The organism is Ancylobacter sp. GW821-FHT10E12, assembly GCF_058809335.1.
In genome coordinates, this window is sequence record NZ_JBXASN010000003.1 from 57,381 (window position 1) to 114,191 (window position 56,811).

53 protein-coding genes and 4 pseudogenes (2 of these 57 running past the window's edge) are annotated in these 56,811 nt (G+C 66.6%); 25 read left to right on the forward strand and 32 right to left on the reverse strand.

The features are described from left to right. On the forward strand, positions 1-1,802 hold the 3' portion of the coding sequence (locus tag AC1RU4_RS04495; protein ID WP_492889832.1) for a putative bifunctional diguanylate cyclase/phosphodiesterase. The gene continues 253 nt to the left of window position 1, outside the view; only the last 1,802 of its 2,055 coding nucleotides appear in the window; its start codon lies off the left edge, out of view; it ends in the stop codon at positions 1,800-1,802. A 14-nt stretch (positions 1,803-1,816) separates the two neighbouring features. On the opposite strand, the gene AC1RU4_RS04500 is transcribed toward AC1RU4_RS04495, so the two are convergent. The 7 genes from AC1RU4_RS04500 to AC1RU4_RS04530 all read right to left on the reverse strand — a co-directional run bounded on the left by AC1RU4_RS04500 (position 1,817) and on the right by AC1RU4_RS04530 (position 9,143). Then, the gene (locus AC1RU4_RS04500; protein WP_492889833.1) at positions 1,817-2,935 is read right to left on the reverse strand and encodes an ABC transporter ATP-binding protein; all 1,119 of its coding nucleotides are present in this window, start codon (positions 2,933-2,935) and stop codon (positions 1,817-1,819) included. Positions 2,936-2,971: 36 nt separating this feature from the next. After that, positions 2,972-3,763, reverse strand: coding sequence for an ABC transporter permease (locus AC1RU4_RS04505; RefSeq protein WP_492889834.1), 792 nt, complete (start codon positions 3,761-3,763; stop codon positions 2,972-2,974). An 11-nt stretch (positions 3,764-3,774) separates the two neighbouring features. Next, complete coding sequence (locus AC1RU4_RS04510) at positions 3,775-4,632, reverse strand: ABC transporter permease (protein WP_492889835.1); 858 nt, start codon at positions 4,630-4,632, stop codon at positions 3,775-3,777. A 428-nt stretch (positions 4,633-5,060) separates the two neighbouring features. Continuing rightward, complete coding sequence (locus AC1RU4_RS04515) at positions 5,061-6,095, reverse strand: ABC transporter substrate-binding protein (RefSeq protein WP_492889836.1); 1,035 nt, start codon at positions 6,093-6,095, stop codon at positions 5,061-5,063. A 62-nt stretch (positions 6,096-6,157) separates the two neighbouring features. Continuing rightward, entirely contained in the window at positions 6,158-7,096 is a 939-nt protein-coding gene (locus AC1RU4_RS04520; protein ID WP_492889837.1) for a 2-hydroxyacid dehydrogenase, read from the reverse strand. Between the two features lie 160 nt (positions 7,097-7,256). Next, positions 7,257-7,850, reverse strand: coding sequence for a HutD/Ves family protein (locus AC1RU4_RS04525; protein ID WP_492889838.1), 594 nt, complete (start codon positions 7,848-7,850; stop codon positions 7,257-7,259). A 348-nt stretch (positions 7,851-8,198) separates the two neighbouring features. Further along, complete coding sequence (locus AC1RU4_RS04530) at positions 8,199-9,143, reverse strand: LysR substrate-binding domain-containing protein (RefSeq protein ID WP_492889839.1); 945 nt, start codon at positions 9,141-9,143, stop codon at positions 8,199-8,201. Positions 9,144-9,232: 89 nt separating this feature from the next. On the opposite strand from AC1RU4_RS04530, the gene AC1RU4_RS04535 reads away from it, so the two are divergent. From AC1RU4_RS04535 to AC1RU4_RS04570, 8 genes and pseudogenes are all read left to right on the forward strand, one after another. Then, the gene (locus tag AC1RU4_RS04535; RefSeq protein WP_492889840.1) at positions 9,233-10,687 is read left to right on the forward strand and encodes a 4-hydroxyphenylacetate 3-hydroxylase family protein; all 1,455 of its coding nucleotides are present in this window, start codon (positions 9,233-9,235) and stop codon (positions 10,685-10,687) included. Next, positions 10,684-11,190 carry a flavin reductase family protein gene (locus tag AC1RU4_RS04540; RefSeq protein ID WP_492889841.1) on the forward strand — a complete coding sequence of 169 codons (507 nt, stop codon included), beginning with the start codon at positions 10,684-10,686 and terminating at the stop codon, positions 11,188-11,190. Before AC1RU4_RS04535 ends, AC1RU4_RS04540 begins: the two co-directional genes overlap by 4 nt. A 3-nt stretch (positions 11,191-11,193) precedes the next feature. Next, a complete protein-coding gene (gene argE, locus AC1RU4_RS04545) occupies positions 11,194-12,417 on the forward strand; it encodes an acetylornithine deacetylase (protein ID WP_492889842.1) in 1,224 nt (407 codons plus the stop codon). A gap of 20 nt (positions 12,418-12,437) precedes the next feature. Then, positions 12,438-12,860, forward strand: a complete 423-nt coding sequence (locus AC1RU4_RS04550; protein WP_492889843.1) for a RidA family protein — start codon at positions 12,438-12,440, stop codon at positions 12,858-12,860. 13 nt (positions 12,861-12,873) lie between these two features. Next, entirely contained in the window at positions 12,874-13,551 is a 678-nt protein-coding gene (locus AC1RU4_RS04555; protein WP_492889844.1) for a DUF1028 domain-containing protein, read from the forward strand. A 22-nt stretch (positions 13,552-13,573) separates the two neighbouring features. Beyond that, on the forward strand, positions 13,574-13,999 hold the full coding sequence (locus tag AC1RU4_RS04560) for a GlcG/HbpS family heme-binding protein (protein WP_492889845.1): 426 nt from the start codon (positions 13,574-13,576) through the stop codon (positions 13,997-13,999). A gap of 41 nt (positions 14,000-14,040) precedes the next feature. Next, positions 14,041-14,502 (forward strand): annotated as a pseudogene (locus AC1RU4_RS04565) (glutathione S-transferase family protein); the annotation flags it as partial. A 4-nt stretch (positions 14,503-14,506) separates the two neighbouring features. Continuing rightward, complete coding sequence (locus tag AC1RU4_RS04570; protein ID WP_492889846.1) at positions 14,507-15,097, forward strand: type II 3-dehydroquinate dehydratase; 591 nt, start codon at positions 14,507-14,509, stop codon at positions 15,095-15,097. A gap of 13 nt (positions 15,098-15,110) precedes the next feature. Here the strand turns inward: AC1RU4_RS04570 and AC1RU4_RS04575 are convergent, their stop codons facing one another. Both AC1RU4_RS04575 and AC1RU4_RS04580 read right to left on the reverse strand, forming a co-directional pair. Next, entirely contained in the window at positions 15,111-15,368 is a 258-nt protein-coding gene (locus AC1RU4_RS04575) for a BRCT domain-containing protein (protein WP_492889847.1), read from the reverse strand. 575 nt (positions 15,369-15,943) lie between these two features. Then, positions 15,944-16,384: a helix-turn-helix domain-containing protein gene (locus tag AC1RU4_RS04580; protein WP_492889848.1), complete on the reverse strand. Its 441-nt coding sequence runs from the start codon at positions 16,382-16,384 to the stop codon at positions 15,944-15,946. Positions 16,385-16,453: 69 nt separating this feature from the next. Here AC1RU4_RS04580 and AC1RU4_RS04585 point away from each other — a divergent pair, with 69 nt between their 5' ends. Continuing rightward, positions 16,454-17,695 (forward strand): MFS transporter, encoded by a 1,242-nt coding sequence (locus AC1RU4_RS04585; protein ID WP_492889849.1) that lies wholly within the window; start codon positions 16,454-16,456, stop codon positions 17,693-17,695. Here the strand turns inward: AC1RU4_RS04585 and AC1RU4_RS04590 are convergent. The 4 genes from AC1RU4_RS04590 to AC1RU4_RS04605 form a co-directional block, all read right to left on the reverse strand. Beyond that, positions 17,682-18,452 carry an SDR family oxidoreductase gene (locus tag AC1RU4_RS04590; protein ID WP_492889850.1) on the reverse strand — a complete coding sequence of 257 codons (771 nt, stop codon included), beginning with the start codon at positions 18,450-18,452 and terminating at the stop codon, positions 17,682-17,684. The two genes, AC1RU4_RS04585 and AC1RU4_RS04590, sit on opposite strands and share 14 nt — an antisense overlap. Positions 18,453-18,462: 10 nt before the next feature. Then, positions 18,463-19,521 (reverse strand): alpha/beta hydrolase, encoded by a 1,059-nt coding sequence (locus tag AC1RU4_RS04595; protein ID WP_492889851.1) that lies wholly within the window; start codon positions 19,519-19,521, stop codon positions 18,463-18,465. Between the two features lie 109 nt (positions 19,522-19,630). Next, positions 19,631-20,623 carry an aldo/keto reductase gene (locus AC1RU4_RS04600; protein ID WP_492889852.1) on the reverse strand — a complete coding sequence of 331 codons (993 nt, stop codon included), beginning with the start codon at positions 20,621-20,623 and terminating at the stop codon, positions 19,631-19,633. Positions 20,624-20,678: 55 nt separating this feature from the next. Further along, complete coding sequence (locus tag AC1RU4_RS04605; protein WP_492889853.1) at positions 20,679-20,846, reverse strand: hypothetical protein; 168 nt, start codon at positions 20,844-20,846, stop codon at positions 20,679-20,681. A 408-nt stretch (positions 20,847-21,254) separates the two neighbouring features. Here AC1RU4_RS04605 and AC1RU4_RS04610 point away from each other — a divergent pair, with 408 nt between their 5' ends. Beyond that, positions 21,255-22,151 carry a LysR family transcriptional regulator gene (locus AC1RU4_RS04610; protein WP_492889854.1) on the forward strand — a complete coding sequence of 299 codons (897 nt, stop codon included), beginning with the start codon at positions 21,255-21,257 and terminating at the stop codon, positions 22,149-22,151. A gap of 122 nt (positions 22,152-22,273) precedes the next feature. On the opposite strand, the gene AC1RU4_RS04615 is transcribed toward AC1RU4_RS04610, so the two are convergent. From AC1RU4_RS04615 to AC1RU4_RS04680, 14 genes and pseudogenes are all read right to left on the reverse strand, one after another. Further along, positions 22,274-22,951: a DUF4405 domain-containing protein gene (locus AC1RU4_RS04615; RefSeq protein WP_492889855.1), complete on the reverse strand. Its 678-nt coding sequence runs from the start codon at positions 22,949-22,951 to the stop codon at positions 22,274-22,276. Between the two features lie 16 nt (positions 22,952-22,967). After that, complete coding sequence (locus AC1RU4_RS04620) at positions 22,968-23,453, reverse strand: cytochrome P460 family protein (protein WP_492889856.1); 486 nt, start codon at positions 23,451-23,453, stop codon at positions 22,968-22,970. A gap of 33 nt (positions 23,454-23,486) precedes the next feature. Beyond that, positions 23,487-23,957, reverse strand: a complete 471-nt coding sequence (locus AC1RU4_RS04625; protein WP_492889857.1) for a (R)-mandelonitrile lyase — start codon at positions 23,955-23,957, stop codon at positions 23,487-23,489. A 46-nt stretch (positions 23,958-24,003) separates the two neighbouring features. Beyond that, positions 24,004-24,435 carry a carboxymuconolactone decarboxylase family protein gene (locus AC1RU4_RS04630; RefSeq protein ID WP_492889858.1) on the reverse strand — a complete coding sequence of 144 codons (432 nt, stop codon included), beginning with the start codon at positions 24,433-24,435 and terminating at the stop codon, positions 24,004-24,006. A gap of 97 nt (positions 24,436-24,532) precedes the next feature. Continuing rightward, entirely contained in the window at positions 24,533-25,555 is a 1,023-nt protein-coding gene (locus tag AC1RU4_RS04635; RefSeq protein ID WP_492889859.1) for an alpha/beta hydrolase, read from the reverse strand. A gap of 143 nt (positions 25,556-25,698) precedes the next feature. Beyond that, positions 25,699-26,745 (reverse strand): alpha/beta hydrolase, encoded by a 1,047-nt coding sequence (locus tag AC1RU4_RS04640; protein WP_492890115.1) that lies wholly within the window; start codon positions 26,743-26,745, stop codon positions 25,699-25,701. A gap of 292 nt (positions 26,746-27,037) precedes the next feature. Further along, positions 27,038-28,360 carry a type II toxin-antitoxin system HipA family toxin gene (locus tag AC1RU4_RS04645; RefSeq protein ID WP_492889860.1) on the reverse strand — a complete coding sequence of 441 codons (1,323 nt, stop codon included), beginning with the start codon at positions 28,358-28,360 and terminating at the stop codon, positions 27,038-27,040. Continuing rightward, the gene (locus tag AC1RU4_RS04650) at positions 28,360-28,614 is read right to left on the reverse strand and encodes a helix-turn-helix domain-containing protein (protein ID WP_492889861.1); all 255 of its coding nucleotides are present in this window, start codon (positions 28,612-28,614) and stop codon (positions 28,360-28,362) included. Before AC1RU4_RS04650 ends, AC1RU4_RS04645 begins: the two co-directional genes overlap by 1 nt. 222 nt (positions 28,615-28,836) lie before the next feature. Then, positions 28,837-29,496, reverse strand: a complete 660-nt coding sequence (locus AC1RU4_RS04655; RefSeq protein ID WP_492889862.1) for an AAA domain-containing protein — start codon at positions 29,494-29,496, stop codon at positions 28,837-28,839. 315 nt (positions 29,497-29,811) lie between these two features. After that, positions 29,812-30,175 (reverse strand): annotated as a pseudogene (locus AC1RU4_RS04660) (transposase); the annotation flags it as partial. 237 nt (positions 30,176-30,412) lie between these two features. Further along, complete coding sequence (locus AC1RU4_RS04665) at positions 30,413-31,408, reverse strand: LLM class flavin-dependent oxidoreductase (protein ID WP_492889863.1); 996 nt, start codon at positions 31,406-31,408, stop codon at positions 30,413-30,415. 41 nt (positions 31,409-31,449) lie between these two features. Next, complete coding sequence (locus tag AC1RU4_RS04670; protein WP_492889864.1) at positions 31,450-33,762, reverse strand: xanthine dehydrogenase family protein molybdopterin-binding subunit; 2,313 nt, start codon at positions 33,760-33,762, stop codon at positions 31,450-31,452. Continuing rightward, positions 33,759-34,232, reverse strand: a complete 474-nt coding sequence (locus AC1RU4_RS04675; RefSeq protein WP_492889865.1) for a (2Fe-2S)-binding protein — start codon at positions 34,230-34,232, stop codon at positions 33,759-33,761. Before AC1RU4_RS04675 ends, AC1RU4_RS04670 begins: the two co-directional genes overlap by 4 nt. Before the next feature lie 28 nt (positions 34,233-34,260). Continuing rightward, the gene (locus tag AC1RU4_RS04680; RefSeq protein ID WP_492889866.1) at positions 34,261-35,127 is read right to left on the reverse strand and encodes an FAD binding domain-containing protein; all 867 of its coding nucleotides are present in this window, start codon (positions 35,125-35,127) and stop codon (positions 34,261-34,263) included. Positions 35,128-35,478: 351 nt separating this feature from the next. Between AC1RU4_RS04680 and AC1RU4_RS04685 the strand changes: the two genes are divergently transcribed. From AC1RU4_RS04685 to AC1RU4_RS04695, 3 genes are all read left to right on the forward strand, one after another. After that, on the forward strand, positions 35,479-36,672 hold the full coding sequence (locus AC1RU4_RS04685; RefSeq protein ID WP_492889867.1) for an ABC transporter substrate-binding protein: 1,194 nt from the start codon (positions 35,479-35,481) through the stop codon (positions 36,670-36,672). 227 nt (positions 36,673-36,899) lie between these two features. Beyond that, a complete protein-coding gene (locus AC1RU4_RS04690) occupies positions 36,900-38,795 on the forward strand; it encodes a hydantoinase B/oxoprolinase family protein (RefSeq protein WP_492889868.1) in 1,896 nt (631 codons plus the stop codon). Then, positions 38,783-40,846 carry a hydantoinase/oxoprolinase family protein gene (locus tag AC1RU4_RS04695; protein ID WP_492889869.1) on the forward strand — a complete coding sequence of 688 codons (2,064 nt, stop codon included), beginning with the start codon at positions 38,783-38,785 and terminating at the stop codon, positions 40,844-40,846. The genes AC1RU4_RS04690 and AC1RU4_RS04695 overlap by 13 nt, the downstream gene beginning before the upstream one ends. Here AC1RU4_RS04695 and AC1RU4_RS04700 read toward each other — a convergent pair. Then, a complete protein-coding gene (locus AC1RU4_RS04700; RefSeq protein WP_492889870.1) occupies positions 40,786-41,784 on the reverse strand; it encodes a LysR family transcriptional regulator in 999 nt (332 codons plus the stop codon). The genes AC1RU4_RS04695 and AC1RU4_RS04700 overlap by 61 nt on opposite strands. 108 nt (positions 41,785-41,892) lie before the next feature. On the opposite strand from AC1RU4_RS04700, the gene AC1RU4_RS04705 reads away from it, so the two are divergent. The 11 genes and pseudogenes from AC1RU4_RS04705 to AC1RU4_RS04755 form a co-directional block, all read left to right on the forward strand. Then, entirely contained in the window at positions 41,893-42,645 is a 753-nt protein-coding gene (locus AC1RU4_RS04705; protein WP_492889871.1) for an ABC transporter ATP-binding protein, read from the forward strand. Then, the gene (locus AC1RU4_RS04710) at positions 42,635-43,372 is read left to right on the forward strand and encodes an ABC transporter ATP-binding protein (RefSeq protein WP_492889872.1); all 738 of its coding nucleotides are present in this window, start codon (positions 42,635-42,637) and stop codon (positions 43,370-43,372) included. Before AC1RU4_RS04705 ends, AC1RU4_RS04710 begins: the two co-directional genes overlap by 11 nt. Then, complete coding sequence (locus tag AC1RU4_RS04715; protein WP_492889873.1) at positions 43,369-44,289, forward strand: branched-chain amino acid ABC transporter permease; 921 nt, start codon at positions 43,369-43,371, stop codon at positions 44,287-44,289. The genes AC1RU4_RS04710 and AC1RU4_RS04715 overlap by 4 nt, the downstream gene beginning before the upstream one ends. Continuing rightward, positions 44,289-45,371: a branched-chain amino acid ABC transporter permease gene (locus AC1RU4_RS04720; RefSeq protein ID WP_492889874.1), complete on the forward strand. Its 1,083-nt coding sequence runs from the start codon at positions 44,289-44,291 to the stop codon at positions 45,369-45,371. Before AC1RU4_RS04715 ends, AC1RU4_RS04720 begins: the two co-directional genes overlap by 1 nt. A 167-nt stretch (positions 45,372-45,538) precedes the next feature. After that, positions 45,539-45,946 (forward strand): nuclear transport factor 2 family protein, encoded by a 408-nt coding sequence (locus AC1RU4_RS04725; protein ID WP_492889875.1) that lies wholly within the window; start codon positions 45,539-45,541, stop codon positions 45,944-45,946. A gap of 104 nt (positions 45,947-46,050) precedes the next feature. After that, positions 46,051-47,784, forward strand: coding sequence for a hydantoinase B/oxoprolinase family protein (locus AC1RU4_RS04730; RefSeq protein WP_492889876.1), 1,734 nt, complete (start codon positions 46,051-46,053; stop codon positions 47,782-47,784). Further along, positions 47,781-49,835, forward strand: a complete 2,055-nt coding sequence (locus tag AC1RU4_RS04735) for a hydantoinase/oxoprolinase family protein (RefSeq protein ID WP_492889877.1) — start codon at positions 47,781-47,783, stop codon at positions 49,833-49,835. The genes AC1RU4_RS04730 and AC1RU4_RS04735 overlap by 4 nt, the downstream gene beginning before the upstream one ends. Next, on the forward strand, positions 49,829-50,833 hold the full coding sequence (gene fgd, locus AC1RU4_RS04740) for a glucose-6-phosphate dehydrogenase (coenzyme-F420) (protein ID WP_492889878.1): 1,005 nt from the start codon (positions 49,829-49,831) through the stop codon (positions 50,831-50,833). The genes AC1RU4_RS04735 and fgd overlap by 7 nt, the downstream gene beginning before the upstream one ends. 97 nt (positions 50,834-50,930) lie before the next feature. Next, positions 50,931-51,293 carry a leucine zipper domain-containing protein gene (locus AC1RU4_RS04745; RefSeq protein ID WP_492889879.1) on the forward strand — a complete coding sequence of 121 codons (363 nt, stop codon included), beginning with the start codon at positions 50,931-50,933 and terminating at the stop codon, positions 51,291-51,293. 120 nt (positions 51,294-51,413) lie between these two features. Then, a pseudogene (locus tag AC1RU4_RS04750) lies at positions 51,414-52,256 on the forward strand (IS3 family transposase); the annotation flags it as partial. Between the two features lie 497 nt (positions 52,257-52,753). Beyond that, positions 52,754-53,075 (forward strand): annotated as a pseudogene (locus AC1RU4_RS04755) (IS3 family transposase); the annotation flags it as partial. Positions 53,076-53,249: 174 nt separating this feature from the next. Here AC1RU4_RS04755 and AC1RU4_RS04760 read toward each other — a convergent pair. The 4 genes from AC1RU4_RS04760 to pyk all read right to left on the reverse strand — a co-directional run. Continuing rightward, entirely contained in the window at positions 53,250-54,755 is a 1,506-nt protein-coding gene (locus AC1RU4_RS04760; RefSeq protein ID WP_492889880.1) for a tripartite tricarboxylate transporter permease, read from the reverse strand. 9 nt (positions 54,756-54,764) lie between these two features. Then, positions 54,765-55,235, reverse strand: coding sequence for a tripartite tricarboxylate transporter TctB family protein (locus AC1RU4_RS04765; protein ID WP_492889881.1), 471 nt, complete (start codon positions 55,233-55,235; stop codon positions 54,765-54,767). Positions 55,236-55,381: 146 nt separating this feature from the next. After that, positions 55,382-56,350, reverse strand: a complete 969-nt coding sequence (locus AC1RU4_RS04770; protein ID WP_492889882.1) for a tripartite tricarboxylate transporter substrate-binding protein — start codon at positions 56,348-56,350, stop codon at positions 55,382-55,384. A gap of 89 nt (positions 56,351-56,439) precedes the next feature. Continuing rightward, positions 56,440-56,811, reverse strand: the 3' portion of a protein-coding gene (pyk, locus tag AC1RU4_RS04775) for a pyruvate kinase (protein ID WP_492889883.1). Its footprint extends 1,035 nt past the window's final position; the window shows 372 of its 1,407 coding nt (coding positions 1,036-1,407); the start codon falls outside the window, past its right edge; it ends in the stop codon at positions 56,440-56,442.

Below are 56,811 nucleotides of genomic sequence, written 5' to 3' on the forward strand. Positions count from 1 at the left end.
CGCTCGAATCCGGCGGATGGTCGCGGGTGCGCGAGCGGCGCACCCCGGCCGGCGGCATCGTCTCGACCTGGACCGACATCAGCGAGCTCAAGGCCACCGAGCGCAAGCTGCTGGACGCGATCGACGGCATCGGCGAAGGCTTCGTGCTGCTCGATCCCGACGGTTCGATCGTGCTGGCCAATACCTGCATGGCCCGCATCTTCGCCGAGGCGGGCCTCGCGCTGAAGCCCGGCGAGCGCTTCGAGGCGGCGCTGGAGGCGGCACGGGAGGCCGGCCTGTTCGGCAGCGCCCTCGCGCCGGATATCGTCGGCGTGCTGGCCGGCCGGACCGGCGAGGACAATGAGCGGCGGATCGAGATCGAGCTGAACAGCGGCGACTGGATGCTCGCCAGCCACCGGCGCATGCAGGATGGCCGCCTCATCGCCATCTGGACCGATGTCACCGCCCAGAAGCGCCGCGAGCGCGAACTGATCGAGATGCGCGCGCAGCTGGAGCAGCAGACGGCGGCGCTGGCGGAATTCGCGCGCCTGATTTCGCGGCAGGCGCGCAGCGACGCGCTGACCGGCCTGCCCAACCGCTTCGCGCTGGAGGAACGGATCGGGCAATTGCTGGCGCGGGAAGAGACGTCGGACATCTGGGTCGGCTTCATCGACATCGACCAGTTCAAGACGGTCAACGATGCGGTGGGCCACGCCGCCGCCGACGGCCTGCTCAACGACTTCGCGCTTTTCCTGCGCGCACAGCTGCGCACGGACGACATGGTGGCCCGGATCGGCGGCGACAGCTTCGCCGTGCTGCTGGCCGGGCTCGACGACCAGGAGGCGCTGCGCATCGCCACCCGGCTCACCGCGGCGACCCGCACCCATGTTTTCCATGTCGACGGCCACAACTTCACGCTGAGCCTGAGCATCGGCCTCGCCCGTGCCGGCGAACCCGGCACGTCGGCGAGCTCGGTACTGGTCTGCGCCGATACCGCCTGCTGCGTGGCGAAGGAATCCGGTCGCGACCGCGTGCAGGTCTACGATGCCGGCGACCCCAAAGTGTCCGACACCCATGAGCGGATGAGCTGGGCCGAGCGGATCCAGAGCGCGCTGGAGCTCGACCGCTTCGTCCTCGACCTCCAGGCCATCGTCGACGGGCAAGGCCGGGCGCTGGGCTATGAAGCGCTGATCCGCCTTCCCGACGACAGCGGCACCGTGCACAGCCCGGCGCATTTCCTGCCCGCCGCCCGCCGGCTCGGCCTGATGCGGCGGATCGATGCCTGGGTGTGCCGCCGGGTGATCTCCTATGCCGCCCGCCTGCATCGGCGCGGCGCGGCGCAATATGTCTCGGTCAATGTCGGCGCACGCTCCCTCGCCGATGTCGGCTTCCAGAAGGAACTGGTGCAGCTGATCGACGCGCATCCCGGCTGCGAGCCGGCGCTGCGCATCGAAATCACCGAAACCGAGGCGGTCCACAGCCTCGGGGAGATCACCGGCTTCCTCTCGCGGCTGCGCCGGCGCGGGGTGCGGGTCTATCTCGACGATTTCGGCAATGGCTACAATTCCTTCGACGCGCTGAAGCAGCTGTCGGTCGACGGCATCAAGATCGACTGGACGGTGACGCGCGACCTTCTCGACGACCCGATCGACGAGGCGCTGATGAAGGCGGCGATCTCCATCGCCCATTCGCTCAGCATCGAACTGGTGGCCGAAGGGGTCGAGACCGACGGCCAGCTCGCCAAGCTGCGCGAGCTCGGCGTCGACAAGTACCAGGGCTTCTATTTCCACCGCCCCCAGGGTGCCGACGCAGCCCTGAACTGAGCGGCGGGCAGCCCTCAGCCGGCGTCGAGCAGCACCGCCTCGGCGAGATCGAGCACCAGCGCCAGCGGCGCCCCGACCGGCGCGGCGGCGACGATCCCGGCACCGGTCACGCGCGTCTCCACGAGGCCGATGCCCTCGACCTGCACGCGGGTGATGGTGTGCGACCCCTGATAGATATGCGCTTCGACCCGCCCGTTCACGATGTTCGGCCCGGCCTCGCCGGCCACCGCCGGGCGCACATGTTCCGGCCGCAGGAAGGCGCGGACCTGCCGGCCCGGCACGAAGCCGGCGGGCGGCGCGGGAAAGGCCAGCGGCGCGATTCCGGGCAAGGCCAGCGTGGCGGCGCCGTCCCTCATCTCGCAGCGGCCGGGCGGCAGGGCGTTGATCTCGCCGATGAAGGAGGCGACGAAGCCGTTGGCCGGCGTGCGGTAAAGCTCGATCGGCGCGGCGACCTGCTGCACCTCGCCCTTGTTCATCACCACGATGCGGTCGGAAAGCGACAGCGCCTCGCCCTGGTCATGGGTGACGAAGATGGTGGTGAGGCCGGTCTTGCGGTGCAGCTCGGAGAGCTCGACCTGCATCTGCGCGCGCAGGTTCTTGTCCAGCGCGGAGAGCGGCTCGTCGAGCAGCAGCACCTTCGGGCGGATGACGATGGCGCGGGCGAGCGCCACCCGCTGCTGCTGGCCGCCGGAGAGCTGGCGCACGCGGCGGGCCTCGAAGCCCTCCAGCTTCATCATCGCGATGGCGCGGCGCACCTCCGCCTCGACCTGCGCCGCCGGCAGCTTGCGCATCTTCAGGCCGAAGGCGATGTTCTCATGCACGTTCATGTGCGGGAACAGCGCATAGGACTGGAACACCATGCCGATGTCGCGCCTGTAGGGCTCCATCGCGGTGATGTCGGCGCCGTCGACGACGATCTTGCCGGCGGTCGGCGTCACGAAGCCGGCGATCATGCCGAGCAGGGTCGACTTGCCGCAGCCCGAGGGGCCGAGCAGGGTGACGAACTCACCCCGGCGAATCGTGAGCGACACGTCGGCGACGCCGACGGAGGCGCCGAATTCCTTGCGCACGCGCACGATGTCGACGGCGCTGCCGGTCTCGACGGGCGGGGGCGCGATACGGGCTTCGCTCATGAGGCGGTCGTCTCCGGCAAGGTTCGGGTCTTTCGGTCAGTGGGTGTCGATGGCCAGCACCCGGCGCAGGCCGAGGATGCGGTCGGCCACGAACATGATGAGGGTGGTGGCCACGATCAGCAGCGCCGAGACCGCCGACACGGTGGGGTCGGCATATTCGCGGATGTAATTATACATGGCGACCGGCAGCGTCTGGGTGCGCGAGCCGGTGACATAGAGCGAGGCGGTGAACTCGGTGAGCGACAGCACCGCGGCGATGAGCCAGCCGCCCGCCATGCCGGGCACCACCAGCGGCAGCGTGATCCGCGTCAGCACCTGGAACGGCGAGGCGCCGAGATTGGCGGCGGCGCGGGCGAGCGCCGGATCGACATTGGCGAGGCTCACATGGACCGCCCGCGTCACGAACGGCATGACCAGCACCATGTGGGCCAGCACGATCATCACGTAGCCCTGCTGCAGACCGAACGCGCCGCCGAGCAGCAGGAAGCCGAAGCCAAGGGTGAAATGGGGGATGATCAGCGGCGACCACAGCACGCCCTCCAGCAGGCGGCGGCCGGAGAAATCATAATGATGGATCAGCCAGGCGAAGGCCGAGCCGACGATCAGCGCCAGCGTCGAGGCGCAGCCGGTGACGATAAGGCCGTTCCGGAAGGCGAGCTGGAAGTCGGGATAGGTGAGCGCCTTCACGTACCAGTCGAAGGAGATGCCCTCCGGCGGGAAGGCAAGGATCTCGGTGGGGTTCACCGAGGTCATCAGCACCACCAGCGTCGGCAGCGTCATATAGGCGAGCAGCGTGCAGACGAGGCTCCAGAAGGCGAAGCTGCGCATGGTTCCTTCCCTCAATCGACCGCGAGCCGGCGCTCGATGCGGCCGGTGACGCTCTTCATCAGCGCGAGGCTGCCCAGGGCGCAGACCAGCGCGATCAGGCTCAGCGTGGCGGCGAAGGGCAGGTTCAGCACCGAGAAGCCCTGGAGATAGGCGAGATTGGCGATCATCAGGATCTTGCCGCCGCCGATGAGCTGCGGGGTCGAGAAGGCGCTCATGGTCCAGGCGAAGACGACGACGACGCCCGAGAGGATGCCCGGCAGGGTGAGCGGCAGGGTGATGCGCCAGAACACGTCGAGCGGGCCGGCACCGAGATTGGCGGCGGCGCGCTCGCAGTCGCGGTCGACATGGGCGATGGCGGTGGCGAGCAGGATGATCATCACCGGCATGGAGAACTGCACCAGCGCGATCACCACGCCGAGGCGAGTATACATGAGCTGGAGCGGCGCATCGATGAGGCCGAGCTTGCGCAGCATCGAGTTGATGAAGCCGTCGGAGCCGAGCGTGAGCATCCAGGAGAAGGTGCGCACGATCTCGCCGGTGAACATCGGGGTGATGGAGAGCGAGACCAGCGCCGAGCGCACCCAGTCCTTCTTCGCCCGCACCAGCGCATAGGCGACCGGATAGGAGCAGAGCAGCGAGAAGACGGCGGTCAGCAGGCTGATCAGGAAGGTGTCGGCCAGCACCCACCAATAGATCGGCCGGTTGATGCGGGTGAAATTGTCCAGCGTCAGCCCGCCGACATTGAGCGAGCCGGGGACGAATTCGCGCACGCTATATTGCAGCACCTCGAAAATGGCGGCGGCAAGGATCACCGCGGTGAGAACCGCGGGCGCCAGGAAGGTGATGAAGAAAGGGCGCTTCTGGATCATCGGACCTTCGGGTCGGGTTTGGAACGGGCTGGCGGGCGGTGGGCGGTGGCGGTGAAGTGCGGCACGCTCCCTCTCCCCATTGGGGAGAGGGTTGGGGTGAGGGGTCTTCTTGGCTTCCCGACGTCGCCTCCCCTCACCGACCCGCTTCGCGGGCCACCTCTCCCCAACGGGGAGAGGGAAGAAAGGGAGGCAGGTTCCGACAGGTTAGCCGTCACCCCGGACTGCCAAAGGCCGATCCGGGATCGCGCAGGAATCTGGGAGCGACCCCGGCCCTCTGGTTTTCGCCTTCGGCCGGGATGGCGAGAGGCGGGAGGCATCCTCTCCCCATCAGAGGCTCGTCATGCCCGGGCTTGGCCCGGCCATGACGTTGCTCCCGCGCAACGGCTGCTCAGGGCTCCCTGACGCCGGCCGGCGCCAGTCCCCCCGCATCAGTGCATCATGTTCTCGGTGAACCACGCCTTCCACTGCGGCAGCAGGGTGGCGTAGGTCTTGTCGTCGAGCACGATGGCGCCCTTCTCGATGGCTTCCTGGCTGGTGAAGATGCCGGGCAGCTTGGCAACCTCGGGATCGAGCTTGGCTTCGCCGCTCATCGGCGAGCACTTGTGGAAATTGCAGAGCTTCGCCAGCATTTCCGGCTCGAGCGCGATGTTGAGGAACTGCTCGGCGAGCGCCTTCTTCTTGGAGTTGGCGTTGATGCCCCACACGTCGGTGCCGGCGACCGCGCCTTCCTTCGGCACGTCGATCTCGACCGGGATGCCGAGCTTCTGGATGTGGTAGCCGTTGATGTTGAGCAGCACCTGCACCGGGGTCTCGCCGGTGCGGATCAGGTTCTGGCTGGTGGCGTCCGACTGGTAGAAGGCCTTGATGCTCTTCTTGAGCTCGAGCAGCTTCGGCTTCACCTTGTCCCACTCCTCCGGCTTCACGCCGGCGAGCTTGGTGGCGGCGATGATGACGTGGCTCGGGTCGAAGTCCGGCAGGCCGAGCTTGCCGGCAACCTCGGCGCCCCACAGGGTTTCCCAGCTGTCGATCTTGAAGTCTTTCGGCATCAGGTCGGTGCGGAAGGCCGGCGTGTAGACGTAGACATAGTCCGCGACCGTGTAGTCCGAGCGCTTCGCCATCGGATAGAGCCTGGCGGCGTTCGGGATCTTCGACCAGTCCAGCTTCTCCATCAGCCCGTCGGAATGATAGAGATAGCCAACATGGGCGGTGGTGTTGATGAGGTCGGATTCCGGGTTGTCGCGGGCGACCTTGGCCTTGGCCAGGCGGTCCAGCGTGCCGCCGGTGATGTATTCCACCTCGACGCCGGTGCGCTTGGTGAATTCCTTGCCGACGATGGCGACGCCTTCCTTCCAGTTGCCGCCCCAGGTGCTGACGACCAGCTTTTCCTGGGCCGACGCGGCGCCGGCCATCAGGGCGAATGTCCCCAAAACCGTGGCGCCAAGCGCGAGTGCAAGCTTCTTCACGGGTTCCACCTCCTCATTGGGACGGCCTTGCGCCGCCCGGTCTATTGATCGTGCCGCCGGGTTCAATAGCCGCGGGCGGGATCGATTTCGTGCAGCGGCGGCATGCCGGCGCGCACCCGGCGGATGCTCTCGGCGACGTCGCGGGCGGCGAGCGCCGGCACGGTGATGCTCGCCATGTGCGGCGTGATGAACACGTTGTCGAGCGTCCAGAACGGATGGCCGGCCGGCAGCGGCTCGACATCGAACACGTCGAGCGTCGCCTCGCCGATGGCGCCGGAGGTGAGCGCCGCGACCAGCGCCGCCTCGTCCACCACCGGGCCGCGCGAGGCGTTGATGAACTTGGCGCCCTTCGGCATCAGCGCCAGCTCGGCGGCGCCGAGCAGGCCGCGCGATTCCTTGGTCAGCGGGATCAGGCTGACGACGATCTCGCTCCCGGCGAGGATCTGCTCCAGGCCGGCGCGGCCGGTGAGCGAGCGCACGCCGGGAAGGGTCTTTTCCGAGCGCGACCAGCCGGAAACGGCGTAGCCCATCGTCGCCAGCATGGCGGCGGCCGGGCCGCCGAGCTCGCCGAGGCCGAGCACGCCGACCTTGATGGCGCCGAGCGGGCGGGGATGCACGTAATCCCACTCGCCGCGGCGCTTGGCGCGCTCGAAGACGTGCATGTCGCGGGCGTAGCGGGTGACGGCGAAGACGACATAGCTGGTCATCATCGCCACCATGCCGGGATCGTTGAGGCGCGAGAAATGCACCGGCACGAGGTCGTCGCGATTGACCAGGCGGTCGACGCCGGCACCGAGATTGGTGACCAGCCTGAGATTGGGGAAGCGGGCGAAGAAGCCGTCCGGCGGCGTCCAGGCGAGCACGTAATGCACCTCGGCCGGGTCGCCGACATCGGGGTCGACGCGGAAGTCGAGATCCGGCAGCTCGCTCGCCAGCGCGTCGCGCCACTCCGCGGCGCTGTCCACCGGGCTGTAGAAGACGAGCGCGTCGCGGCCGGTCACGGGACCCACCGCAGGCGGCGGAAGTGGACGACTCGGCGTGTCATCGACGGCAACTCCGGGTCGGTGAGTTCGATCAGTGATTTTCCTGACAGGAAATGTTGCGTCCGCGAGGTGAATAGAAAAATACTTTTTATTGTTCCATAAGATTGGAAAATATAATTCACGTCTCGCCGCGGGAGGTTGGCGACAGGAAGGCGACGATCGCCTCGCCATCCCGCTGCGAGGAGGCGCGCAGCGTGCTCTCCTCGCGCGAGACCAGCGTCTCGCCGGGCCGCACGATTGCCGAGCCGAGACGGTGGCCGACCTGCCACGTCCCGGTGACGGCATGAAGCACCACATAGCCGCCGTCGGGCGCGGCGAGCAGCGGCTCGTTGCCGCCGATGGCCGGCATGACCTGCGCATTCCAGCGCCCGCGCCGCGTCATCACGTTGAGCACCTGCGCCGGGCCGGCCGGCAGCACCGAGCGCGGCTGCAGCACACTGTCGAAATACAGCGGTTCGAGCCGCTTCAGCTCGCGGGTCTCGTGGCCGAACACGAGGCTGAGCGGGGCGGCGCTGATGCGGGTGATGTGGCGGTCGATGCCGGGAAAGGAGGAAAACGCCCCCTCGACGACGATGGGGGCGAGGCTCAGGCGGATATCGAAATCCGCGTGCGCGGCGCCTTCCGGCAACAGGAACACGTCGCTGGTGATGCCGCCGCCATTCTTCCATGGCGTGACGGTATAGTCGGATATCGTCAGGACTTTCAGCGACATCGTGCCCCCTGCGGCGTCGGCGGAACCGGCCGCCGCACCCCTTCAGTCAAAGAGGCGGGAGACTAGAGGGCGCCCGCCACGCCCGGCAATCGCCGGCTGCAGGCAGGCTGGCAACAGTTTGCCGATGCAGACCATAGGGTCCGGTTATGGAGGGCGGAGGCATCGGCCGTGGCGGCTCCCGGCAGGGCCCCGTCATCCACGGCCTGTTTCCCTCTCCCCGGCGGGGAGAGGTGGCCTTGCCCGCGGGTCGGTGAGGGGGACGACGTTCGGCACCTCGAAGGCCCCTCACCCCACCCCTCTCCCCGGCGGGGAGAGGGAGCCGGACTGCGCGGGGGGCGACGACGCCCCTCACCTCATCGTCACGCGCGGCGACAGCGTGCCGGGGGCGAAGACGCCGCCGGCGGAGAACGATTCCTTCAGGTGCCGCGCGAACACCTCCACCGCCGGGCGCGGCGCCTGCCGCCGCAGGCGCAGCGCGACGAGGCGCACCGGCTGGAGATTGTCGAGCAGCGGCACGGCGGCGACGCGGCCGCCGTCATGGGTGGTCTGGGTGCGCGGCAGCACGTTCTGGATCGTGTAGCCGCGCCCGTGGCCGACGAGGCCGCGCGTCAGCTCATAGGCCCTGGAGCGGAAGGCGATATGCGGCTCGATGCCCACCGTGCGGAACAGGCTGAGGAAATAGTCGCGCGAATGCGGCAGGTCGAGCAGGATGAACGGCTCGTCCTTGAGCTCGATGAGCCGGACATGGTCGCGCCGGGCGAGCGGGTGGTCGGCGTGCAGCACCGCATAGGGCGGCAATTCGGCCAGCGGCTCGGCGACGATCTCCTCCGGCCGCGCGAATTCATAGGAGAAGGCGAGCTCGGTGCGCCCGGCGATGATGGCGTCGAGGATCTGCGCCTGGTCGCCCTCGTCGAGGCTGACCGAGATGCCCGGATGGCTCTCGGCGAAGTTCGACAGCAGGCTGGGCATGAAATGGGTGGCAAGCGTCCAGAAGCAGCCGACGGTGATCTCGCCGCGCACCTCGTCCGCCATCGCCCGCGCGTTCTGGCCGAAGTCGCGGGCATGGTTCAGCAGCAGCCGCGCCTCGTTGATGATGCGGGTGCCGGCAATGGTGGTGGTGACGCCCTTGGCGTGGTGGCGCACGAAGATCTGCACGCCGCACTCCGCCTCGAACTGGGCCACCGCCGCCGAGATCGAGGGCTGCGAGACGTTCAGGAACTTCGCCGCTTCGGTCAGATTGCCGAAATCGGCGGTCGCCACGACATAGCGCAGGGCCCGGAGTGAGACGTTCATCGGATTTTTCTATCTCAAAAAATGAATGATAATATTTTACCGATCTATCTGCGCGACGCAATATTTCCTCACAGGAAAAGGATGGAATCATGATCCGCACTGGCGAGCAGTATCGTGAGGGACTTCAGGACGGGCGTGAGATCTGGATGGACGGCGAGCGGGTGAAGGACGTCACCCAGCACCCGGCCTTCAAGCCGATCGTCGATGTCCGGGCGCGCATGTACGACATGGCCCACGAGGCCAAGTATCAGGACCGCCTGACCTATGTCGAAGACAACAAGCGCAACACGATCTTCTACAAGCCGCCGCGCGAGACCAAGGACTGGACCGACAAGGTCGAGGCCGTCGACGCAGTGATGCAGGACATTGGCGGCGTCGTCACCCGCGTTGGCGACGAGACCATCGGCGAGGTCTGGTCGCTGATCGACGGGCGCGACGTGCTGGCGGAATTCGACCCCCGCTTCGCCGACAATGTCGACCGCCACGTGCAGAACATCTTCGACAACGACATCTTCCACATCTCGGCCAATACCGATCCCAAGGGCGACCGCTCGCTGCCGCCGCAGGACCAGGACCCCGACATGATGGTGCATGTGGTCAAGGAGACCGATGCCGGCATCGTCATCCGCGGCGCCAAATACGAGACCGCCGCCGCCTATGCCGACCAGGCCTTCCTGAAGCCCACCGTCGGCGCCTGGACCAACGAGACGCTCTCCGACTATGCCGTCGGCGGCATCATCGACATGGGCGCGCCGGGCGTGCGGCAGGTCTGCCGCTCCTCCTTCGCCGGCCGCACCAACCCGAAGGACTACCCGCTCGCCAACCGCTTCGACGAGGTCGAGTCGCTGGTGATCTTCGACAATGTGCTGATCCCCTGGGAGAACGTGTTCTTCTACCGCCACACCAAGGCGGCGCAGTACATCCGCGCCACGCTGCACCGCTATTCGGCCTTCCCCTATGTGCAGCGCCTGCTCTATGTCGCCGACATGATGATCGGCGCGGCGATGTGGAACGCCCGGCAGACCGGGCTGGAGAAGCTGCAGTCGGTGCGCGAGAAGCTCGCCGACCTCGTGGTCTACCGCGAGGGCATCAACGCCCATCTCACCGCCTCGATCACGCTGGCGGAGAAGAGCCCCGGCGGGCTGCTGATGCCCAACCAGTCGATGCTCTATGCCGGCCGCGTGCATGCCTGCGCCAACCTGCCGGCAATGATGCATATCGCCCGCGAGCTGTGCGGCGGTCAGATCTGCGTGACCCCCAACTCGGCCGCCTTCGAGTCCGAGGGCTCCGGCCCGTGGCTGAAGAAGTTCTACTCGCTGAACAAGCAGTGGGAATCCGAGGACCGGCGCAAGCTGCTCGCCTTCGCCCGCGACCTGCTCAATTCCGACTATGCCGGCCACCGGCTGACCTTCGTGCAGTTTGCACAGGCGCCGCACTTCAACCATCTCAATGCCGTGTACAACAGCTTCGACTTCTCCGGCCCGCTGGACTTCGTGCGCAAGGCGGCCGGCCTGTCGGACCAGGTGATGGGAACAGGAAAATGAGCGAACGCGACGCCGCCCTCCTCCGGCAGGCCGATTTCCGCACGGCAATGGGGCGCACCGCCTCCGGCGTGACGGTCGTGACTACCGACGGCGAATCCGGCCGGGGCGGCGTCACCGTCTCCTCGCTCTGCTCGCTGTCGATGGAGCCGGCCTCGGTGCTGTTCTGCCTCAACAAGGGCAGCCGGGTGCTGGAGACCCTGCTCGGCAACGGGGTGTTCGCGGCGAACATCCTCGCCCACGACCAGCACCGCGTCGCCGACAGCTTTGCCGGGCTGATCCCGGAATTTCGCGAGGACCGCTTCAAGGTCGCCGAGTGGGACAGGCTCGTCACCGGCTCGCCGGTGCTGCACGGGGCGCTGTGCCGCTTCGACTGCAAGATCGCCGGGGTGTTCGAGTTCGGCACCCACCACATCATCGCCGGCGAGGTGCTGGCGGTGGACAGCCGCGACGCCGAGCCGCTGATCTATTCCAACCGCGCCTATCACAAGCTGCACGCGGCCTGACGGATGACGGCGCGGGCGGGGGACGTCGATCAGGTCGCGGACGGCTCGGGAGACCGGCCCTCCGCCGCGTTGCTGCGCCTTCTCGCCGATCTCATCGCCTTCGAATCGGTGAGCGCGCGCTCCAACCTGCCGATCATCGATCATATCGCCGCCACTCTCGCCGGGCATGGCGTCGCGAGCCGCCGCATCCCCAATGCGGCCGGCGACAAGGCCTCGCTCATCGCCACCATCGGCCCGGCCGACCGGCCCGGCCTCGCGCTCTCCGCCCATACCGACGTGGTGCCGGTGGAGGGGCAGGACTGGTCGAGCCCGCCCTTCGCCGCCACCATCCGCGACGGCAGGCTCTATGGGCGCGGCTCCTCCGACATGAAGGGCTTCCTCGCCACGGTGCTGGCCGCCGTGCCGGCCTTCATGCGCGGGGCGACCCATCGACCGGTGCATCTGTGCTTCTCCTATGACGAGGAAGTCGGGTGCGCCGGCGCGCCCGACCTCGTCGCCGCCACCGCCGCGCTGCCGGTGCCGCCGGCCTTGTGCCTCGTCGGCGAGCCGAGCTCGCTGCAGGTGGCGCGCGCCCATAAGGGCAAGTTCGCCCATCGGCTGATCGTCACCGGGCGCGGCGGCCATTCCGCCCTGACCCATCGCGCGGCGAACGCCGTGCAGGCGGCCGCCCGCCTCGCCCTCGGGCTGGAGGCGATCGGCGCCGATCTGTGCGCCGTCACCGACGACGCCTTCGAGCCGCCCTTCACCACCGTGCATGTCGGCTCGCTGCATGGCGGCGGAGCGCTGAACCTGGTGCCCGACCGCGCGGTGCTGGAATATGAGGTCCGCACCCTGCCCGGCACCGAGGCCGCCGCCATCAAGGCGAAGATCGAGGCGCTCATCGACGAGGTGCGCGCGGTGCTGAAGGCGCAGGCGCCGGAGGCCGACATCGTTGCCGAGCCGATCAGCGCCTATCCCGGCCTCGACACCCCGGCCGATTTCCCGCCGGCGGCGCGCCTCGCCCGCCTCGCGGGAACCAACGCGGCGCCGATCACCCTCGCCTACGGCACCGAGGCCGGGCTTTACGACGAGGCCGGCATCCCGACGCTGGTCTGCGGCCCCGGCGACATCGCCCGCGCCCACAAGGCCGACGAATGGATCGGCCTCGCCGAACTCGCGGCCGCCGAAAGGCTGATGCATCGCCTCGCCGCCACGCTGGGCGAGAACCCTTCCGACCCGCTTTTCTGACCCCCAACGAGGCTCTTCCCATGGTCGTCCACACGCGCATCCGCCCCTTCAACACCAAGGAAACCTATCCCGAGCAGAAGCTGAACAACGACCTCAGCCAGGGCGTTGTGGCGCGCGGGACCATGGTGTTCCTGCGCGGGCAGGTGGCGCAGGACCTCGACACCCGCGAGAGCCTGCATGTCGGCGATGCCGGCGCGCAGGCCGCCAAGGCGATGGCGAACATCAAGATGCTGCTGGAAGAAGCCGGCAGCGAGATGAGCCATATCTGCCGCATCGTGGTGTACCTCACCGATATCCGCTACCGCGAGGCGGTCTACCAGGAGATGGGCAAGTGGCTGGCCGGCGTGTTCCCCTGCTCCACCGGCCTCGTGGTCCCGGCGCTCGCCCGGCCGGAATGGGTGGTCGAGATCGAAGTGACCGCCGTCATCCCCGACGCCGCCTGACCGGGGACGCCACGTGACCTTCTCCATTTCCGCCCGCTGCGCCCGCACCGGCCGGTTCGGCATCGCCGTTTCCTCCTCCTCGCCGGCGGTGGCGGCGCGCTGCGCCCATGCCCGCGCCGGCGTCGGCGTGGTGGCGACGCAGAACATCACCGACCCGACGCTGGGGCCGAAGGGCCTCGACCTGATGGCGCAGGGCCTTTCCGCCGACGAGGTGATGGCGCGCTTCAAGGCCGAGGCGCCGTTCTTCGACTACCGCCAGGTGGTGGTGCTCGACGGCGCCGGCCGCTCGGCCGGCCATTCCGGCGTGAAGACGCTCGGCACCCACACGATCGCGCAGGCGCAGGACGTGGCGGCGGCGGGCAACCTCCTCGCCTCTTCCGGCGTGCCGCAGGCGATGGTGGACCGCTTCCTCGCCATGCCCGACGCCGATCTCGGCGACCGGCTGGTGGCGGCGATGCAGGCGGCGGTGGCGGCCGGCGGCGAGGAAGGCCCGGTGCATTCGGTCGGCATGCTCATCGTCGACAAGGTGGCCTGGCCGGTCGCCGACCTGCGGATCGACTGGTCGGAGGGCGACGTCATGGCCGAGTTCCAGGCGCTGTGGGAGCTGTGGCGGCCGCAGCTCGATGCCTATGTGACCCGCGCGCTCGACCCCTCCACCGCGCCGTCCTACGGCGTTCCCGGCGACCAGTAGAGTTTGGACGAAGGAGGCCCCGATGTCCGTGACCCGCCCGGCCCTGAAGCTGACCCATGAAGGCGCCCTGACCATGCTCGCCGGCGCGCTCGCCAAGGCGAACGAGATCGGCGTGCCGCAGAACATCAACATCGTCGACGAGGGCGGCAACCTCGTCGCCTTCGTGCGCATGGACGGCGCCAAGCTCATCTCCCGCGAGACCTCGCTCTCCAAGGCGGTGACCGCCGCCTCGCACCGCCAGCCGACCTCGCGGCTGAAACCGGCCGACGAGATCAAGCTCTCGCTTGCCGGCGGCCAGCGGCTGACCAATCTCGAAGGCGGCCTGCCGATCATCATCGACGGCCATTGCGTCGGCGGCATCGGGGTAGGCTCCGGCACCGGGGCGCAGGACGTGGAAGTGGCGCGGGCCGGCCTTGCCGCCATCGGCGCGGAGGACCAGATCCCGTGAAGCTCATTTTCGCTCCCACCTCGCCCTTCGTGCGCAAGGTGATGGTGGTCGCCCGCGAATGCGGGCTCATCGATGCCATTGAGACGCAGTTCAACCCGGCGAGCCCGCTCACGCGCGACCCGGCGCTCACCGGTGCCAACCCGCTCGGCAAGATCCCGGCGCTGATCCTCGACGACGGCACCGCGCTCTATGACAGCCCGGTCATCTCGGAATATCTCGCCGCCACCGCCGGCGACACCACGCTGTTCCCCGCCGCCGGGCCGGCGCGCTGGGCGGCGCTGACCCAGCAGGCGCTCGCCGACGGGCTGCTCGATGCGGCGATCGGCAACCGCTACGAGACGGTCGTGCGCCCGGCCGAACTGCGCTGGGAGGGCTGGTCGACGGCGCAGCTCGCCAAGATCACCGGGGCGCTGGACCGCATCGAGGAGATCGCGCCCGGCCTGCCGCAGGCGCCGACCATTGGCACCATCGCGATAGGCTGCGCGCTCGGCTATCTCGACTTCCGCTATGCCGCGCTCGGCTGGCGCGAGGGACGGCCCGACGCCGCCTCATGGTTCGCCGCCTTCGACGAGCGCCCGCCATGGCGGCGACCCGCCCGCGCGAACACGTCGCCTGAGCCTTCCCCTGCCTTGCCGGAGCCGCCCGCCCGTGACCGCCTTGCGCATCGACATCCTCAACGGCCCGAACGCCAATCTCTACGGGCTCGACCCCTCCGGCCCCTATGGCAGCCTGACGCTGGCCGATATCGGCGAGCGCTGCGCGGCCAAGGCGGCGGGGCTGGGCGCCGGCGTGCGGTTTCGCCAATCCAACCATGAGGGCGTGCTGATCGACTGGATCCAGGCGGCGCGGCTTGAGGCGGACGGGCTGATCATCAACGCCGCCAGCCTCTCCTACACCTCGATCGGCATCCTCGACGCCATCGCCGCGCTCGGCAAGCCGAGCTTCCAGGTGCATGTGAGCAACGTGTTCCGGCGCGAGAAGATGCGCCATTTCTCGCCGCTCTCGGCCGCGGTGACCGGCTGCATCATCGGCGCCGGCCCGCTCGGCTACGAACTCGCCATCGAGGCGCTGGTGGGGCAGATCCGCCAGTTGGTCTAGGAGACGGGCGCCGTCACAGGTGGCGACGCCAGTGCGGCTCCGACACGATGGAGAGGGGGAAGCCGGTTTCCCGCCACTCGACCGCCTGCAGGATCTTGTTGCCGAAGGACGAGTGCTTCCACGATTCCGTGGCATAGGCGCCGACGACCAGCACGTCCGTCTTTTGCGTGATGCCGCCGGCCTGGGCGCCGCGCTCCAGAACGGCCGCCTCGCAATGCTTGCGCTGTCCGAAGGTGAAGGTGCCGGTGAAGGTCGCCCGGCCGATATTCACGCGGGGCGCTCGGGGAAAGCCGCCAGGTCACTCGGCTCGGTGAAGCCCGGCGGGCCAACGGGAACGAGTCGTAGACAGATACAGGGAACGCGCTGAGGAACGTGGGAAACGTCCAGTTCGGCGGCAGACCGGCAAGATTTGAGATATTCATGGAAAGTTTTAGTGGGATAATATCTCTTATATTTCAATGAATTACGAATCTTCAGAAGATTATTCAAGACATTTTTGCGCATACGCCGAGTTACGTTGGCCAATGGCGTTGGACGATCGTCTTTTGCTGCATGCCATCTCGGGATGAAATACTTGGAAATGATTGCAAATTCCTCCGGAATGCGTTGACGGGCACCGCAACCAATGAGGCGCGACGCATTCGGATCAAGGACAGCACATCACGCTATTTTCGCCCGCTTTGGATCGAGGCTTTTGCGTCAATGATCGATTGACATATCTTCGCCATCTCAAGGAGCCTCAGCGTTTCGGCATCGACCTTCATCTCCGCGAGACAGGAGCGAAGGGATTCGCAAGCCGAATCTGTTGCCGACCGATCGTGTCACGCCACAACTGGATAAACCTCTTCATCTAGGCTGAGTCTTATCTGGCCTTGCCGCGGCCCTGCGCTTTCCGCCGCGCTTGCCGGCCATGTCGGCGAGCCGGCGGAATGTCGGACACTCCATGTGCGAGGGCGCTCGGCAATCGGCGACGTGGCGAAGCGTGTCGCGCAGCGCGGTCAATTCCTTGATCTGGCGGTCGATCTCGGCAGCCTTCTCACGAAGCACGTCGCGCGGCAGGTCCGGCATCCCGTTGCGGCCGAACATCCCGGCAATCTCATCAAGCGAGAATCCCGCCGACTTTCCCATCGCAATCAGCTTGAGCTGCACCAGCACTTCGGGCGGAAACTGTCGGCGCAGCCCGTGCCGGCCAACCGAGGATATCAGCCCGGCCTCCTCATAATAGCGCAGCGCCGAGGGCTTGATTCCGCTTTGTGCGGCGACCTCTCCGATATCCAGAAATTTCATGCTTGACCTCAAGTTGACTTGAGGTGGCAGCCTGCTCTCGAACGGAAATTCAGGCAAGAGGACAGGGCGATGGAACAGGCGGAACCGGGCGCATCGGCGAAGGCACGAGCGGGGATCACGATCACGCTGGCGCTGTCGATGCTGTTGGCCTCGCTCGGCACCAGCATCGCCAATATCGCGTTGCCGGCGCTGGCCGAAGCGTTTTCCGCACCGTTTGTGCAAGTGCAGGCGGTCGTCGTCGCTTATCTCGCGGCCCTGACAGTCTCCGTTATCATCGCGGGGCGGCTCGGCGACAGTCTCGGGCTGAAGCCAATGCTCGTCGTGGGTCTGACCGTCTTCGCCGCCGCATCGCTACTGTGCGCGGTTGCACCGAACCTGTGGCTGCTGATCGGCGCGCGGACGCTACAGGGCATCGGCGCCGCCTTCCTCATGACGCTCGCCATGGCGCTGATGCGCCAGACGGCGGGCGAGGCGCGCATCGGGCGAGCCATGGGGCTGCTCGGCACGGTATCGGCGCTGGGGACGGCGCTCGGCCCCTCGCTCGGCGGTCTGCTGATTGCGGTGACGGGATGGCGCGGCATCTTCTGGGTACAGGTGCCGCTGGCGGTCCTGGCACTCATCCTCGCTGTCGTGACGCTGCCGGGCAGCCCCGGCAAGCGGAAGGCGCCCTCGCCAAGCCTGCGGTCGGTAATGAACCGGAGCCTCGCGCCTAATCTTCTCGTCAACCTCCTGGTCGCCGCCGTCATGATGACGACGCTCGTGGTCGGCCCTTTCTATCTCGGTTCAGGGCTCGGTCTGGAGGCAAGAAACGTCGGGTTCGTCATGGCGGTCGGCCCGGTTATTTCCATCTTCACCGGCGTTCCTTCCGGCCGACTCGTCGATGCCTGGGGCAGCGCTCGCGTGCTCGCCATCGGACTTGTCCTGCTGGCCGCGGGAACGTTCCTGCTGGCATTCGTTCCAAGTATCATCGGCGCCACCGGCTATGTGCTTTCCATCGCGGTGCTGACGCCGGGCTATCAGCTCTTCCAAGCCGCCAATAATACAGCTGCGCTGGCGGACGTGCCCAGGGACCGGCGTGGTACGGTCTCGGGGCTGCTCAACCTGTCGCGCAACATCGGCCTGATCGCGGGCGTATCGCTGATGGGCGCCGTCTTCGCCTTCGGCGTCGGGACCGAAGAGTTCATTGACGCGACAGTTTCCGCCATCACCGCCGGGATGCGACTGACCTTCCTTCTGGCCGGCGGTATGATGCTCGTCGCAATTGCCGTTGCGTTCGGACGCCGTAACCCAACTCAATTCAAATTGATCTGAACGCACTACGCTGTTCGACGTCGTCGATGACGGATTGCGGCTCTTGGTCGAGCGGCATGTTCGCGGCCTCATGGATGGCGTCGAGTGCGCCGGCCACATCGGCGTCGAGCCCGGAGAACAGGGGCGCGAGGTCATCCTGCTCACGCCCGCGCTCGGCTACCAGTTCAAATGTCATGCGAACCGCCACCTGTGTTGTCAGGCTATCGACAAGCACCCTGGCGATCTGGCGTCGGGCGACGACGCCGTCGCGAGGCGTCCCGGACTGCCGCCGGTCACCCTGCAAGAATCTCAGGTGCAATTGATCGGGCGCGTTGTAGTCGAACCAGCCCGGCCGGACGATGGTGTAGGGGCAACCGCTCATCCGCACGAGCCGCTCCGCACGTCGTTTCCAGTCATGTGCGCCCTTGCGATCGGTGACGCCGATGGCTGTCATCAGGGCGAGCCGCGCCGGGCGATCGCCGAGAGCGGCAAGGATGTTGCGCACGCCCCCGTAGTCGACGGCTTGCGCATCACCCACGCCAGCATAGGTTCCATGGGTGAACACGACCGCGTTCACTCCCTCGACTGCCGCAGCCAGGGTTTCCGGTCGTGTGAGATCGGCGACCACGGTCGTCAGGCCAGGCCGCTCCTTCAGTTTCCCGGCTTCGCGCACAAGGGCGCGCACCTCGTGCTTTTGACGCAGCGCTTCATCGACAACATGCAAGCCGATGCTGCCCGTGGACCCGACGGCGAGAATTTTCAAACGACCATCGCTCACAGGGCGCCACCTATTTCACTGCTCTTTTCATGTGCCGTTCCCAGAAACGCACCGCATCGACGATCCATCCATCGGCGCTGGTACCGGCGCCCGTCCCGAAGCCGTGGCCGACATTCCGGTAGCGGTGGAACTCGACCGGCGTGCCGCTGCGGCGAAGAATGGCGACGCGGCTTTCCATCGCCCCCGGCGGCGCGATGCCATCGTGCTCGCCGACGACCGCGAAGGTCGGCGGTTCTTCCGAAGACGTGTCGGAATGCGCCGTATAGGCCATCACGACGGTCGATGGCTTGGGCAGGTCGTCGCCGCCGAAAGCAGCGACGCCGTGCGAGCCGATGAAGGCAGCCATGCGCGCGCCAGCCGAGCTACCCCACACGGAGTAATCGTCGGTGCTGACCCCAAGCATCTCGGCATTTCGAAAAATGAAGGAGATGGCGGCGGCGAGGTCCTCGGTGGCGATCCGGCCACCTTGTCCGGCGCGATATTTGAGGACGAAGGCATTGTAGCCTTGGCTGCTGATCTGCTCGGCATAAGGAAAGCCTTCGTGAACCGAGCCGACATAGGCAAAACCGCCGCCGGGAGCGATCACCGCAAAGGGAGCGCCTGGCCGCCCGCGGAAGAAGAACAATCCCGTGCGTGCCCTGGCCGGCTCGGCCGCCTTCTGCGCCTCGGTATAGATGTCGTAGAAGACAGTCCTGCCGGCGGTCACGTCGGCGATCATGCGGTTGAGCCCGCCAGCAACAACGGCAGGTTCCACATGGCTGTGATAAGGCAGGAGCGACGCGACATCGCCCAGCGGCAGGCCCGCATCGTAGGAACGGCCGTCCCAGGGGAGAATCCGCGGGGCAAATCCGGCGAATGCCGGGTGCTCCAGGATGTCACCGATCGTGCTGGCCGGGTCAAGCAGCCTTCCCCGCGTGTCTACGGGCTTGCCGATCGCAGATGCCTCACCTAGCCGTTCGGCTGTCAGGTCATCCTTCTGCACATGCCCCTCATTCTGAGCACCCGCCGGCAAGCTTGCGAGGAGCAGGAACAGCACCGTACAGGCCGATTTGAGTTTCTGGATCCTCATCTGTCCTGCCCTCGGCTCGTGCGCAACGGCGACCGTCCATGCCTAAGACGTAACGGGTCGTTCTTCATGTCTCGCGAAAGACAAGCCGCGGCGGTGTTCTCTTCGCTTCTCAATGACCGGTCATTTTCAGAACAGCCTCGGGGAGACGCTCACCCTGCACCTCGATCCTGGAGGCCTCGGCATCGATCTCGGCGAGATCGTCGGCTGTAAGCTCCAGATCAACCGCGCCAAGATTTTCCTCGAGGCGATGCAGTTTGGTGGTGCCGGGAATCGGCACGATCCAGGGCTTCTGGGCCAGCAGCCATGCGAGCGCCACCTGCGCGGGTGTCGCGTTCTTGCGGTCGGCAACTCCCTTGACAATGTCGACCAGAGCCAGGTTGGCCTTACGCGCTTCCGGGGAGAAGCGGGGCACCAGATTGCGGAAATCTCCGGCCTCGAACGTGGTGTCTTGGGTGATCTGGCCGGTAAGGAAGCCCGCCCCCAGCGGACTGAACGGAACAAAGCCGATGCCAAGCTCTTCCAGCGCGGGCAGCAACTCGGCCTCCGGTCCACGCCAGAAGAGAGAATATTCACTCTGGACCGCGGTGATCGGCTGAACCGCATGAGCGCGGCGGATCGTCTGGACGCCAGCCTCGGACAATCCGAAATGCTTGACCTTGCCCTCGGCGATCAACTCCTTGACGGCGCCGGCGACGTCTTCGATCGGCACATTGAGGTCGACGCGATGCTGGTAGAAGAGATCAATGCGATCGGTCTTCAGGCGCTTGAGTGCGGCTTCCGCTACCGCCTTGACATGTTCGGGACGGCTGTTCGTGCCGCCCGAACGAGCGCCCGTCTTTTGTTCGATGTCGAAGCCGAACTTGGTGGCAATGACCACCTGATCGCGGATCGGCTGAAGCGCCTCGCCGACCAGTTCCTCATTGGCAAACGGCCCGTAGGCTTCGGCCGTGTCGAAGAAGGTCACGCCTCGCTCATGCGCATCGCGGATGAGCTTGATCATTCGGGTCCTGTCCGTCGCCGGACCGTACACGCCCGTCATTCCCATGCAGCCGAGGCCGAGGGCAGAAACCTCAAGGCCGGTTCCGAGTTTTCTTGTTTTCATTGTGGTTCTCCGTTCAGTTTGGGATGCGTGCCTCGACGATCATCTTGGTCCGATGTCATGGCTTGAATGGAAAGTCCGTGCTTGCGCTCAGCTCTTTCCAGTTCACGATTTCCTTGCGTTGAGTATCGATCTCGGCGGCAACGATCTGGACGGCATCGCTGCCGAGCAGAATCAACGTGAACCGCCGGTGATGAGCCATGTCGTCACGATGTTCCTCCCTCATTTGGATGTGCCTGCATATCCATGCAGCCGAGGCCAAAAGCCGAGACTTCAAGGCGGCCGTTCGCGTAAGCCTCAAGCAACGGCAAGTCGCTGAAGGTCAAAGTGTAGGCGATCGATACCCATGCGAGATCCGAGCCGGAGAAAACAAATTGATACCGGACCTTGAGCAGATCGGTGAGACCGACAGAAATATCAGTAATTATTATCGTGTTTCTGATAATAACATCACAATAATGGCGTTCTTTTCTAGGAACTAACTCGCATTGTTCTCGAAATGCATGGATAGAACACCTCGGCGCCCCGGATTTCCTCTTGGACAGCACTTCTACGTTGCCAAGGTAATTTATCGCGTGCGGATCATGCTTATTAGAGGCTATAATGTGCATGAAGCAATAAGGTGGACTAATGAATGGCGCATGAGAACTTCAACGACCTTGCCGCCTTCGCGACCGTTGCGAAGGAGCGGAGCTTCACCAGAGCCGCGGCAAAGCTAGGCGTTTCGCAGTCAGCGCTAAGCCAGACCATACGCGCGCTTGAAGAAAGGATCGGCTTGCGCTTGCTGACCCGCACAACGCGCAGCGTTGCGCCGACCGAAGCCGGTGAGCGTCTGCTGCAGACGGTTGCTCCCAGGTTCGAGGAGATCGAGGCCCAGCTCGCGGCCTTGAGCGAACTCCGTGAAAAGCCCGCCGGCACGGTCCGGATCACAGCAGGGGAGCATCCGGCTATCTCCATCCTGCAGCCCGCACTGAAGCGGTTTCTGCCAGATCATCCCGACGTCAACGTCGAGATCATCGTCGACTACGGTCTCACCGACATTGTGTCGGAAGGATATGACGCCGGTGTGCGAATGGGTGAGCAGGTCGCCAAGGATATGATCGCCGTGCCTGTCGGGCCGGAGATGCGTATGGCGGTGGTCGGGTCGCCAGGCTATTTCGAACGGTACCGGATACCCGCAACGCCACAGGAACTGACGGCGCATAAGTGCATCAATATGCGGCTTCCCACTTATGGCGGACTGTTCGCCTGGGGCCTCGAGAAGGATGGGCGAGAAGTCAAAGTACGCGGTGAAGGACAGCTGGTGTTCAATAATCTAGGTCTCCGGCTGAGCTCGGCCCTGGATGGTCTCGGTGTGGCCTACATGCCGGAAGACCAGGTGCTGCCCTATGTTGCCGAAGGACGCCTGATCCGCGTTCTGGAGGATTGGTGCCCATACTTTCCGGGATACCACCTCTATTACCCCAGCCGCCGTCACTCTTCGCCGGCGCTGACACTATTGGTGGATATGCTGCGCTATCGTGCACCATGATCATAGTGCGGAACAACGCTGATCATCTGATGTGGCGACGGTGACTGATGGGCAGTCCGCGGCGGATGCCTGTGGCCATCACACATGCTTCGGGGGCGAAAAGGATGATCGGGCACCCACAATCACGTCGCGCGCGCCCAGTATCGTAGCCATTTCATGGTGTAGTAGGTGAGGAAGATGTAAAGGCCGGCTATCGCGACGCAGTGTGCGAAAAAACCGACGACCGCTTCCTCGAAACTCCACCAGTCGAGCGTGACCTGCATCGCGAGCTTGGTGCCGAGGCCGAGTTCGAACGAGCTCCAAATGCCATGAACCGCAATCGCGAAGGCGATCAACCGTAGCGTCCACCTGCGGATCGCGCTCGGCTGGGAGATGCCGAACAGGTTGCGCGCCACCCCCATCAGCATCGGCCAGCGCAAGCCAAGATGGACGGCCACGATGACGAGCGCCCAATAGGCAGCCAGTGTATGGACCTGTCGTACCGTGAAGCCGCCATAGGCCGACATAACACCGGACAAGGCGTTGGAAATGAGCACGCTGGTGACAAGCAGCGCCGCCATGGCGACGAGCAGCGCAAGGGTGACGGCGGCATTGAAGAGGCTGCGTACTTCCCGTCCGGTTCTTGCGACCGTGCTGTAGAAGCGCCGGTTGAAGATGTTATGCGCAATGAGCAGCAGGAACATGGCCGTTCCGGCCAGTTCGTGGGCAGTGTTGCCAAGCCACCAATAGGAAAAGCTGAAGACGAGCAGCAGCGCGGCGAGAAGGTCGAACAGCAGACGCAGACGGAAAACAGTGCTCAAGGCGCGCCCCTCAGGCCTATTCGACCGGCGTGCCGGTGAAGCGGGGAATGCGATAACCCGTATAGAGGTAATCGCCGTCCGCCTGGCTGCGATGGCACGACTGGCAACGGGCGGTATTCTCGCTCATGTTGACGGACTTGTCGGGCCAGAACCACTGGAACTGCCAGTCAGCCGTGCGACGGCGCTCGTCATAGTCCGCACCAAAGCCTTCGCCCTTCTCCATGACGAAGTAGCGATAGAGTTCACCGTCGCGGTAATCGACAAGCACGAAATGGGTGCCGGCAGGGATTGGCCGACCGCTCCTGACGGCCTCAATCGCTTCCCGTGTCGTCATGATATGCTCGGTCACGTTACCCCGCCGAACAGTCGTATAGTGAACGAGCTGATCGATATTTTCCGGGAACGTAACCCGATTGGTCTCGGCATGAACCTGCCATCCGACAGCAAGGATCGCCCCGGCGATCATACTCGCGAGGGCAAATGGTCGTGCAATTTTCAACATGAGAAATCCCGCTCGGCGTTCATGGATGGACGGCTATTGTCGATAGTGTTCGTCCGTGACCTTCTCCATCCACTCGACAGACTTGCCATCGAGCGATTCCGAAAAGGCGATATGCGACATGCCGTTGGTTGAGGAGGCGCCGTGCCAGTGCTTCACGCCCGGAGGAATCCACACGATGTCGCCCGGCCTGATTTCCTGAACGGGGCCGTCCCATGCGCGCACGAGACCGACGCCAGCCGTGACGATCAGCGTCTGGCCGAGCGGATGGCTATGCCATGCCGTGCGGGCACCGGGTTCGAAGGTTACGATGCCGCCGCCGATGCGGGCGGGTGCGCTTCCCTGAAAGCGGGAATCGACCCGCACCGAACCTGTGAAGTTGGCAGCAGGACCCGTGGCGGACGGCTGCGAACCGGGGCGTGTGACGGTGATGACGGGGTCAGCCTGGGCCGATGCGGCGGAGGCGCAGAGCGCAATAACAAGAATTGCTGCGAAAAGGGGCTTCATCTCACTCCTTTGGTTTTCATGGCTTCTGGCAAGGCACGTGCTCTCGTCAGTTCTTGAAAACCTCACGGGCTACGCCGACGGCGGCAATCGCGTTGGGCCAGCCCGAATAGAAGGCGAGCTGTGTGATCGTTTCGACGATCTCCTGCTCGGTCACACCATTGCGGCGCGCGAGCGCGATATGGGAGCGGAGTTGCTCGGGTCGGTTAAGCGCGACAAGTGCCGCGACCGTGATCAGGCTGCGGTCGCGCTTGGCGAGGCCGGGCCGCTCCCAGATATCCCCGAACAGCACGTCATCGGTCAGCTCGGCGAGCTTGGGCGCGACGTCGCCCATCAGTTGCTGCGCGCGCGACGGTAGCTTGGCAGGTGCAGCGCCGGACGCTCCGGGAGGAGTCTCGGTTTGTGCATCTGCCATGTTGGACGATCCTGCGATCAAAAGCAGGCTGGTTGCGACAAGCAGATGTCTGGTGAGCGTCTTCAATGTGTGCTCTCTCTCTGAATAGGGGGCATCCGATTAAGAACCGGATGCCACGGTGTTGAACCTTTTTCCTGACGTCTCTTCGGAAACAGGGATCAGGTTACGAACGGTCAGAGACGAGGGTTCGGGCAAAGAACGGCGTCAACTTGCCCATCGCGGCGTCCACGTATTTGGGAACCCAATAGGTCTCGATGTGCGTTGCGCCCTCGATGAGGAACAGCTCTTTGTCCTTGGTCTCGGTGGCTTTGGGAAACGCCTCTTCCGTCATGTAGAGGCTGTCGGCCTTGCTGCCCGCCATCATCAGCAGTGGAACGTTGATCAGCTCGATCTGGTCGGCAGCATCCCAACGCATCAGGTCCATGAGGCTGCTGGTCGTGTACTTGAAGGTCGATCCGGGATGCGCATGTGTCTTCCAGTAATATTCATAACCCTGCCGATAGAGGTCGAACGGCAGGGCCGCGATCTGCGCATCAGTCAGGTTAGCGTCTCCCGAATAGAGGATTTCACCGCCAGCCATTTCCTGGGCGCGGGCTTTCGAGGCTTGCTGTAGCCGCTCCTGGATGGTTGCCAGTTGCGAGTCCGCATAGCCGTTGCGACGAACGCGGCCGGAGTTGAACATGCTCAAGGTGGCGATCGACTTGAAACGCTTGTCAGTCTTCGCCGCCGCCAGGGAATAGCCGCCGCCGCCGCAGATTCCGAACAGTCCGAGGCGGTTGGCATCGACGCCCGGATAGGCCGTGATGAAATCCGCCGCGCCATGAATGTCCTCGATGCGGAACATGGGCTTGTCCACGCTACGGGGCTTGCCGCCACTCCCGCCCTGATACGCGGCATCCATTGCGATCGTAATGTAGCCCTGTTCCGCCAGATGCTGGGCATAGAGGCCCGCAACCTGTTCCTTCACCCCGCCATTCGGGTGCGCCACGATGATTGCAGGATATTTCTGGCTCGGATCGTAGTTCGCCGGTGTGTAAACGTTGGCGACGATATCCAGGCCACCCAGCTTGTAGGTGACCGGGTGGATATTGACCTTGCCCGGCTCATTCTTGGTGATCGCACCGTCATAGACCAGTGTAAAAGGGTTCTGCTTATAGTCGGCGGCGACAGCAGCATTTGTGGTCATGGCAGGGCTCCCAAGAATTGCGGCAGACATAACAAGCGCAGAGACCCCAATGAACTCGCGCCTTTTTTGATTGATGATTTTTTTATTCATTCCAGCCTCCAATCTTTTACATTCATGCGGCGCGGTACGTTTCTGCAGGTGGTTCAATCCAGCTTCTTGTCGGCGAGGAACATCGACACCTGATCCGCGATCTGAACGTTGTTCAGGTCGGACATCAGGAAGTGCGTGTTGCCGCGAATGCCGATCTCGGGCAGATGCACCAGGCGGGCGTCGCCGCCACGCTTGTTGATGGCGTCGACCCAAAGCCGGGCCATGGCGAGCCGTACCCGCCAATTGTCCTGGCCGCGCTCCGCGGTGGGTTCCGTCGGAAAATTGTCGCCGTAATAGATGACGATCGGGATGCGCGTCAGCTTCTCGAAATCCGCGAGGGGCACGGCCTCGGGCGACAAGGTGCCGGCCGCGCTCGGCATCGCCGGCGGCAGTTCGCCTTCGGGGAAGATGAAGCCGCTCCCCGGCTCGAAAGCGACGATGGCCTTGACGTTGGGACTCTTGATCGCCGTCAGCCAGCCAGGCCCACCGCCTTGCGAATGGGTGAAGAGGATAGCAGGGCCGGTTTTTGCGAACAGCGCCGCCATGGCATCCGAGATCACACCGGCGTCGTAGGGGCCGGTGTTCGGTGTGACCGATCGCAAGAACTGGTTCAGCGTTTCGGGCGCGCGGTCGAACTGGACGTTCTCGAAATAGTCAGGCCACTTGCCGAGCCGGAATTGGTCAAAGAAAAGCTGATCGTAGGGGGTCGGCTCAATCGTCGTGGCGACGGTGCTGTTGCCCGCCCGTCCACGGCGCGGCTGGTCCACCAGATAGACCGGAAAATGCCGTCGCAGGAAAATGTTCTGGAAGCCCGCGCGACCATCCGGCGTGGTCTCCCAACTCCGCCCCGACTGAAAGGCGCCGTGCAGCATGACGATGGGCAGCGCCTTCGGGTTCTGCGGCACCTGATAGAAGGCATAGAGATGATCGCCGTGAAGGCTCTGCCCTTCGGAGGTCGGGGCGTTGTTGTTGTAGGTTCCGGGGGTACGCGAAATCGTCCCACCGACAGCGAAACTGCCCTGCTCCTCGATGATAAGAGGCTCAAGCTTGCTCGGCTGCTGCGCGACCGCAGCCGAGCCTCCCCCGAGGCTGGAAACAATCAATAACGACGTGAATATGTATTTCCACGATTCCAAGGTCGACGTTCCCCGCATGTTACGTTGGGTCGCCTTGAATCTAGCAACGATGTCAGTTTTCGATTAGACCACTAGATACGCATGGGGTTATAAGGACAACTAATTAATTGCGACGCAATGTCCTGTCCCAGATTGGCATGGATGCCTGAATGGCCGTTGGGCTCCGGTTGGCGTGGGCTGCAGCGTAAAGCCAAGAATCCAAGGAGAGATCGACGTCTACCGATGGATGAGGCCAATACGGCAGCTCATCACGCCCTCAGCCTCGCTCCCGCAGCCCCGCTTCGAGCACGCGCATCCGCGCGGCGATCCCGGCTTTTACTGCGGCATGAAGCGCCTCGGGGAATCCCGCTGGCAGCCCGGCCTCGACTGCCGTGATGGCCTCATCCATGCGGGCCGCAATGTCTCCCAGCGCGGTGCGGACAAGTGCCTTTGGCAGGCCCGCCCTGGCGGCGGTCTGGAAGAAATGCCGAGGCACGACCTCGTCGAAACGATAGTGCCGGTTATCACCGACCGACATGGCGAGCGTCATTTGCCGCCGGTCGATCTGGTGGGCGGCCAGGCTCGGCTGGGCCGTGAGCACGTCATAGAGCGGAGTCAGCTGATAGCCGCCACGGGGATGCAAGAAGATACTGAAATTCTTGGCGTGCCCATCCGTTGCGCCAATCAGCCAGAACACGAGCTGCGCCTGGAACAGGGTACGATAATCCGCCGCGGGCGTATCGCTGCCCTTGAGGAGGTCGGCAATCTCCACGAGGCCGGGGCCGCCATCCTGCTGATATTTGCGCGTGGGCGGCACACCGAGCGCCTGACAGCAATCCTCCTGCGGCAGGCGGATGAGGCGTTTGCCACTCCAGACACGGTCGAACCGTTCGATCACCAGCGCCTTGGTCTCACCGAAGGTCATGATCTCTGCGGTATTGACCTTGAGCCCTAGAGCGCCAAGCAGGCGCAGGCAGTAGAATTCATTCTCGACGCTATGGGTGAGGTCGATGCCATTCGGCAGACGGCCGATCGGCGTCTTGAAGATATGCGTGGTCGGTGTGGTGCCGTGCGGCTTGTACCAGCGACCATCCAGCTTCAGGAGCGCGGTTTTCTCCTGCGCGCCGGCGACCGAGATGCGGAAATCATCATCGCGTGAAAGCCCCAGCGGGGCCTGCGCCAGATTGCCGAGCAGACGTGCGATTATCTCGTCGTCGAGCAACTCGTCCGCAAGGGCATCGTCCTCGCCTGGATGTTCGCTGTCGCCGGCGATGAATTGCAGAGCGCCCACGCAATCACGGCCGATCGCCGCAAGCAGGCTGTAGGCGTCGGAGCCGGCAGCGCCAACCTTCTCGGCAACACGCCGTCGCAGGATGTCGGAATCCGGCAGCAGGTTCTCGAATACCGCGGCGACCGGCGCACCACGCCAGGCATCCTCCCGCAGGGGCAGCGAGAGCGAGACGGGGAAGGCGGTCTCCAGGTCCAACCACGCCGCGTCATAACGAAACGCGATGGCGCCGCTGGGATCCTTGATGAGATGCCCGACCAGCCGGTTGTTCTGATAGACGCGAAGGGGAGGATGGACGCGGCGGCGCGGCATCAGTCGACGAGATCTTCAATGCCGCGCGACCGGCTGCGCGTGGCGATCTGGAATTCGAGATCGAGCGCTGCCAGCACCGACAGCAGGGTATCGAGCCTGACGGCGGGATTGCCGGTCTCGATGAGGGAAATGGTCTCCTGCCGCAGACCCGCCTGCTCGCCGAGCGCGGTCTGGCTGAGGCCGAGGCGCTTGCGCTGACGGCGGATGAGGTTGCCGATCTGCTTCGGCGTGCGTGCGAGGTCTGACTGGATCATGCGCGGTTGATATGCGCCTTATCCGATAAAATATCAATATAGGAATTGACCGATAAATCAATAATATTCGTCAATTCACATAAAGTGGCTTTATCGCAAATGACGCATAGAGATCAGACCGGTTCCGACAGGCCAAAACGTCTACCTCGGGCTATGACGTTACAAATCGCAGACAATTGTGCGAGAATCGCGTGCGATTCATAACAATGCGTCTTTATCGGTTCACGCCCTCCGCATCTCCGCCCGCGCCAGCATGGCGTCGAGATCGGTGAAGGCGCCAGCCGAGCGCCAGAGGTGGCGGTTCCCGAGCACATAGACGGCTTCCTTGGCCCGCGTCACGGCGACGTTGAGCAGGTTCGGCTCTTTCCCCGCCCAGCCACGAACTCCGGTCTGGTCGGCATTGGGGGCGCCGAGCACGAAGATCACCGCCTCGGCCTCGCGGCCCTGCACGGTGTGGATGGTGCCGACCCGTTCATAGGCCCACGCGTCCAGAGCGGGAGTGGCGGCGGCGAGCGCCGCGCTCTCGCGGATCAAGCGGCGCAGCCCATCGGCAACCTGAACGAAGGGCGTCACCACATAAAGGTCAGGCATGAGGCCGGTAGCCACAATGTGTTCGATCATCTCGACCGCCGCGCGGCCCTCCTCAGGGCACCATTTGTCGGTGCCGGAACCCGAGATGTCGATCCAACGCGAGGGGCCGAGGAGATCGCGGATGGGCGAGGCCGCGTGCACCTTCGCCGCCACTATCAGATTCTCATAGGCATGCGGTTGGCGATGCCGAACATCGGCTCGGCGCTGATGGCCGAGTTGGAGCGCGACCGCACCACCTTCCGGGGCATCATCGTCGACCACGCCTTGTTCGAAGCGGCGCTCGACCTGCATCGCCCCTTTATCGACGCCGCGGCGAAGCCCCTGCGCAACAATCTTGGCGCCATGTTACAGGCACTCGACGGAAAGAGCCTCGGCGATCCGGCGAAGGATGCGCTGATCCCCGACCTCTGGGCGAGCCTGTTCCTGGTGGTGCCGGCGCTTTCCACCACCTTTGCCTCGGTCGGCACCATGCTCGGCCGCCTGCCGCCCGCCGCGCTCGGTTGGCTGCTGGTCGACGAGGCCGGTCAGGCGTCGCCGCAGCAGGCGGTCGGCGTGCTGATGCGGACAGGACGTACTATCGTGGTGGGCGATCCGATCCGGGCGCCACCGGCGGCACTCTTCCGGCGTCGATCGCAGCGTGCGGCTATCGATGATGGCTGCGCCCGGCTGCTCGCTGCGCCCCGCAGCAAGGCACAGGATGGTCCGCAAATCCTCCGCCCGCGCCTCGAAGCAGCCTGCCCCCGAGCCAGCGTTGCGCCTGCTGGTAGACGATCTGCCACGGCGGCAGGTCGTTGGGCATCCAGCGCCAGGGAGCGCCCGTCTTCACCACATGGCGCAGGCCGTTGAACACCTCGCGCAGCGAATGGCTCCGCTGAGGAATAGCCTCAGGCAAAAGCGTCAGATAGGACGCCACCAGCGCCCACTCTTCATCGGAAACATCAGAGGGATACGGCTTGCGAGACCGCTTCATCTCGCAAACCTCAGAAATCAGAGTTAATCAGTCCCTAACAGCCTCTAGCTCGTTGAGCGGAGCCTTCGATCGCTGTATCGCCGCCCGGATGGCGGGCGTAGTTGTGGCGCTGCCATGGAGTATCTGGCCCATAATTCCTCCCGGGAGGCGGGACCATCTGCGCTGATTCCCCAACACTCGGGGACTGAACAGATCGCGAGTGGCGTCCTCTCGTACCCATCTCCTCCAAAGGAACCATCAGAGAATTTTTGGCAGTACCTCGCGGCCGATAAGATCGAGTTGCTCGGGCAGTTCCTCCGACGGTACCACGCACAGGACCACCGAGGTGGAGCCCGCCTCATACAGCGCGATCATCGCCGCGGCGGCTTCCTTGGGCGAGCCAGCAACGCCCAGCCAGTCCAGCCATTCATCCGGCATCTCCTCGGCGACCGCGGCGGCGCCGCCGCGCGCCAGCAGTTCCTTCAGCGGCTCGTTGACGCCGTAGACCTCGGTGAGCAGCGTCGGGCCCATGGCTTCCATGTAGAAGGCGGCGAACTTGCGCATCTTGGCCCGCGCCGCCGCCGAATCCGAGCCGACACATGCCAGCGCATAGGTGATGATCTTGAACGGCTCGGTCAGCCCCGCCTCGGCCCGGACAGCGGCGATGCGCGCGCGCACGGCCTCCACATAGCGCGGGCCGGCAAGCACCGAAATTTGCAGGCCGTCGGCGATGCGGGCGGACAGGTCGACCGATTTCGGCCCGACCACCGCGGTGAGCACCTTCAGTTCCGGGGCGGAATGGGTAAGCGACACATTGTCGAAGCTGTAATACTCGCCCTTGGTGGTGACGGTCTCGCCCTTGGCGAGGCGCTTGATGCCGTCCACCGCCTCGCTCATCGAGATAAGCACGGATTTGGGGAACAGCCCCATCTGCTTCATCCAGGCCGGCACGCCATGGCCGAGGCCGAGATCGGTGAAGCGGCCGGGAAAGGCGCCGGCCAGCGTCGATGCCTCCATGGCGGCCACCGCCGGGTGGCGCACCCGGTTGGCGATGGCGCCGATGCCGACGCGGATCGAGCCGGTCGCCTGCAAGGCGATGCCGGCCGTGGCGAAGGCCGAGAGCATGAAGTAGTCCTCGGCCAGCCAAAGCTCGGTGAAGCCGACCTTCTCGACCAGCTGCGACATTTCGGCGATGCGGTTGGGCGGCACGTCGCCGAGCAGGAAGACACCGGCCTCGCGGGCATTGGATTGCATCAGGTTCGTCCTTGCGGTCGGGTGGAAGGGAAGGCCGGCATTCAGGCGCGAGCGACGTCGCGCTCGTTTTCCATCAAGGCGGCGAGCACGTCCTCGGGGGTGATGGGAATGGCGCGGATCGGCCGGCCGATGGCATCGCTGACCGCACAGGCCACCAGCGCCGCCGGCAGCAGGATCGGCGGCTCGGCCGCGCCCTTGGCGCCATTGGGGCCGTCGGCAGCGGGATTCTCGGTGATAATCGCCTCGACGCGCGGCGTGTTCAGCGCGATGGGCAGGCGATAGGCCTCGAAGCTCTTTTCCAGCGTCTCGCCCGTCTCATCGATGCGCAGGCTCTCATACAGCGCGAAGCCGAGACCCTGGGTGACGGCGCCCTGGATCTGGCCGCGCAGCGCCGTGTGGTTCACCACCTTGCCGACCTCCTGCGCCACCACATAGCGCAGCACGGTGACGCCGCCGGTGACGGGATCGACCTCCACCTCGATGGCGTGGACGTGATAGGTCGGGCAGGCGAAATAGCCGAACAGCAGGCCGCTGGCGCAGCTCGGATCGTAGGGCGTCGGCGGGCCGAGCGCATGGCGGCCGCTGCCGGTCAGCGTGCCGAGCCCGAAAGTGGACGTGGCGCCCACCGTCGCCAGCGGGATCAGCCGGCCGGGCGCGGCCGCGACGCGCACCATGCCATCCGCCAGCTCCAGCTCGCGGGGCGAGGCTTGCAGCAGCGGCGCGGCGGTCTCGAAGATCTTCTGCTTCAGCTCGCCGGCGGCCTTCATCGCCGCCATGCCGGCCACCTGGGTGGTGCGGCTGCCCTGCGAGCCGCCGTCGAAACCACCGATATCGGTGTCGGGATCGGGGATGATGACGTCGTCCGGATCGATGCCGAGTTCCTGCGCCACGATCTGGCGGATGCCGGTCGTCACCGCGCCGGAGCCGTTCTCGCTGGCGCCGCTGAGGATGACGACCGAGCCGTCCTCCTGCAATTTGGCGGTGGCCGAGCCGGGCAGCGGATTGACCAGCCAGATGGCGGGGGCGATGGCCCGGCCGCGATAAGGCTTCCTCTCGCCCTCCCACGGGATGATCTTCTCCACCGCCGCGAACTGGTCGTGCAGGATCGAGGCGTCCGGCAGCGCCTGGCCGTTGGCGAGCGTGTCGCCGTCGACGAACAGGTGGCGCATGCGATATGCGCGGCGGTCGACGCCGAGCCGGGCGGCGATGCTGTCCATGTGGCTTTCGAGCGCCGCATACATCGGCACGCCGGTGACGCCGCGCATGGCGGCGGTGGGCGGGGCATTGGTGTAGACGAGGCGGCTGGCGGCGCGCAGCCGGCCGACGCGGTAGCTCATCGCCGAGAAGTAGAACGGGAAGCAGGCGAGGAACGCCGTCTCGCCGGTATAGGCGCCATTGTCCATGTAGCAGTCGGCGTCGCGGGCGAGGATGTTGCCGTCGGCGTCCAGCGCCGAGCGCAGCTTGACGATCAGCCCCTCGCGCGAGGTGGCGGTGATGATGTCCTCGCTGCGGGTGTTCAGGATCTTCACCGCCCGCCCGCCGGCGGCGCGCGACAGCGCCACCGCGTGCGGCTCGACGCTGGCGTCGAGCTTGCCGCCGAAGCCGCCGCCGAAAATGTGGCCGATCACCCGAACCTTCGAGATCGGCATGCCGAAATACTGGCCGAGCCGGATGCGGATATTATACGGCCATTGCGAGCCGCAATGGACGGTGATCCGCCCCTCGCGGAAGATGCCGACGGCGTTCTTCGGCTCGAGATAGCCCTGATATTGCCGCTGGGTGCGGAACTCGTCCTCCACCACATGCGCGGCACCGGCGAAGATGCCGTCAATGTCGCTGAGGTCGCCGAGGCTGCAGGATTCGGCGGCGATATTGCCATAGCGCGGGAAGTTGATGCCCTCGTGATCGGCGAGCGCGTAGTGGGCGATGTCGGGATGGATCTTCGGCGCATCGGCCGCGAGCGCGGACTCGATGGTGCCGCAGGCGCGGGTCGCCTCGATCTCCAGCACGATGGCGTCGCGGGCGCGCCGTGCCTGGTCGAGCGTGTCGGCCGCCACCGCGGCGATCGGCTCGCCGATATAGCGCACCACCTCGGCGGCGAACATCGGCGTGTCGCGGACGATCCAGCCGGCCAGCACCGGCGGTACGTCGGCAGCGCTGACCACCGCGCGCACGCCTGGCATGGCGCGGGCCTTCGACAGGTCCAGCCCGACGATCCGCCCCGCCGCCACCGGCGCGCGCAGGATCACGCCGTGCAGCATGCCGGGCTCGGCATAATCGGCGCAGAAGATGGTCTCGCCTTTGGTCTTGCCGAGCGCGTCCGGGCGCGCGTAATCGCCGTCGACGGTTTTCACGGGGTAGGCTCCCTGAGCTGGCGGGCGGCGTCGAGCGTGGCGTCGAGGATCTGCGTGTAGCCGGTGCAGCGGCACAGGTTGCCGCTGATCGCGTGGCGCACCGTGCCCTCGTCGAGCGGCTCCGCGCTGCGCAGCAGGCCGGTGAGCGCGACGACGAGGCCGGGGGTGCAGAAGCCGCACTGCACCGCGCCATGGGCGACCATCGAGTCCCGCAGCGCGTCGGCCGCGCGGTCGCTCAGCCCCTCGACGGTTTCCACCTGTCGGCCGGCCACGGCTTCCGCGGCATAGATGCAGGCATCGACCGGCATGCCGTCGAGCAGCACGGTGCAGGCGCCGCATTCGCCCTCGCGGCAGCCGTCCTTGGTACCGGTGAGGAAGAGGCGGCCGCGCAGGGCGTCGAGCAGCGTCTCCAGCGGCGCGACCTCGAAGGTCTCCTCGCGTCCGTTGATCCAGGCATTCACACGCGGCATTTCGGATCCTCGACTAGACAGCGACGGCTCATGCGGGGCAGCTGGCGGCAGCGGCGATGCAGGCGCGCAGCACGCGCTCGAACACGCGGGGCACCACGGCCGTGCGGTAGGCGGCGCTGCCGCGGGTGTCGGTGATGGGGCTGGCGGCAGCAAGCAGAGCGGCCGACGCCTCGCGCAGGCCGTCCGCGTCGAGCGGCCGGCCGATCAGCACCGCTTCCGCCGCGTGGGCGCGGAAGGGCACCGGACCCATGGCGCCGATGGCGATGCGCGCGTCGTCGAGCGTGCGCCCGTCGGCGCCGAGCCGCACCCGCACCGCCACCGAGGCGATGGCGATCTCCATCGCGCCGCGCCGGCCGACCTTCTCGAACATGTCGGCTTCCAGCGGGCCGGCAGGGTCGAGTTCGAAGCCGATCACCAGTTCGTCCGGGGCGCGCGCCGTGCGACGACGGCCAAGGATGAACTCGGCGAGCGGCAGGCTGCGCGTGCCCTCCGCACTCTCCAGCCACACGCGGGCGCCATGGGCGAGCAGCGGCGGCACGAGGTCGGCGGCGGGCGAGGCGTTGCAGACATTGCCGCCGACCGTGCCGACATTCTGGGTCTGCCAGCCGCCGCTGAGCGAGGCGGCGAGGGCAAGGCCGGCATAGGGCCCGCCGGCGAAGCGGTCGGCCAGCGTCTTCTGGGTGACGAGGGCGCCGATATGCGCCCGGCCGGTGCTCATATCGAGCCCGCGCAGTTCGGCGAGGCGTTCGATATGGATAACCGCCGCCGGCTGGCGTTCCTGCCGGGCGATCTGCACCATCAGGTCGGTTCCGCCGGCCAGCGGCGCGGCATCGCTTCCGAAACGGCCGAGCACCGAGAGCACCTCGGCCTTGCTGGCTGCGCTGATGAACTCCACGCCGTCACTCCGCTCGCAATCGCGCCGTGCGAAATCCTGCAATCTGGATCGAGTCTAGCCGGCGGCCCGGCGGCTGCCCAATGCCGTCGATGCACCGGCTGATGCGCGCGGGGCATCAGCCGGGCGGCCGGGGCCGAACCCAGGCCACCCGGCGGTCGGGCCCGCCCTCGACCGCCGCCGGGCGGCGCGATTTATGATTTACCGGCCGTCACCCGTGCTGACCAAGCATTGGTCCGGCTTTCGCCCCCATGCCTACACTCGATGCAATCGGGTTTCGCCGTTTCGCACGCCTCATCGGGATGCGGATTGCGCGGACCCCCTGTCGACAGGATTCAAACGGGGAACACAAGCATGACCGTACGGCGCATTTTATCGCTCTTCCTGCTGACGGCGGCCGGGTTCGCCGCCACGGCCGGCGCGTCGCAGGCCGCGGACGACATCGTCGTCGGCTTCGCTGTCTCCAAAAGCGGCTGGATGCAGGCCTATAGCGTGCCGCCCATGGTGGCCGCCAAGATCAAGATCGACGAGATCAATGCCGCCGGGGGATTGCTCGGCCGCAAGATCCGCACCATCGAGGCCGACGTGAAGACCGACCAGGTGCAGGGCACCAAGGCGGCGCAGGACGTCATCTCCAAGGGCGCCGACCTGGTCGTGGTCGATTGCGACTTCGACGTTGGCGGTCCGGCGGCGCTGAAGGCGCAGGCGGCGGGCAAGATCTCCTTCTTCCTGTGCGCCGGCGATCCGAAGGCCGGCGTCGACGGCATCGGCAGCTTCTCCTTCTCGGGCGGCAATGCGGCGCCGCTCGGCGGCATCGCCATCGCCACCTGGGGCTTCAAGGAGCGGGGCTACCGCACCGCCTACGTGCTGACCGACGACACCATCGCCTATTCCAAGTCGGAATGCGCCGGCTTCAAGTATCAGTGGCCGCTGCTGGAAGGCGCCAAGCTGGTGGGCACCGACACGTTCCAGAACGGCGACCCGTCGATCGCGGTGCAGATCAACCGCATCAAGGCGCTGCCGCAGAAGCCGGACGTGATCGCGCTGTGTTCCTACACGCCGGGCGGCGCCAGCGCCGTGCGTCAGATCCGCGCCGCCGGCATCGACATTCCGATCGTCTCCGGCATCGCCATGGACGGCACCTACTGGCTTTCCGCCGTGCCCAACCTGTCCAACATGTGCGTGGCGACCTTCGGCTCGATCTATGGCGATGCGCCGGAGCCGGAGCTTGCGGCCTTCATCGGCAAGTACAAGACGGCGACGGGCGAACTGCCGGCCACCGCCTATCCGCTGACCGGCTACGCGATGATCGAATTGTGGTCGAAGGCGGTGGAGCGCGCCAATTCGGTGGCGACCAAGCCGGTGGTCGCCGAGCTCAACAAGATGAAGGACGAGCCGACCATCCTCGGTCCGCGCGGCTTCAGCCCCGAGCTGCACATCCAGTCCAAGGCCCGGTTCGCGATGATCTGCATCGAAGGCGGCCAGCCCAAGTTCCAGGGCTACTGGACGGCGGGGCCGGTCGAAAAGGCGGTCCTGATGAAGAATTGACCCCTGCCGGGGCCGCCGCACCCGCCGGGCCTACCCGGCGGGTGCTTGCTTTCCAGGCCCGCCGGATCCACCCGGCGGGCGCCGGCTTTCCAGGCCCGGCACGGCGGGCACCCGCGCCAGGGATCCGTGTCCAAACGGCATTGGACGCATGGGAGGGCAGGCTGCTCCAATTCCCGGACGTTCCGCCTCCCCAGGAGGCCTTTCCACAGGTGAAGGAGCAATCCGTCGTGATCCGGGATCCGAACGACCAGAGCCACGGCATCAGGCTCGTCTCCAGCGACGCGCCTCCGGCGGCGAATACCGGGCGCGGCGGGCGGCGAAGCGCCCGGCCCGACCCGGCCCGGCTCGCGGCCGATGCGATGCGGCGGATCGATCTCGACATCATCGTCGCCAAGCTGCGCGCCGTAACCGACGAGATGGCCGCCGTGCTGGTGCGCACCAGCACTAGCCCGGTGGTGAAGGAGATCCTCGATTTCGCCTGCTGCATCTGCGACGCCGACGGGCGGCTGGTGGCCCAGAACAACGGCATCACCGTACTCACCGGCACCATATCCGGCCAGCTCGGCGCGCTGCGCCGCAAGTTCGCCGCCACGATGCGGCCGGGCGACATCTTCATCACCAACAATCCCTATGACGGCAACACCCACACCGCCGACGTGACGCTGGTGAAGCCGGTCTTCGTCGAGGGCGAACTGGTCTGCTTCACCACGGCCACCGCGCACTGGAGCGACCTCGGCGGCAAGGTGGCCGGCTCGCTGTCACCCGATGCGGTGGAGATCTTCGAGGAGGGCCTGCGCCTGCCCAATCTGCGCATCGTGCGCGAGGGGATGCTGCAGGAGGACCTGGTCGACATGATCTTCGGCAATGTCCGGCTGCCGGAGACGACGCGGGCGGACCTCGCCTGCCAGCTCGCCGTGGTCCGCCTCGCCGAGGCACGGGTGCGCGAGATGCATGCCGCCTATGGGCTCGACCTGCTGGCGGAGAGCTTCGAGCGCGTCCTCGACCTCGGCGAGAGGCTGTGCCGCGCGGCGGTGGCGGCGCTGCCGAAAGGCGTGTTCAACGCCCGCGGCGCCATCGAGGTGAGCGGCGAGCCCGGCGGACGTGTGCCGATCCAGGTTCGCATCGGCATCAGCGGCAACGAGATCACCGCCGACTTCACCGGATGCGGCCCGCAGCAGCCGGTGCCGCTGAACTGCACCCGCGGCGCGCTGGAGGCGGCGGCCAAGGCGGCGCTGATGGCGGTGCTGCGGCCCGGCGCGGCGCTGAACGATGGCTGGTTCCGGCCGCTGAAAGTGGTGGCGCCGGAGGGCACCATCGTCACCGCCCGCAGCCCGGCGCCCACCGGCTGGTGCTACGAGGCGGCCTCCTGCGTAATGGACCTCGTGTGCAAGGCGCTCGCCCAGGCGGTGCCGGAGCGGCTGGGGGCGGGCAGCTATACCAGCCTGTGCGTCGCCTATTTCGGCGGGCGCGATGCCGATGGCGGCACCGATTTCGTGCTGGTCGAGCCGCATGTCGGCGGCTGGGGCGGATCGGCGCAGGCCGACGGGGCGAGCGCGCTGATCGCTCCCGCCGATGGCGATACCTATAACCACCCGGTCGAGATGCTGGAGGCCGGCTACCCGATCCGCGTCACCGCCTATGCGCTGAACCAGGAGGCCCGGCCTGGGTCCGGTACCTTCCGCGGCGGCTTCGGGGTCGTGCGCAGCTACGAGATGCTGGCCGACGACCTGTTTTTCTTCACCAGCCTCGGACGCTCCGCCGAGGGGCCGTGGGCGATCGGCGGCGGCGAGCCCGGCAGCGCCAATTATTTCGAAGTCGAGACCGGCGGCACGATCGTGCGCGGCTCGCGCGCCAGCTTCCGCACGCTGCGGCGCGGCGACAAGGTACGGATCGCCACCGGAAATGGCGGCGGCTTCGGCGAGCCCTTCGCGCGTGATCCCGCCGCCGTGCTCGCCGATCTCGCCAATGGCCATCTCGACGCGGCGACGGCGGCGGATCTCTACGGCGTCGCGGTGCGCGAGCAGGACGGCGGCTTCGTGCTGGACGAGGCGGCGACCGCCCGGTTGCGGGCGGGCGATGGCCATGGCGATGGAGCAGGGGGCGGCACGCAATGGGTCCGCTGACCATCGATATCGGCGGCACCTTCACCGATGTCGTCTTCCTCGACGAGGAGACAGGCGCCATCCGCACCGCCAAATCGTTGAGCCGGCCGACCGCCGGTTCCGAAAGCGTGCTGGAGGCGATCGCCAATGTCGGGGCGCGGCCGGAGGAGGTGACCCATCTGGTGCTCGGCAGCACGGTCGCCATCAACACCATTCTGCAGCGCCGCGGCGCCCGCACCGCCTTCGTCACCACCGCCGGCTTCCGCGACATATTGGAGATCGGCCGCGGCAACCGGCCCGACCTCTATAATTTCCGCTACCGCAAGCCCGAGCCCTTCGTCCCCCGCGCGCGCTGCCACGAGGTGCGCGAGCGTATCGCCGCCGATGGCGAGGTGCTGGAGACGCTGCGCGAAGAGGATCTCGACGCCGTCGCGCGCGCGTGCCGGCAGGATGGGGTGGAAGCGATCGCCATCCAGTTCCTGCACAGCTATCGCGAGCCGCGCCACGAGGCGGAGGCGGCCGCCTTCCTGCGCGGGGCGCTGCCGGAGGTGGCGGTGACCGCCTCGCATGAGATCTGCCGGGAATGGGGCGAGTTCGAGCGCGCCAGCACGACGGTGTTCAACGCCTATCTCCAGCCGGTGGTGCGGCGGCAATTCGCCGCGATCGAGCAGGCGCTGCGCGGCTCGGGCTTTGCCTGCCCGCTCTATGCGATGCAGTCCAATGGCGGCATCGCGACCTTCGCGCAGGCGATGGCGCACCCGGTGACGCTGATCGAATCCGGCACGTCGGGCGGCATGAATGCGGCCGCCTTCATCGCCGAGACCTGCGGCGAAGCCAAGGTGATCTATCTCGACATTGGCGGCACCACCGCCAAATGCGCGGTGATCGCCGATTTTCAGCCGAAGATTGCCGGCGAATGCTGGATCGAGCGCACGCGCACCAGCACCGGCTATCCGGTGCGCATCCCGGTGGTCGACATCGTCGAGATCGGCACCGGCGGCGGCTCCATCGGCTGGATCGATGAGGGCGGCGTGCTGCAGGTCGGCCCGCGCAGCGCCGGCGCCGACCCGGCCCCCGCCTGCTACGACCGCGGCGGCGTCGAGCCGACCCTGACCGATGCCGACCTGATCGCCGGGCTGATCCGCCCGGATTATTTCGCCGAGGGGCGCATCCATCTTGTGTCCGAACGAGCGATCGCGGCGATGGAACGACTGAGCCGGCCGCTAGGGCTGGATCCGCAGCAGGTGGCCTCGTCCATGCGGCGGATCGCCGATGCGGCGATGATCGATGCGCTGCGCCTGGTTTCCGTACAGCGCGGCCACGATCCGCGCGATTTCGTGATGGTGGCGGGCGGCGGCGGCGGCCCGCTGCACGCGGCGCGTCTCGCTGAAGAGCTCGGCGTGCGCGAAGTGATCATCCCGCGCCATCCCGGCTATGTCTCCGCCTTCGGCATGCTGGTGACCGCGCCGCGCCGCGACTTCGTCAAGACGCAGCCGGTGGCCGCCTCGGCCTTCGAGAGCGGCTTGCTGGCGCGGGTGTTCGGCGAGTTGGAGGAGCAGGCGCGGGACTATTTCGCGGCGTCCGGCCCGCTCGCCGCCGGCGATCTGCTGTTCGACCACCTGATCGACGCTCGCTATGTCGGCCAGCACAGCTGCCTGACCCTGCGCGTCGACCCGCTTGGCGCCACGGCACCGGACCTCGCCGAGCGCTTCGCCGACGAGCACGAGAACGCCTTCTCTTTCCGGCTCGACGGTCACGAGATCGAGTTCGTCACCTGCCGGCTGGTGGCGACGCTGCGCACCGCGCCGCCGGAACTCGCCCCGCCGCCCGCGGCCGATACGGCGCCGCCGGAGCGAGCGGCGCAGGAACGGATGGTCGATCTGAGCGAATTCGGCCGGCAGAAGATCCGTGTCTTCGCCCGCGACGGCCTGCCGACGAATCTCGAGCTGGCGGGGCCGGCGCTGATCGAGGAGCCGTCCTCGACCACCGTGGTGCTGCCCGGCCAGCGCTTCTATCTGGACGAGCTCGGGCTGCTCCACCTCATCCCGGCCGTGGCGGGAGCGACGTCATGAGCGCCCGCGCGGCCGCCGCGCCGCGTCGGATCGGCGCGCTCCCCGCGCTGCTCGGCCGTATAGGCGCTGACGGTGGCGGCGAATTCGGCGAGAACCGGCGTGGCGTTCTCCTTGTGCCAGGCGCAGTGGAGATCGAAGCTGAGCGGCGTATCGACCAGCGGTCGGGCGACCACGCCGCCGCGGGTGGTGCTCTGCACGCTCGCCGGACAGATGCCGATGCCGGTCTCGGCGGCGACGAAGGCCATCATCGCCTCGGTGTTCTGCACGTCCTGGCTGACCTGCGGGATGAAGCCGGCCTTGACGCAGAGATGCTGGATCTCCTGCCGGTGCGCGCTCCAACCCTCCTGCGCCAGCATGACGAAGCGTTCGCGGGAGAGGTCGGCGAGGGTGATCTTCGATTTCAGCGTCAGCCGGTGCGAGACCGGCATCACCACCACCGCCGGGTCCGACTGCACGCAGCGCAGGTCGAAGCGCGCGTCGCGCACCGGGCCGAGGATGAAGCCGCAATCGATGCGGCGCTCGGCGAGCAGGCGGACGATGTCCTCCGGCGGCAGCGGGGCGAGTTCCAGCTTGGCGCCGGGATGGCGCTTCTTGAAGCGGCGCACGATGGCCGGCAGCGCGCCGAGCAGGGCGACGTCGACATAGCCGATCGACAGCGAGCCCATGTCGCCGCGCCCGACGCGCTGGGCGGCCTGAACGCCTTCGGTCATCTGCTGCATGAACTGCACGCAATTGTCGCGGAAAACCTGTCCCGCCGCGGTGAGCTGCACGCTGCGGGTGCTGCGCTCCAGCAGGCGGACCTCCAGCAAGGCTTCGAGGCCCTGGATGGTCCGGCTCAGGGCGGGCTGGGCAATGTTCAGCCGGTTCGCCGCCTTGCCGAAATGCAGCTCCGACGCGACGGCGAGGAACGCTTTGATGTGCCGGATCTCGATATGCATCCCTGCGGCCTCCTCATAGGACGACCCGATCAAGCAACTTTCATGCCGGCCCAAGCAGGCTCCTGCCCCTCCGGGCGAATAAGTCCCTGACAGAAAAGGGAATTCGTTATGCCAACTCCCATGCCAATTGCGCAGAAACTGGAAATCCGCTCCGCCAGCGTCGTGTTCGACGGGCTGGTCGCCCTGGAGGGTGTCAGCGAGACGCTGGAGCCCGGGGAGATCCTCGGCCTCATCGGCCCGAACGGCGCCGGCAAGACCACGCTGGTAAATGTCGTCACCGGCTTCCAGCCGCTCAGCACCGGGGAGATCCTGCTCGACGGAAGGTCGGTGGGCGGGCTGAAACCTTACGAGATGCGCCGCCGCGGCGTGTCGCGCACCTTCCAGGCCGGGCGGCTGTTCCAGACCATGACGGTGCGGGAAAATGTCGAGCTTGCCGCCTTTTCGACCGGCGCGACGCGGCGCGAGGCCCGCCAGCAGGCCGACGAACTGATCGAGTGGATCGGCCTTGCCGACAAGGCCGCGCTGACCACCGGCGCGCTGCCCTATTCCGACGAGCGGCGCGTCGGCATCGCCCGCGCGCTGGCCGGCTCGCCGGCCTTCCTGCTGATGGACGAGCCGGCGGCCGGTATGTCGGATGTCGAGTGCGACCGGCTGATCGAGCTGGTGCACGAGATCCCTCGCCGCTTCGGCGCCGCCGTGATGCTCATCGAGCACAACGTGCGCATGGTCGTCGCCGTCTGCAAGCGCATGCATGTGCTCGACACCGGCCGCACCATCGCCACCGGCACGCCGGAGGCGGTGCGCGCCAATCCCGCGGTGGTGCGGGCCTATTTCGGAGAGGAGCGCCGCCATGAGGCTTGAGCTCGACGGCATCAGCGTCCATTACGGCCGGCTCGCCGCCGTCCGCGACCTCGCCCTCACCATCGAGACCGGCGAGGTGGTCTCCATCGTCGGCCCCAACGGCGCCGGCAAGACCACGACCCTGCTCACCGTCTCCGGCGTGCTGCGGCCCACGCGCGGCGCCATCGTCTATGACGGCGCGCGCATCGACGGCACCGCGCCGGAAGACATCGCCCGGCTCGGCATCGCCCATGTGCGCGAGGGGCGTCACACCTTCACCACCATGACGGTGGAGGAGAACCTGCTGGTCGGGCTGTGCCTGCGCCGGGACAAGGCGCAGGCGCGACGGGAAATGGCCGAGCTGTTCGAGCGCTTTCCCCGCCTCGCCGAACGCCGCCGCCAGCCGGCCGGCAAGCTCTCCGGCGGCGAGCAGCAGATGCTGGTCATCGCCCGTGCGCTGCTGAGCCGGCCGAAGCTCATGATCGTCGACGAGCCCTCGCTGGGCCTCGCCCCGCTCATCGTCGACCAGGTCTACGAGATGCTGCTCGACCTCAACCGCACGCAGGGCATGACGCTGCTCATCGTCGAGCAGAAACTGGAACGGGCGCTGGCATCCGCCAACCGCCTCTATGTGATGCGCAGCGGCGAACGGCAGGCCGAGGGCGATCCCGGCCTTCCCGCCGACGAGCAAACCATCCGCAACGCCTATTTCGGCTTCACCGACCATCCCCCGAGGGACGCGGCATGATCAGCCAATTCATCCAGATCATCATCACGGCGCTCAGCCTCGGCAGCCTCTATGCCCTTGCCGCGCTCGGCATCGGGCTGATCTTCGGCGTGCTGCGGCTGGTGAACTTCGCCTATGGCGCCTTCATCACCATCGGCGCCTTCGCGCTGATCGTGCCTTCCACCTCCGCCATGGCCGATCTGGGCATCGGCGGCCTGCCGACGCTGCTGATCATTCCGCTGATCACCGCCATCGTGGTCGCGGTCGCCATCCTGTCGGAGGCGCTGGTGTTCCGCCGCCTGCGCAGCGCCTCGCCGGCGACGCTGATGATCGCCTCCTTCGCGCTCGGCTACACGCTGCAGAACCTCATCATCATGATCAATGGCAGCCGCCCCAAGGCGGTGGGCCTGTGGAGCGGGCTGATGGAGGGGGTGACGCTGGCCGAGGGCATCAGCATCCCGCGCCTGCAATTCTTCATCATCGGGCTGACGGCTCTGTTCCTCGTCAGCCTGCTGCTGTTCCTCAACCGCACCTCGCTCGGCCTGCAGATGCGGGCGGCGGCCGAGGACTTCCAGATGGCGCGCATGCTCGGGGTGCGCGGCAACCGGGTGATCGGCGCCGCCTTCGCCATCAGCGGCGTGATCGCGGCGGCGTCCTCGCTGATCCTCGTCGTGCAGACCGGCGTGCTCGACTACGAGATGGGCGTGCCGCTGATGCTGTTCGGCTTCATCTCCACCGTGATCGGCGGCATGGGCAGCCTGCTCGGCACCGTGGTCGGCGGCTATCTGGTCGGCGTGATGAGCGTGCTGCTGCAGGCCTTCCTGCCGCAGGAACTCAGCGGCTTTCGCGACGCCATCGTGTTCGCCTGCGTCATCCTGATCCTGGTCGTGCGCCCGCAGGGCCTGCTGTCGTCTCCCGCCATGAAGGAACGCGTCTGATGAGCGATCTCTCCCTCGCCGATCGCCGGCGCGCGTCCGATACGGGCATGCTGCGCGCCGCGTGGCCATTGGTGCTGATGGCGGCGCTGACCGTCGCCATCACCGTTCTCATCCAGGCATGGGGCGGCGACAGCTTCAGCGAGGCGCTGGTGGAAGGGCTGATAAGGCTGACCATCGTCGTCGGGCTCTACGTGTTCGTCGGCAATACCGGCATCATCTCCTTCGGCCATATCGGCTTCGTCATCATCGGCGCCTATGGCACGGCGTGGCAGACCTGCTGCGTCGACAACCGGGCGATGTTCATGCCGGGACTGCCCGGCTTCCTGATGACGATGGACAACGACCCGCTGCTCGCGGTGCTGCTCGGCGGCGCGCTGGCCGGCGCGGTGGCGCTGTTCACCGGGCTGGTGCTGATGCGCCTCGTCGGCATCGCCGCCTCGATCGGCACCTTCGCCTTCTTCATCGTGGTGCATTCGGTCTATCTGCACTGGGACGGATGGACCGGCGGGCCGCGGGCGGTGATCGGCATCCCGACCGCCACCACGGTATGGTCGGCGCTGGCCTTCGCCCTGCTGGCGATGCTGGTGGCGTTCCTTCATGCCCGCTCGCGCACCGGCACCTCGGCACGAGCGGCGCGCGACGACGAGGTCGCGGCACTCGCCTCCGGCGTCCACGTGATCCGCCACCGGCTCATCGCCTTCGTGCTGAGCGCGGTGATGGCCGGCATTGCCGGCGGGCTGATGGCGCAGTTTCTCGGCATGCTCACCGTCTCGACCTTCTATCTCGACATGGCCTTCGTCACGCTGGCCATGCTGGTCGTCGGCGGGCGGCAGTCGCTGTGCGGCGCGGTGGTCGGCACCATTGCGATTTCGGTATTGATCGATGCCCTGCGCAAGCTGGAGACCGACGTGACGGTGTTCGGCGCCAATCTGCCGAGCAATTCGGCCGAGGTGGGGCTGGGCCTCGTCATGCTGCTGATCCTGATCTTCCGGCCCGACGGCCTGTGCCGGAACCGGGAAATCCTCTGGCCGTTCAAGCGCGAGGCCGGCGAGGCCGGCGGCGCGCACAAGCGCCAGTCGTGAGACACCCGGCGGCACGCGCGCGGCCCCAGCGGCGCGCGGCCATCCATGCCTGCCGATGATGGCCGGACCCTCCATCAGCATTGGCAGGCCGACAGGCCCTCTTGCTAGCCTGCATCAGGTCGTGACCCCGACGTGTCACCCGAATGCGAGAACGGGATCTTCCGCTCATGTCCGACATCTCTGCCGAAAGCGTTGTCCGCAGCTATCTCGACTACCTTGCCCGCGGCGACGCGGCCGGCATCGTCGCCCATTTCGCCGATGACGGCGTGATCGACATGCCCGGCACCAGCGCCCTGCCATGGGCCGGCCGCTGGACCGGGATCGAGACCATCCGCGAGTATTTCCAGATCATGCCGGCGGCGCTGGAAATCCGCGCCCACACCCACAACACCTGGGTTGTGGACGGCGACAAGGTGGCCGTGACCGGGACCGAGGTCGGCGCCTCCAAGATCACCGGCAAGGAATACACCGCCAAATGGTGCTGGGTGTTCCACATCCGCGACGGCAAGATCGCGGTCTGGGACGCCTACGAGGACACCGAGGCGATGTTCAATTGCGGCCCCTGGCGCGCCTGAGGCGCCCCCGCGCGACGCGCCACCCGGCCCCCGGGCGCCCATGGCGGCGGGGCTCGCGGGCGGCAGCGCCCCCTCATTCCATCTGAAAAACGACAGGAAACGCGGTGACTGCGACCGTTACCGAACGGCGTGCCCAGTCCGCCGGGCTCAACGCCGTTACCCATGAGATCATCCAGGGCAAGCTGCTGTCGACGGTGGACGAGATGGCCATCGTGATGGCCCGCACCAGCATGAGCCCGGTGATCTACGAGGTGCTCGATTTCGCCTGCGGCATCTGCGCTCCCGACGGGTCGCTGATTGCCCAGGCCAACGGCATCACCCTGTTCACCGGCACCTTCTCGACCCAGGTGCGCTCGCTGATGGCGCGCTTCGGCGACGATCTCGCGCCCGGCGACATATTGATCACCAACGATCCCTATAGCGGCGGCACCCATGCCTGCGACTTCGCCATCGTGCGGCCGGTCTTCGTCGAGGGCGCGCTGATCGCCTTCGCGATCAACGTGGCGCATTGGCTCGATGTCGGCGGCGCGGTGCCGGGCAGCCTGCCGCCCAACGCCAATTCGGTGTTCCAGGAGGGGTTGCGCCTGCCCGGCGTGCGCATCGCGCGCGCCGACATGCTGCTGCCGGACATGGTGCGGGTGATTTCCGAGAATGTGCGCCTGCCGGAACTCGCGATCGGCGACCTCAACGCCCAGATCGCCACCGTGCGCGTCGCCGAGGCGCGGCTGTTGGAGATCGTCGGCAAATACGGCGTGGACACGCTGGAAGCGTCGGTCCGGCGGCTGCTCGCCGACAGCGAGGCGCGCGCCCGCGCGGTGATCGCCGCGCTGCCGGACGGCGTCTACCGCGCCTGCGACATCATCGACGGCGACGGCGCCTCGGAGGACCCCATCGACGTCATGGTGGCGGTGACCATTGCCGGCGACACGATCGAGGTCGATTATCGCGGCTGCCCGGCCGCCCGGCCCGGCCCGATCAACTGCTCGCGCGGCGCGCTGCTCTCGGCGGTGAAGACGGTGTTCAAGGCGCTGGTGGCGCCGCAGGAGCCTTCGAACGAGGGCTGGTTCGCGCCGCTGAACGTGATCGCCGACGACGGCACCCTGTTCACCGCCGAGAAGCCCTCGCCGACCGGCTGGTATTATGAAGGCTCGGTGCACGCCTCCGAACTGGTGTGGAAGGCGATTGCCGGGCTGGTGCCCGAACGCATGTCGGCAGGCTCCTATACCAGCCTGTGCGCCACCTATATTTCCGGCCGCGACGCGGCGGGGCAGGCCTTCGTGCATGTCGAGCCCGAGCATGGCGGCTGGGGCGCCTGCCGCGACCGCGACGGGGCGAGCGGCCTGATCGCGCTGACCGATGGCGACACCTACAATTATTCCGTCGAGGTGATCGAGGCCAAATTCCCGCTGCTGGTCCGGCAATATGCCTACAATGTCGATGACGGGGTGGGAGCAGGACAGTTCCGCGGCGGCTACGGGCTGGTGCGCGATTACGAGATCCTCTCCGACGATGCGCAGGTGCATTGCGGCATCGGCCGCACCCGCACCGCTCCCTGGGCCATGGATGGCGGGCAGGACGGCCGTTGCAACGCCCTCGACGTGCTGCGCGGCTCGGGCGAGCGCGTGGCGCTTACCCGCTCGCCGCCGGTCAGCCTCGCCCGCACCGATATCGTGCGCATCCGCACCGGCGGCGGGGGGGGCTGGGGGCCGGCCGCCAAGCGCGATCCGGCCGCCGTCGCGCAGGATGTGCGCGACGGTTTCCTCTCCCCCGAGGAGGCGCTGAAGCTCTACGGCTTCACCGCCCCCGGCGATCCGACTGAAAGCGGGGCTTCCCGATGATCCGGCTTGCGACCGATGTCGGCGGCACCTTCACCGACCTGATCGGCTATGACGACGCCAGTGGCCGCATCTACACCGCGAAGGTGCTGACGACCGTGGACGACCAGTCGCGCGGCGTCATTGATGCCGTGACCGACGCCCGCACCCGCCAGGACATGCCGACCGACGCCATCGGCTTCTTCGTCCATGGCGGCACCACCGTCATCAACGCCATTACCGAGCGCGCCGGCGTCCGCACCGCGCTGCTGACGACCAAGGGCTTTCGCGACGTGCTGGCCATCGGGCGCGGCAACCGGCCGGACCTCTACAATCTGCGCTCGATGACGCCGCCGCCCTTCGTGCCGCGCCATCTGCGCTTCGAGGTGCGCGAGCGGCTCGACGCCACCGGCCGCGTGATCGCGCCGCTGGCGGAAGCGGACGTACTCGCCTGCGCCGAGGCCTGCCGCGCCGAGGGCGTGGAGGCGATCGGCATCGTGCTGCTGCATTCCTATGCCGACCCGGCGCATGAGAAGCGCTGCGCCGAGATCTTGCGCGAGGCGCTGCCCGGCGTGCAAATCTGCGCCAGCCATGAATTGTCGCGGCAATGGCGCGAATATGAGCGTTCCAACACCGTGGCGCTCAATGCCTATGTGCAGCCGATCGTCCGGCACTATTTCGGCAATCTCGGCCGCTCGCTCGACGAGAACGGCCTGTCCTGCCCCTACTACGCCATGCAGTCGAATGGCGGCATCGCCCGTTTCGACCAGGCCGGGCGGGCGCCGCTCACCCTGATCGAATCCGGCCCTGCCGGCGGCGTCGCCGGGGCGGCGCGGATCGGCGTCGCGCTGGGCGAGCGGGACGTGATCTATCTCGATGTCGGCGGCACCACCGCGAAATGCTCGATCATCAAGGACGGCCGGCCCACCGTCGTGCCTGAGTACCGGCTGGAGCGCACCCGCACCTCGCCGGGCTACACGATCCAGGTGCCGGTGGTCGACATCGTCGAGGTGGGCGCCGGCGGCGGCTCCATCGCCTGGTTCGACCCGAGCGGGCGGTTGCGGGTCGGCCCGCGCAGCGCCGGCTCCACCCCCGGCCCGGCCTGCTATGGCCGCGGCGGCACCGAGCCGACCGTGACCGACGCCAAGCTGGTGGTCGGCATCCTCGACCCCGCGCGCTTCGCCGAAGGCCGGCTCGCCCTCGACGTGAAGGCGGCCCGCACGGCGGTGGGCGCCGTCGCCATGCGGCTCGACATGAGCGTCGAGGCGGCCGCCGAGGCCATCATCGAGATCGCCGAGGAGAGCATGATCAGCGCGTTGAAGCTGATCACCGTGCAGCGCGGCCACGATCCGCGCGACTTCGCCTTCATCGTCTCCGGCGGCGCCGGGCCGATGCTGGCGGCGCATCTCGCCCGCGAGATGAAGGTGCGCGCCTGCGTCATCCCCAGCCAGCCGGGCATCTTCTCCGCCTGGGGCATGCTGGCGGCGCGTCCGCGCATCGATGTGCGGCGCATGCTGCTCGCCCCGGTGGACACGACGCTGGGAGGGCGCCTCGCGGTGCTGTTCGCCGAGATGGAGACCGAAGCGGCCGAGTATTTCGAGGTTGCCGATGCCACCACGCTGGCGCTGGTGCAAGTCATGGAGGCGCGCTACCGCAACCAGGAGCACAGCGTCGCCTTCGAATGCCCGCCCGATGCGCCGCCGGAGGAGATCCTGCGCCGCATGCACGCCGCCCATCGCAAGGCCTTCACCTTCGACCTGCCGGACGTTCCGGTGGAGCTGACCAATATTCACCTGCAGGCCGAAATATCCGTCGAGACGGTGCCGGTGCAGATCCGCGCCGCCGCCGGGAGCGGCCGCAACCGCCCGGTGCGCCGGCGCCCGCTCTATCTCGGCGCCGCCGGCGGCTGGCTCGATTGTCCGGTCTATTGGCGCGACGACCTGCTGGTCGGGCAGGAAACGCTCGGCCCGGCGCTGATCGAGGAGCCGACCACCACCACGCTGGTCCTGCCGGGACAGGGCTTCGTGCTCGACCGCACCGACCAGATCATCATTCGCGAGGCTGACACATGCTGAGCTTCGGCTACAAGGCTTCCGCCGAGCAGTTTGGCCCGCGCGACCTGCTCGACTTCGCCGTGCTGGCGGAACATGCCGGCTTCGACTCGGTGATGATCAGCGATCATTTCCAGCCCTGGAAGCACACGGACGGGCATGCGCCGTTCTCGCTGTCGTGGCTGGCGGCGGCAGGCGCACGTACCTCGCGCATCCGGCTCGGCACCAGCGTGCTCACCCCGACGTTCCGCTACCACCCCTCCATCGTCGCCCAAGCCTTCGGCACCATGGGCGCGCTGTTCCCCGGCCGCCTGATCCTAGGCATCGGTACGGGTGAGTCGCTCAATGAAGTGCCAGCCACCGGCTTCGAGTGGCCGGAGTCGAAGGAGCGCTTCGCTCGCCTGCGCGAGGCCGTCGATCTCATCCGCCGCCTGTGGAACGAGGAGCGGGTGACCTTCCAGGGCACCTATTACCGCACCGCCAGCGCCACCATCTACGACCGCCCCGACGAACCCGTGCCGATCTATATCGCCGGCGCCGGACCGATGATCGCCAAATATGCCGGCCGCGTCGGCGATGGCTTCATCTGCACCTCCGGCAAAAAGCCGGAGCTCTATACCGAGACGCTGCTGCCCAACCTCGAAGCTGGCCTGGAGGTGGTGAGCCGACCAGCTGACTCGATCGATCGGATGATCGAGATGAAAGTCTCCTTTGACACGAATATCGACCGGGCATTGGCCGACACCCGGCACTGGGCGGCGCTCGCGCTTACTCCAGAGGAAAAGATGTCGGTCGAGGATCCCGTCGAGATGGAGCGCCTCGCCGACGCGTTGCCGATCGAGCGGGCAGCAAGCCGTTGGATCGTCTCCGTTGACCCAGATGAACATGTCGAGCGCATCCGGCCCTATGTCGAGATGGGCTTCCGCCATCTGGTATTCCACGCACCGGGTTCCGACCAGGCACGCTTCATCCGTCTTTACGCCACGCACGTCCTGCCGCGATTGCGGGCCGCATTCGGCTGACAGAGCGGCAGCTAGCTGTGACTTCTGGAGAGGTTGTTCATCGCCCGCGAGAGCCTGAAGGTGATCGTTGCCACACGCAACACCGCAGGACGCGAGGATGAACAACCGGCATCAGAATGCGCGAACGACAGCGCTTGGTCGAGCCGAGATGGTTCGCCGGATCGTCGAGGAAGGCCGGCCCGTTGCCGAGGTGGCGGCCGGCTTTACCGTCAGCGAGTGCACCGCCGGCAAATGGTTCGCGCGTTGGCGGGCGGAAGGATCGGCCGGCCTTCAGAACCGCTCCTCCCGGCCGCACGCCGCAGACGATAGGGCATGCCAGTTCTGGCGGGATCTGGCGGCCCGGCTACGGCGGGACTATCGCCTGACCGGCGCGGAAATCGCCTCCCGGCTGGGATTGGCCCGTTCCACCGTCGCCGCTCCGGTGAACCGCCCTGGGTTTGTCGGAAGCCCCAACTCCTGAGAGGATGGGGCTTATGACGAGCAAGACGACGAACAAGTTCTCGCCTGAGGTGCGCGCCCGCGCGGTGCGGATGATGCTGGACCACGAAGCCGAGCATCCGTCGCGCTGGCGGCGATCACCTCGATCGCCCCGTCAACCTAGCATGAGCATGTCGCCAAGCGGAGCGATCCGAGGAAGCTCTCGGCTCGGGAGAAGCGAGACCTGGAACCGAAGCCTCAGATCGAGCGCGTATCCGGAGAGAACTTCGAGGTCTACGGCGCCCGCAAGGTCTGGCGGCAGATGGTGCGCGAGGGGGTTGACGTTGCCCGGTGCACGGTCGAACGTCTGATGGTCGACCTCGGCCTGCACGGTGGCATTCGCGGTAAGCCCCTCCGCACGACCGTCCAGGACAAGGCCGCGCCGTACCCGCTGGACTATGTCAACCGGGTGTTCCACGCGCCAGCGCCGAACCGGCTCTGGATCTCGGACTTTACCTACGTTTCGACCTGGTCGGGCTTCGTCCACGTCGCCTTCGTGATCGATGCCTATGCCCGGCGGATCGTCGGCTGGCGGGTGAGCCAAACGGCTCATGCCAGCTTCGTGCTCGACGCATGGGAGCAGGCCCTGCACGAGCGCCGCCCTGTGCACCGCGGTGGGCTGGTGCAGCATGGCGACCGTGGCTCTCAGTCTGTAAGCATCCGCTACACCGAGCGCCTTGCCGAAGCGGGCATCCAGCCCTCCGTCGGCAGCGTGGGCGCCAGCTATGACAACGCTCTCGCCGAGACGATCGACGGACTCGACAAGGCCGAGGTGATCCATCGACGCGGGTCATGGCGATCCTTCGAGGCCGTGGAGTTCGCGACGCAGACCTGGGTCGATTGGTTCAACAGTCGCCGGCTGCTGGAGCCTATCGGCAACATCCCGCCGGTCGAAGCCGAGGAACGCCAGTACGCGATGCTGGACGAGCCAGCCATCGCAGCCTGACTCAAACCAAACGGCCGCCGGCGAACCCGGGACGGTTCACCTTGCCCGGATATGAGCCGGTTGAGATCGGGTCATATCGTTATCAGCGCCGGTCTGAGTCGAGAGTGGTTCGGCAGTTTTGTGGTTGGATCAACACTGAGGCACGAAACCTCGATTGAGTGCTGTCGCGAAACTCCCAAGTTTTGCGACTTGCGAAAATCACGAGACTTGCACGGCGTTCTTGCCTCAATGACTCCATGTCGTCAGGTCGTGCGAAGTGCGCGTGTGAAAGTAGCTGTCTCGTGGGGCCGTTGTCCGTTTGTCCTTGTATTGGGTCTCTGGCGGCCGATGGTTCTCGAGAAATCTGACCACCCCAATGCGTCCGCTTTTTCGCATGCCGCCAATGACCGCTCCTGGCGCTCGGCATGCCAGAGCTGCTGACACCAAGTACCGGCCAAGCGAGCTAATAGAGCCCACAATGGTCCCGTTGCGGAAGTGCACGAGGTTGCGCGGGCGGAGCTGTCGCCCACCTCATGGATGCCCATGGGATGAGTGAACGGCGGGCGTGTAAAGCCACCGGCTTCTGCCGCATGACCCTGAGATACAAGTCCACCCGCGGGGATGATGGCCTGATGCGCGAGCGCATGAGGCCATCGCCCAGGAACGGCGGCGGTTTGGCCACCGACGTCTCCACGTCCTGCTCAGGCGGGAGGGCTCCTGGTCAACCACAAGCGGCTGTTCCGGCTCTACCGTGAGGAGCGGCTGACGGTTCACCGGCGTGGCGGCCGCAAGCGGGCGATCGGCACACACGCGCCGGTGATGATCCCGATGCGACCGAACAAGCTGTCCAGACGAAGGTGAATCAGCACGCAAGTCACGCCAGCGCAGGCCGAAGCAGCGGATGTGCCGCAGGCTTTGGTTGCGCTCTCGATGCGTGCGGCCTCGAACAGCTCTGGGCAGCGAGATGACGAAGTTAGGCGGCTGCGCCGGTACGAGACCGCTCTTGGCCCAGCCTCAATCGTCCTCGACGAACACTTCCTTCCGCTTGCCGCGGATCGACGGCAAGGTCGCGACCAGCACGCAGAGCACGCCGATGCCGAGTAGCGTCGCCGAGATCGGATTGGTCACGAACACCATCGGATCCCCATGGGCGATGATCAGCGCCCGGCGCAGATGCTCTTCGAGCAGGCCGCCGAGCACGAAGCCGAGCAGCAGCGGCGCCGGCTCGCAGCCGAAGCGGATCAGCACATAGCCGAGCACGCCGAACATGACGATCGCGTAGACATCGAAGGGATTGTTGTTGATCGAGTAGCAGCCGATGGCGGCGAAGGTGACGATGGCCGGGAACAGCACCCGATAGGGCACCGACAGCAGCCGCACCCAGACGCCGATCAGCGGCAGGTTCAGCACCACCAGCATCACGTTGCCGATCCACATGGAGGCGATGATGCCCCAGAACAGCGCGGGCTGCGTGGAGATCACCTTCGGGCCCGGAACGATGCCCTGCAGGATGAAGGCGCCGACGATCAGCGCCATCACCGGGTGAGCCGGTATGCCGAGGGTGAGCAACGGTATGAACGAGGTCTGCGCCGCAGCGTTGTTGGCACTTTCCGGTCCGGCCACGCCCTCGATCGCGCCATGTCCGAACTGCTCGGGATGCTTGGATACGTTTTTCTCGACAGCGTAGCTGGCGAACGACGCCAGCACGTGGCCGCCGCCGGGCAAGATGCCGAGCAGCGAGCCGAGCACCGTGCCGCGGACGACGGGCGCGGCGATCTGCTTGAACTCCTGGCGGCTGAGCCAAAGGTTGGTCACGTGCTTGATGCCGACCTCGCGGCCGCGCTCGTCCTCCAGATTGCGGAAGATCTCGGCGACGCCGAACACGCCGACGGCGATGGAGACGAAGTTGATGCCGCCGAAGAGCTCCATCTGGTCGAAGGTGAAGCGCGGCGTGCCGGTGTAGACGTCCTGCCCGACCATGGCGAGCAGCAGGCCCAGCACGATCATGCCGAGCGCCTTGAGCACCGAGCCGTGGGCGAGCGAGATCGAGACCAGCAGGCCGAGCACGATCAGCGCAAAATACTCCGGCGAACCAAAGCGGATGGCGACCGCGGCGAGTGGAGGCGCCGCGATCGCGAGCAGCAGCGTCGCGACGCTGCCGGCGAAAAAGGAGCCGAGAGCGGCGGTGGCGAGCGCCTGCCCCGCACGGCCGCGACGCGCCATCTGATAGCCGTCGACGGCGGTGACGGCGGAAGAGCTCTCGCCCGGCAGGTTGATCAATATGGCAGTGGTGGAGCCGCCATACTGGGCGCCGTAATAGATGCCGGAGAGCATGATCAGCGCGGTGACCGGCGAGAAGGTGAAGGTGATCGGCAGCAGCATGGCGATGGTCGCGGTCGGGCCGATGCCCGGCAGCACGCCGACAAGGGTGCCGAGCAGCACGCCGACGAAGCACCATACGATGTTGAGCGGCGAGAGGGCGGTCTCAAAGCCGAGCGCCAGATTCGCTATCAGATCCATGCTCGCCTCCTAGATGCCGAAGACCGGCCCGACACTCGGCATGTTCACGCCGAGCCCGAGCTTGAAGACGACGAAGCACAAGAGGCTCATCGCCGCGGCGATCAGCGCTGAGGAGAGCAGGGAATTCTGTGTGGAAGAGAGCGCCGTGACGGCGGTGCAGATGAAGACGATCGGCACCAGCCCGAGACGGTCGCCGGCATAGCCGAACAGGAACAGCGACAGGCAGATCAGCACGATGCCCCGCCAGGGGACCGGGGTGATCCGCGCTTCCGCATGCGAACGCCAATATTGCAGGGCGATCGCTACGCCAAAGCCGAAGAGCAGGAGGCTGAGCACGAGGGGGAACAGGCCCGGACCGACCTGGCCGCCGGATCCCATGTCGTAGTTGCGTGCCTCGTAGCCGAAGAAGGCGGCCAGCACCATGAAGATGGCGCCGACATAGAGGTCGTGACGTGATCGATGCGTGATGGCGTCTTGCATGGCGTCCTCCCGGAACGGGGATGTCGGCCGGTATTTTTTGCCGGTCCGTTGGCGATGTGAGGCGAGCGGCTTTGTGGCGACGGGGACGAGGTCACCCGCCGGACACCGGGGCGCGCGTGGCGCGCCTCGGCCCGGAACCGCGGTCGTTAGTTGCTGGAAGTCAGCAGCTTGCCGAGCCGGTCGATCTCACCCGAGAAATGCTTGTCGAGCGCCGCCGGCGTCGCCAGGGGGTCGCCGACCGGCACCGTGCCGAGGGCGGCGAAGCGCTCGATGACGATCGGGTCCTTCAGCGCCGTCTTGAGCGCTTCCGACAGCTTGAGCCGCACCGCCTCCGGCGTGCCCTTCGGTGCCCAGAGCGCGTGCCAGGCGGTGATCTCGAACCCCTTCAGGCCGCTCTCCTGCAGTGTCGGCAGGTCCGGCAACACGGCGATGCGCTCACGGGTGGTGACGGCGAACGGCTTGATCTCGCCGGCCTTGATCTGGTTGGTGGTGTTGGTGGTCTGGTCGCACATCAGGTCGATCCGCTTGCCGATCAGGTCGGTCATGGCGGGGCCGGCGCCGGGATAGGGCACCTTGGTCAGCTTGGCGCCGGTGGCATTCTCGAGCATGAGCGCGCAAAGGTGCGACACCGCTCCGACACCCGCCGTCCCGATGGTCAGCGACGTGCCGGGCGCCTTCATGAGCGCGAGAAGCTCGCCGGCAGTGTTGGCCTCCAGGTCGGCGCGCCCGACCAGCGCCATCGGCACTTCGGTGACGAGGCCGATGGAGGTGAACTCCGCCGGCTTGTAGGGCAGCGCCGGATAGAGCGCCGCGAAGGTGGCGACGCCGATGTGATAGAGCAGCAGTGTGTAGCCGTCGGGCGCCGCCTTGGCGACCTGGCCGGCGCCGAGCGAGCCGCCTGCCCCGCCCTTGTTCTCGATGAGCACCTGCTGGCCGAGCTTGGCGCTCATGGCCTGCGCGACGAGCCGGGCCACCGTGTCGCTGGGGCCGCCCGCCGCGGCGGGGACCAGTATCGTGATCGGTTTGGTCGGAAAGGCATTCTGGGCAGCGGCCGGCAACACCGGAGCGACCAGCATGGCGAGTGCGGCACCTGCCGCGATCAGGCGTTGGAACATCGTATCCTCCCTTTTTGGCGTCGTTTGACGTTTTCGTTCATGGGCCGGCACTGCGAGACGATGATGCGTGCGAGCACCCACAGCTGGGATCACAGCTGCAGGACGCGCAGATTGTTGGTGGTTCCCGTCTGGCCGAAGGGCACGCCGGCGACGACGACCGCCAGATCGCCGGACTTCGCCAGTTCCTCGCGCAGCAGGGTCGAGGCCGCGGTGGCCACCATGTCCTCGTAGTTCTGGACATCCGCCGACAGCACGCTGTGCGCGCCCCACAAAAGGGTGGCCCGACGGGCGACCGAAAGGTCGGGGGTCATGGCGACGATCGGCAGCGGCGGGCGCTGCCGGGCGATGCGTGCGGCCGTGGTGCCACTGGAGGTGAAGCCGAGGATCGCCGCCGCGCCGATGGTCTCGGCCAGAGCCGCGGCGGCGGCGGCGACCGCGTGCGGCGGGGAATGCTCCTCGTC

Coding starts and splice junctions, on each gene's coding strand:
- AC1RU4_RS04500 (WP_492889833.1), bottom strand. CDS start 2,935: ATGAGCGAAGCCCGTATCGCGCCCCCGCCCGTCGAGACCGGCAGCGCC.
- AC1RU4_RS04505 (WP_492889834.1), bottom strand. CDS start 3,763: ATGCGCAGCTTCGCCTTCTGGAGCCTCGTCTGCACGCTGCTCGCCTAT.
- AC1RU4_RS04510 (WP_492889835.1), bottom strand. CDS start 4,632: ATGATCCAGAAGCGCCCTTTCTTCATCACCTTCCTGGCGCCCGCGGTT.
- AC1RU4_RS04525 (WP_492889838.1), bottom strand. CDS start 7,850: ATGTCGCTGAAAGTCCTGACGATATCCGACTATACCGTCACGCCATGG.
- AC1RU4_RS04530 (WP_492889839.1), bottom strand. CDS start 9,143: ATGAACGTCTCACTCCGGGCCCTGCGCTATGTCGTGGCGACCGCCGAT.
- AC1RU4_RS04535 (WP_492889840.1), top strand. CDS start 9,233: ATGATCCGCACTGGCGAGCAGTATCGTGAGGGACTTCAGGACGGGCGT.
- AC1RU4_RS04540 (WP_492889841.1), top strand. CDS start 10,684: ATGAGCGAACGCGACGCCGCCCTCCTCCGGCAGGCCGATTTCCGCACG.
- argE (WP_492889842.1), top strand. CDS start 11,194: ATGACGGCGCGGGCGGGGGACGTCGATCAGGTCGCGGACGGCTCGGGA.
- AC1RU4_RS04550 (WP_492889843.1), top strand. CDS start 12,438: ATGGTCGTCCACACGCGCATCCGCCCCTTCAACACCAAGGAAACCTAT.
- AC1RU4_RS04560 (WP_492889845.1), top strand. CDS start 13,574: ATGTCCGTGACCCGCCCGGCCCTGAAGCTGACCCATGAAGGCGCCCTG.
- AC1RU4_RS04570 (WP_492889846.1), top strand. CDS start 14,507: ATGCCGCGCTCGGCTGGCGCGAGGGACGGCCCGACGCCGCCTCATGGT.
- AC1RU4_RS04580 (WP_492889848.1), bottom strand. CDS start 16,384: ATGAAATTTCTGGATATCGGAGAGGTCGCCGCACAAAGCGGAATCAAG.
- AC1RU4_RS04585 (WP_492889849.1), top strand. CDS start 16,454: ATGGAACAGGCGGAACCGGGCGCATCGGCGAAGGCACGAGCGGGGATC.
- AC1RU4_RS04595 (WP_492889851.1), bottom strand. CDS start 19,521: ATGAGGATCCAGAAACTCAAATCGGCCTGTACGGTGCTGTTCCTGCTC.
- AC1RU4_RS04600 (WP_492889852.1), bottom strand. CDS start 20,623: ATGAAAACAAGAAAACTCGGAACCGGCCTTGAGGTTTCTGCCCTCGGC.
- AC1RU4_RS04605 (WP_492889853.1), bottom strand. CDS start 20,846: ATGAGGGAGGAACATCGTGACGACATGGCTCATCACCGGCGGTTCACG.
- AC1RU4_RS04610 (WP_492889854.1), top strand. CDS start 21,255: ATGGCGCATGAGAACTTCAACGACCTTGCCGCCTTCGCGACCGTTGCG.
- AC1RU4_RS04620 (WP_492889856.1), bottom strand. CDS start 23,453: ATGTTGAAAATTGCACGACCATTTGCCCTCGCGAGTATGATCGCCGGG.
- AC1RU4_RS04625 (WP_492889857.1), bottom strand. CDS start 23,957: ATGAAGCCCCTTTTCGCAGCAATTCTTGTTATTGCGCTCTGCGCCTCC.
- AC1RU4_RS04635 (WP_492889859.1), bottom strand. CDS start 25,555: ATGACCACAAATGCTGCTGTCGCCGCCGACTATAAGCAGAACCCTTTT.
- AC1RU4_RS04645 (WP_492889860.1), bottom strand. CDS start 28,360: ATGCCGCGCCGCCGCGTCCATCCTCCCCTTCGCGTCTATCAGAACAAC.
- AC1RU4_RS04650 (WP_492889861.1), bottom strand. CDS start 28,614: ATGATCCAGTCAGACCTCGCACGCACGCCGAAGCAGATCGGCAACCTC.
- AC1RU4_RS04655 (WP_492889862.1), bottom strand. CDS start 29,496: ATGCAGGTCGAGCGCCGCTTCGAACAAGGCGTGGTCGACGATGATGCC.
- AC1RU4_RS04665 (WP_492889863.1), bottom strand. CDS start 31,408: ATGCAATCCAATGCCCGCGAGGCCGGTGTCTTCCTGCTCGGCGACGTG.
- AC1RU4_RS04675 (WP_492889865.1), bottom strand. CDS start 34,232: ATGCCGCGTGTGAATGCCTGGATCAACGGACGCGAGGAGACCTTCGAG.
- AC1RU4_RS04685 (WP_492889867.1), top strand. CDS start 35,479: ATGACCGTACGGCGCATTTTATCGCTCTTCCTGCTGACGGCGGCCGGG.
- AC1RU4_RS04695 (WP_492889869.1), top strand. CDS start 38,783: ATGGGTCCGCTGACCATCGATATCGGCGGCACCTTCACCGATGTCGTC.
- AC1RU4_RS04700 (WP_492889870.1), bottom strand. CDS start 41,784: ATGCATATCGAGATCCGGCACATCAAAGCGTTCCTCGCCGTCGCGTCG.
- AC1RU4_RS04705 (WP_492889871.1), top strand. CDS start 41,893: ATGCCAACTCCCATGCCAATTGCGCAGAAACTGGAAATCCGCTCCGCC.
- AC1RU4_RS04710 (WP_492889872.1), top strand. CDS start 42,635: ATGAGGCTTGAGCTCGACGGCATCAGCGTCCATTACGGCCGGCTCGCC.
- AC1RU4_RS04715 (WP_492889873.1), top strand. CDS start 43,369: ATGATCAGCCAATTCATCCAGATCATCATCACGGCGCTCAGCCTCGGC.
- AC1RU4_RS04720 (WP_492889874.1), top strand. CDS start 44,289: ATGAGCGATCTCTCCCTCGCCGATCGCCGGCGCGCGTCCGATACGGGC.
- AC1RU4_RS04725 (WP_492889875.1), top strand. CDS start 45,539: ATGTCCGACATCTCTGCCGAAAGCGTTGTCCGCAGCTATCTCGACTAC.
- AC1RU4_RS04735 (WP_492889877.1), top strand. CDS start 47,781: ATGATCCGGCTTGCGACCGATGTCGGCGGCACCTTCACCGACCTGATC.
- fgd (WP_492889878.1), top strand. CDS start 49,829: ATGCTGAGCTTCGGCTACAAGGCTTCCGCCGAGCAGTTTGGCCCGCGC.
- AC1RU4_RS04745 (WP_492889879.1), top strand. CDS start 50,931: ATGAACAACCGGCATCAGAATGCGCGAACGACAGCGCTTGGTCGAGCC.
- AC1RU4_RS04760 (WP_492889880.1), bottom strand. CDS start 54,755: ATGGATCTGATAGCGAATCTGGCGCTCGGCTTTGAGACCGCCCTCTCG.
- AC1RU4_RS04765 (WP_492889881.1), bottom strand. CDS start 55,235: ATGCAAGACGCCATCACGCATCGATCACGTCACGACCTCTATGTCGGC.
- AC1RU4_RS04770 (WP_492889882.1), bottom strand. CDS start 56,350: ATGTTCCAACGCCTGATCGCGGCAGGTGCCGCACTCGCCATGCTGGTC.